The 49,030-nt window shown below is 65.9% G+C and carries 41 protein-coding genes (1 of these 41 only partly in view); 12 read left to right on the top strand and 29 right to left on the bottom strand.

Going from position 1 to position 49,030, the window contains the following annotated elements; translation table 11 throughout:
• On the top strand, nucleotides 1–119 hold the final stretch of the coding sequence (locus IQ16_RS27390; protein WP_026311687.1) for an alpha/beta fold hydrolase. Its footprint begins 733 nt before the window's first position; 119 of the gene's 852 nt are visible here — the last part of the coding sequence; the start codon falls outside the window, past its left edge; the stop codon is at nucleotides 117–119.
• A 42-nt stretch (nucleotides 120–161) separates the two neighbouring features.
• Here IQ16_RS27390 and IQ16_RS27395 read toward each other — a convergent pair whose 3' ends face one another.
• Entirely contained in the window at nucleotides 162–641 is a 480-nt protein-coding gene (locus tag IQ16_RS27395; protein ID WP_018640911.1) for a MarR family winged helix-turn-helix transcriptional regulator, read from the bottom strand.
• 100 nt (nucleotides 642–741) lie between these two features.
• Between IQ16_RS27395 and IQ16_RS27400 the strand changes: the two genes are divergently transcribed.
• Nucleotides 742–1,950 carry an ABC transporter substrate-binding protein gene (locus IQ16_RS27400; RefSeq protein ID WP_018640912.1) on the top strand — a complete coding sequence of 403 codons (1,209 nt, stop codon included), beginning with the start codon at nucleotides 742–744 and terminating at the stop codon, nucleotides 1,948–1,950.
• A gap of 14 nt (nucleotides 1,951–1,964) precedes the next feature.
• Nucleotides 1,965–3,143, top strand: a complete 1,179-nt coding sequence (locus IQ16_RS27405; protein ID WP_018640913.1) for a cytochrome P450 — start codon at nucleotides 1,965–1,967, stop codon at nucleotides 3,141–3,143.
• A 32-nt stretch (nucleotides 3,144–3,175) separates the two neighbouring features.
• On the opposite strand, the gene IQ16_RS27410 is transcribed toward IQ16_RS27405, so the two are convergent.
• The gene (locus IQ16_RS27410) at nucleotides 3,176–3,895 is read right to left on the bottom strand and encodes a hypothetical protein (protein WP_018640914.1); all 720 of its coding nucleotides are present in this window, start codon (nucleotides 3,893–3,895) and stop codon (nucleotides 3,176–3,178) included.
• 273 nt (nucleotides 3,896–4,168) lie between these two features.
• On the opposite strand from IQ16_RS27410, the gene IQ16_RS27415 reads away from it, so the two are divergent.
• Both IQ16_RS27415 and IQ16_RS27420 read left to right on the top strand, forming a co-directional pair.
• Nucleotides 4,169–5,092 carry an ABC transporter ATP-binding protein gene (locus IQ16_RS27415; protein ID WP_018640915.1) on the top strand — a complete coding sequence of 308 codons (924 nt, stop codon included), beginning with the start codon at nucleotides 4,169–4,171 and terminating at the stop codon, nucleotides 5,090–5,092.
• Nucleotides 5,089–5,850, top strand: a complete 762-nt coding sequence (locus IQ16_RS27420; protein WP_145831852.1) for an ABC transporter permease — start codon at nucleotides 5,089–5,091, stop codon at nucleotides 5,848–5,850. The genes IQ16_RS27415 and IQ16_RS27420 overlap by 4 nt, the downstream gene beginning before the upstream one ends.
• A gap of 107 nt (nucleotides 5,851–5,957) precedes the next feature.
• Here IQ16_RS27420 and IQ16_RS27425 read toward each other — a convergent pair whose 3' ends face one another.
• A complete protein-coding gene (locus IQ16_RS27425) occupies nucleotides 5,958–6,281 on the bottom strand; it encodes a hypothetical protein (protein ID WP_018640917.1) in 324 nt (107 codons plus the stop codon).
• Nucleotides 6,282–6,603: 322 nt separating this feature from the next.
• Here IQ16_RS27425 and IQ16_RS27435 point away from each other — a divergent pair, with 322 nt between their 5' ends.
• Complete coding sequence (locus IQ16_RS27435; RefSeq protein WP_035665890.1) at nucleotides 6,604–7,389, top strand: L,D-transpeptidase; 786 nt, start codon at nucleotides 6,604–6,606, stop codon at nucleotides 7,387–7,389.
• An 18-nt stretch (nucleotides 7,390–7,407) separates the two neighbouring features.
• On the opposite strand, the gene IQ16_RS27440 is transcribed toward IQ16_RS27435, so the two are convergent.
• A complete protein-coding gene (locus IQ16_RS27440; protein ID WP_167526350.1) occupies nucleotides 7,408–8,670 on the bottom strand; it encodes a hypothetical protein in 1,263 nt (420 codons plus the stop codon).
• A gap of 129 nt (nucleotides 8,671–8,799) precedes the next feature.
• On the opposite strand from IQ16_RS27440, the gene IQ16_RS27445 reads away from it, so the two are divergent.
• Complete coding sequence (locus IQ16_RS27445; RefSeq protein ID WP_020607780.1) at nucleotides 8,800–9,783, top strand: glycerophosphodiester phosphodiesterase; 984 nt, start codon at nucleotides 8,800–8,802, stop codon at nucleotides 9,781–9,783.
• A 147-nt stretch (nucleotides 9,784–9,930) separates the two neighbouring features.
• Here IQ16_RS27445 and IQ16_RS27450 read toward each other — a convergent pair whose 3' ends face one another.
• Nucleotides 9,931–12,210 carry a fused MFS/spermidine synthase gene (locus tag IQ16_RS27450; protein WP_018640921.1) on the bottom strand — a complete coding sequence of 760 codons (2,280 nt, stop codon included), beginning with the start codon at nucleotides 12,208–12,210 and terminating at the stop codon, nucleotides 9,931–9,933.
• Nucleotides 12,211–12,430: 220 nt separating this feature from the next.
• On the opposite strand from IQ16_RS27450, the gene IQ16_RS27455 reads away from it, so the two are divergent.
• Nucleotides 12,431–14,041 (top strand): phytoene desaturase family protein, encoded by a 1,611-nt coding sequence (locus IQ16_RS27455; protein ID WP_026311690.1) that lies wholly within the window; start codon nucleotides 12,431–12,433, stop codon nucleotides 14,039–14,041.
• Nucleotides 14,042–14,304: 263 nt separating this feature from the next.
• Here the strand turns inward: IQ16_RS27455 and IQ16_RS27460 are convergent, their stop codons facing one another.
• On the bottom strand, nucleotides 14,305–14,460 hold the full coding sequence (locus IQ16_RS27460; protein ID WP_129272625.1) for a Flp family type IVb pilin: 156 nt from the start codon (nucleotides 14,458–14,460) through the stop codon (nucleotides 14,305–14,307).
• Nucleotides 14,461–14,623: 163 nt separating this feature from the next.
• On the opposite strand from IQ16_RS27460, the gene IQ16_RS27465 reads away from it, so the two are divergent.
• The gene (locus IQ16_RS27465; RefSeq protein WP_018640924.1) at nucleotides 14,624–15,511 is read left to right on the top strand and encodes a 50S ribosomal protein L11 methyltransferase; all 888 of its coding nucleotides are present in this window, start codon (nucleotides 14,624–14,626) and stop codon (nucleotides 15,509–15,511) included.
• 121 nt (nucleotides 15,512–15,632) lie between these two features.
• Here the strand turns inward: IQ16_RS27465 and IQ16_RS27475 are convergent, their stop codons facing one another.
• On the bottom strand, nucleotides 15,633–15,812 hold the full coding sequence (locus IQ16_RS27475) for a hypothetical protein (protein ID WP_018640925.1): 180 nt from the start codon (nucleotides 15,810–15,812) through the stop codon (nucleotides 15,633–15,635).
• A gap of 185 nt (nucleotides 15,813–15,997) precedes the next feature.
• Between IQ16_RS27475 and IQ16_RS27480 the strand changes: the two genes are divergently transcribed.
• Both IQ16_RS27480 and IQ16_RS27485 read left to right on the top strand, forming a co-directional pair.
• Nucleotides 15,998–17,827, top strand: a complete 1,830-nt coding sequence (locus IQ16_RS27480) for an aminopeptidase P family protein (protein ID WP_018640926.1) — start codon at nucleotides 15,998–16,000, stop codon at nucleotides 17,825–17,827.
• A 302-nt stretch (nucleotides 17,828–18,129) separates the two neighbouring features.
• Entirely contained in the window at nucleotides 18,130–19,407 is a 1,278-nt protein-coding gene (locus IQ16_RS27485) for a multidrug effflux MFS transporter (protein ID WP_145831855.1), read from the top strand.
• 111 nt (nucleotides 19,408–19,518) lie between these two features.
• Here the strand turns inward: IQ16_RS27485 and ligA are convergent, their stop codons facing one another.
• From ligA to rsmH, 19 genes are all read right to left on the bottom strand, one after another.
• The gene (gene ligA / locus IQ16_RS27490; protein ID WP_018640928.1) at nucleotides 19,519–21,666 is read right to left on the bottom strand and encodes an NAD-dependent DNA ligase LigA; all 2,148 of its coding nucleotides are present in this window, start codon (nucleotides 21,664–21,666) and stop codon (nucleotides 19,519–19,521) included.
• Between the two features lie 184 nt (nucleotides 21,667–21,850).
• The gene (gene recN / locus IQ16_RS27495; RefSeq protein WP_018640929.1) at nucleotides 21,851–23,524 is read right to left on the bottom strand and encodes a DNA repair protein RecN; all 1,674 of its coding nucleotides are present in this window, start codon (nucleotides 23,522–23,524) and stop codon (nucleotides 21,851–21,853) included.
• Nucleotides 23,525–23,540: 16 nt separating this feature from the next.
• Nucleotides 23,541–24,443 carry an outer membrane protein assembly factor BamD gene (locus IQ16_RS27500; RefSeq protein WP_026311691.1) on the bottom strand — a complete coding sequence of 301 codons (903 nt, stop codon included), beginning with the start codon at nucleotides 24,441–24,443 and terminating at the stop codon, nucleotides 23,541–23,543.
• Nucleotides 24,444–24,687: 244 nt separating this feature from the next.
• On the bottom strand, nucleotides 24,688–25,650 hold the full coding sequence (gene lpxC / locus IQ16_RS27505) for a UDP-3-O-acyl-N-acetylglucosamine deacetylase (protein WP_018640930.1): 963 nt from the start codon (nucleotides 25,648–25,650) through the stop codon (nucleotides 24,688–24,690).
• Between the two features lie 360 nt (nucleotides 25,651–26,010).
• Nucleotides 26,011–27,807, bottom strand: a complete 1,797-nt coding sequence (gene ftsZ / locus IQ16_RS27510; RefSeq protein WP_018640931.1) for a cell division protein FtsZ — start codon at nucleotides 27,805–27,807, stop codon at nucleotides 26,011–26,013.
• A gap of 87 nt (nucleotides 27,808–27,894) precedes the next feature.
• Nucleotides 27,895–29,217, bottom strand: coding sequence for a cell division protein FtsA (ftsA, locus tag IQ16_RS27515; RefSeq protein ID WP_018640932.1), 1,323 nt, complete (start codon nucleotides 29,215–29,217; stop codon nucleotides 27,895–27,897).
• The gene (locus IQ16_RS27520; protein ID WP_018640933.1) at nucleotides 29,214–30,248 is read right to left on the bottom strand and encodes a cell division protein FtsQ/DivIB; all 1,035 of its coding nucleotides are present in this window, start codon (nucleotides 30,246–30,248) and stop codon (nucleotides 29,214–29,216) included. The genes ftsA and IQ16_RS27520 overlap by 4 nt, the downstream gene beginning before the upstream one ends.
• Before the next feature lie 346 nt (nucleotides 30,249–30,594).
• Complete coding sequence (locus IQ16_RS27525) at nucleotides 30,595–31,581, bottom strand: D-alanine--D-alanine ligase family protein (RefSeq protein WP_018640934.1); 987 nt, start codon at nucleotides 31,579–31,581, stop codon at nucleotides 30,595–30,597.
• Nucleotides 31,582–31,727: 146 nt separating this feature from the next.
• The gene (gene murB, locus IQ16_RS27530; protein WP_018640935.1) at nucleotides 31,728–32,645 is read right to left on the bottom strand and encodes a UDP-N-acetylmuramate dehydrogenase; all 918 of its coding nucleotides are present in this window, start codon (nucleotides 32,643–32,645) and stop codon (nucleotides 31,728–31,730) included.
• A 4-nt stretch (nucleotides 32,646–32,649) separates the two neighbouring features.
• On the bottom strand, nucleotides 32,650–34,053 hold the full coding sequence (gene murC, locus IQ16_RS27535) for a UDP-N-acetylmuramate--L-alanine ligase (protein ID WP_020607781.1): 1,404 nt from the start codon (nucleotides 34,051–34,053) through the stop codon (nucleotides 32,650–32,652).
• A gap of 122 nt (nucleotides 34,054–34,175) precedes the next feature.
• Entirely contained in the window at nucleotides 34,176–35,276 is a 1,101-nt protein-coding gene (murG, locus tag IQ16_RS27540; RefSeq protein WP_018640937.1) for an undecaprenyldiphospho-muramoylpentapeptide beta-N-acetylglucosaminyltransferase, read from the bottom strand.
• 187 nt (nucleotides 35,277–35,463) lie between these two features.
• Nucleotides 35,464–36,615 (bottom strand): putative lipid II flippase FtsW, encoded by a 1,152-nt coding sequence (gene ftsW, locus IQ16_RS27545; RefSeq protein WP_018640938.1) that lies wholly within the window; start codon nucleotides 36,613–36,615, stop codon nucleotides 35,464–35,466.
• 168 nt (nucleotides 36,616–36,783) lie between these two features.
• On the bottom strand, nucleotides 36,784–38,181 hold the full coding sequence (gene murD / locus IQ16_RS27550; protein ID WP_018640939.1) for a UDP-N-acetylmuramoyl-L-alanine--D-glutamate ligase: 1,398 nt from the start codon (nucleotides 38,179–38,181) through the stop codon (nucleotides 36,784–36,786).
• Nucleotides 38,182–38,191: 10 nt separating this feature from the next.
• Nucleotides 38,192–39,295 (bottom strand): phospho-N-acetylmuramoyl-pentapeptide-transferase, encoded by a 1,104-nt coding sequence (gene mraY, locus IQ16_RS27555; protein WP_018640940.1) that lies wholly within the window; start codon nucleotides 39,293–39,295, stop codon nucleotides 38,192–38,194.
• A 148-nt stretch (nucleotides 39,296–39,443) separates the two neighbouring features.
• Complete coding sequence (locus IQ16_RS27560; protein ID WP_018640941.1) at nucleotides 39,444–40,823, bottom strand: UDP-N-acetylmuramoyl-tripeptide--D-alanyl-D-alanine ligase; 1,380 nt, start codon at nucleotides 40,821–40,823, stop codon at nucleotides 39,444–39,446.
• Nucleotides 40,820–42,292: a UDP-N-acetylmuramoyl-L-alanyl-D-glutamate--2,6-diaminopimelate ligase gene (locus tag IQ16_RS27565; RefSeq protein ID WP_018640942.1), complete on the bottom strand. Its 1,473-nt coding sequence runs from the start codon at nucleotides 42,290–42,292 to the stop codon at nucleotides 40,820–40,822. The genes IQ16_RS27560 and IQ16_RS27565 overlap by 4 nt, the downstream gene beginning before the upstream one ends.
• 83 nt (nucleotides 42,293–42,375) lie before the next feature.
• Nucleotides 42,376–44,130, bottom strand: a complete 1,755-nt coding sequence (locus IQ16_RS27570) for a peptidoglycan D,D-transpeptidase FtsI family protein (protein ID WP_018640943.1) — start codon at nucleotides 44,128–44,130, stop codon at nucleotides 42,376–42,378.
• On the bottom strand, nucleotides 44,127–44,519 hold the full coding sequence (gene ftsL, locus IQ16_RS27575) for a cell division protein FtsL (protein WP_018640944.1): 393 nt from the start codon (nucleotides 44,517–44,519) through the stop codon (nucleotides 44,127–44,129). Before ftsL ends, IQ16_RS27570 begins: the two co-directional genes overlap by 4 nt.
• A 3-nt stretch (nucleotides 44,520–44,522) precedes the next feature.
• Nucleotides 44,523–45,512, bottom strand: a complete 990-nt coding sequence (gene rsmH / locus IQ16_RS27580; protein ID WP_026311692.1) for a 16S rRNA (cytosine(1402)-N(4))-methyltransferase RsmH — start codon at nucleotides 45,510–45,512, stop codon at nucleotides 44,523–44,525.
• A gap of 505 nt (nucleotides 45,513–46,017) precedes the next feature.
• Here rsmH and IQ16_RS27585 point away from each other — a divergent pair.
• Entirely contained in the window at nucleotides 46,018–46,800 is a 783-nt protein-coding gene (locus IQ16_RS27585) for an N-acetylmuramoyl-L-alanine amidase (RefSeq protein WP_035665816.1), read from the top strand.
• A gap of 119 nt (nucleotides 46,801–46,919) precedes the next feature.
• Here IQ16_RS27585 and IQ16_RS27590 read toward each other — a convergent pair whose 3' ends face one another.
• The 3 genes from IQ16_RS27590 to IQ16_RS27600 all read right to left on the bottom strand — a co-directional run.
• Nucleotides 46,920–48,152 carry an RNA polymerase sigma factor gene (locus IQ16_RS27590; protein WP_018640947.1) on the bottom strand — a complete coding sequence of 411 codons (1,233 nt, stop codon included), beginning with the start codon at nucleotides 48,150–48,152 and terminating at the stop codon, nucleotides 46,920–46,922.
• Nucleotides 48,153–48,252: 100 nt separating this feature from the next.
• Nucleotides 48,253–48,606 carry a YciI family protein gene (locus IQ16_RS27595; protein ID WP_026311694.1) on the bottom strand — a complete coding sequence of 118 codons (354 nt, stop codon included), beginning with the start codon at nucleotides 48,604–48,606 and terminating at the stop codon, nucleotides 48,253–48,255.
• An 89-nt stretch (nucleotides 48,607–48,695) separates the two neighbouring features.
• Nucleotides 48,696–49,030 (bottom strand): transposase (locus tag IQ16_RS27600; protein ID WP_488226074.1); only part of this gene is annotated, 335 nt, incomplete at its 5' end.

Below are 49,030 nucleotides of genomic sequence, written 5' to 3' on the forward strand. Positions count from 1 at the left end.
CCGAAGCTTTCAAGCGCGACAATCCCAATGCGGTCGTGCAGTTCTTCGACACCGGCCATTTCGCGCTGGAGACGCATGCGCGGGAGATCGCCGAGAGCATTCGCGCATTCCTGAAGTGACGTGAGCTGTGGCGATCGTCGATCGCCACATCGCGCGCCGGCCTAAAGCGGCAGCATCCGGTTCAAGAGGTCGAGCAGCGTGCGCTGCTCGGCCTCGCTCAGCGGAGCCAGCATCTTCCGGTTATAAGGCTCCGTCAGCCTTGCCCCCTCGGCAATGAGCTTTGCGCCCTTTGGCGTCAGCATGAGCTCGACCGCCCGGCGGTCCGCCTTGGAGCGGTTGCGCTTGATGAAGCCGGACGATTCGAGCTCGTTCAGGATCTTGATCAGGTTCGGCAGCCGCAGCCGCAGCAGGCTGGCGAGGCTGCTCGGCGGCACGCCGGGATTGTCACGGATGACGGCGAAGATCGCATAGGTTGCCGGCGTCAGGCCCAGTGCGGCGAACTCCTCGTAGAAGCCTTCGAAGAACTTCAGCTGCGCGAGGCGCAGCATGAAGCCGGGCGTTCGCTGAAGCGCACTCAGATCCAGCGTTTTCTCCTGCTGCTCAGCAGATTTGGCTCCGGCTTTCGGGGTCTTCGAGCTCATGATTTGCAATCCAAGGCGGGGGCGAATTGACACTCTCAAAAATAGCTATAAAATATAACTATTATTCAGCGGCACCAAGACCGCCTGTGGGAGGGACACAATGAACAGCAAATTCCTGCATAAATTGTGCATGTTGGCCGCAATGCTGACCACGGCACCGGCGTTCGCGCAGGACGTGGTGAAGATCGGCATCCTCAACGACCAGTCAGGGCCGTTCGCGAGCTATCAGGGCATCGGCTCGGTCGTCGCCGCCAAGATGGCGGTCGAGGATTACGGCGGGAAGGCCGCCGGCAAGCCGGTCGAGGTCGTCGCGGCCGACCATCAGAACAAGACCGATATCGGGATCGGCATCGCCCGGCGCTGGTACGAGAACGAGAGCGTCGATGCGATCTTCGACATCCCGAACTCGTCGATCGCGCTCGCGGTGGCCGGCATGAGCGCCGAGAAGAACAAGGTGTTCGTCGGATCGGGCGCCGGCACGGTGCTGCTGACCGGCGAGAAGTGCACGCCGAACACCGTGCACTGGACCTACGACACCTATGCCTATGGCCGCGGCCTCGGCAAGGCGATCGTGCAGCAGGGCGGCAAGAAGTGGTTCTTCATCACCGCCGACTACGCTTTCGGTCATGATCTGGAGAAGCAGGCCGCGGAGGCCGTGAAAGCGTCCGGCGGCGAGGTGCTCGGCAGCGTGCGGCATCCGCTGGGAACGGCCGACTACGCCTCCTTCCTGCTCCAGGCCCAGGCATCGGGCGCGAACGTCGTCGGCTTCGCCAATGCCGGCGACGACACCATCACCTCGATGAAGCAGGCCGCCGAGTTCGGCCTGACCAGGGACCACAAGCTGGTCGGATTGATCCTGGGCATGAACGGCCTTCCCGCGCTCGGCCTGAAATTTGCGCAAGGCGCGCAGATCATGAATCCGTTCTACTGGGATCTCAACGACGGCACGCGCGCGTTCGCCAAACGCTTCACCGAGCGCATTCCGTCGAAGGCCTATCCGAACGACATGCAGGCCGGCGTCTATGCCTCGGTCATCCACTACCTCAAGGCGGTCGACAAGGCCGGCAGCGCCAAGGACGGCAAGGCCGTCGTCGCCGCGATGAAGGAGATGCCGACCGACGATCCGCTGTTCGGCAAGGGCTACATCCGCAAGGACGGCCGCAAGATCCACCCGCTCTATTTGCTCCAGGTCAAGGCACCGGAGGAATCGACGTCAGCCTGGGATCTGCTGAAGGTCGTCGCCACCATCAAGGGCGAGGACGCATTCCGCGCCGAGAGCGAAGGCCAGTGTCCGCTTAGCAAGCAATAGAGGCGGAGCTGACCATGAGCGGCATTGCATCCAGCCCGGTCGACCCGTTTGCGCCCGACTTCCTGATGGACCCCTATCCTGCCTATGCGGCGCTGCGCGCGCATGGGCCCGTGTTTGAATTGGAGCGTTATGGCGTGTGGGCGATGGCCGGCTATGCCGAGGTCGAGCCGGCGCTGAAGGACTGGAAGGCGTTCATCAGCGGCGAAGGCGTCGGGCTCCACGGCATGAATCCGGCGCTGCCAAGACCGCTGACGCTCCAGATCGATCCGCCCGATCACGACAAGGGCCGCCGGGTGCTCGGCCGCACGCTGTCGCCGGGCGTCGCAAGGAAGCTGCGCGAGACGTTTCAGCAGGAGGCCGAGAAGAAGGTCACGGAGCTGATCGACAAAGGCACGTTCGATGCCGTGACCGATCTCGCCGAGGCCTATCCGATGAAGGTGTTTCCGGATGCGATCGGCATCCGGCCCGACGGCCGCGAGAAGCTCCTGGCCTGGAGTACGTTCGTGTTCAACAGCTTCGGCCCGGAGAACGAGATACTCGCGGCTTCACGAAAAGAGGGTCTCGCCGCCCAGAGCTGGATCATGGAATGCTGTGCGCGAGATGCGCTACGGCCCGACAGTCTCGGCATGATGATCTACCAGGCCGCCGACGAGGGCGAGATCACCGAGCACGAGGCGACGCATCTGGTGCGGCCGTTCCTCACCGCCGGGATCGACACCACCGTCAACGGCATCGGCAATACCCTGCTCGCGCTCGCCACGCATCCGGATGAATACCGCAAGCTCCACCACAAGCCGGAACTGGCGCGCAACGCGTTCGAGGAAGGTCTGCGCTACGATTCACCGGTGCAGACGTTCTTTCGCACCACCTCGCGCGACGTCGAGATCGCAGGCGGCGTGATCCCCGCCCACCGCAAGGTGCTGCTGTTCATGGCCTCCGCCAACCGCGATCCCGCGCGGTGGGATGGACCCGATCGCTTCGACGTCGAGCGGGTCGCAACCGGGCATGTTGGCTTCGGCGCCGGCATCCACGCCTGCGTCGGCCAGATGATCGCGCGTCTGGAAGGCGAATTGATCTTCGGCGAGCTTGCAAGGCGCGTGAGGACGATCGAGCTCACGGCTGAACCGAAACGCAGGCTCAACAATTCCCTGCGCGGGCTGGAGAGCATGCCGGTGCGTGTGACGGCCGCCTAGGCGGCCTCGCACGACCCGGGCATGCGCGTGTATCAGTTCCTCGCCGGAGCTGTTGCCGCGGCGGCGCGCGCGGACCGCGGCGCGCCGGGTTCGGCGACGGGAGCAGCCGGAGCGCGCGAGCGCATGATCGCGGCGTCGATCTCGGCGATGACGCGGCGCTGGATCGCCTCGTTCTTGTCGATCGAGATGTGGCCGACGCCGGTGCCGCGCACGTCGACATTGTCGAGCTTGCCGCGCAGACCCGCTGCGGCCCGCACCGGCTCGCCGGGACCGTCGCCGATATAGATGTTGATGTAGCGCTCGGCGCCGGTCGAGAGCTTGGTCTTGAACACGGAATCGAGCCCGATCGCGAGCTTCACGGGCACGCCGAGCTGGTTGAGCTTGGCGATCATATCAGGCAGCGCGGTCGCGCCGGAGGAATGGCCGACCAGGATGATGGTCTTGATGCGGCCGGCCTTGTAGGCGGTCGCGGCTTCGTCGGCGAGCGAGGACCAGGACACGAAGTTGGCGACGGTCACCGGGACGCCCTGCGCCTGGAGCCGGGCACCGATCGTGTCGAGCCCGAGCGAGAAGATGTTGAGCACGCCGCGCAGCAGGTAGACATGCGTGGTCTGGGCCGCAGCCTGGGTCGGCGCCGCCTTGGCGGTGGACGGGCTGATGGCAACAACTGACAGCAGAAGCAGGCAAATCGCCCACACACGGAGGGCGGGCAACTGGCTGGCGCCGGCGGTGTGACGGCCGTTCGGTCTCATCGATGTTTTCCCTGGGGACAATACGCTTCGCGATTGGCCGGAATCGTAGCCACGGCCTGCTCGCAGACGCAACAAAGAGCCGCGTGAGCGGCAATCTTAGCCACAGCCCGTTGCGGTTGCGCAACACTAGCCCGGAACCTGCCACCGAAGGGCCTGTTTTGAGACCATTTTTCCCCAGCCAATTGCGACCGGGCAAGGGCATTCCTATCTCAGGGCTCCGCTGACCGCCCTCCCGGGCCGGTTCCAGCCTCCCTTCCCACCCTGCCGGCCATCATGTCCTCCATCATCTCCGTCGCCAATCTGTCGAAGACCTATGGGTCCGGCTTCAAGGCGCTCAAGAACGTCAATCTCGATATCAAGCGCGGCGAGATCTTTGCGCTGCTCGGGCCGAACGGCGCCGGCAAGACCACGCTGATCTCGATCATCTGCGGCATCGCCAACCCGAGCGAAGGCAAGGTCCTCGTCGGCGGCGAGAACATCCAGACCTCCTACCGCAAGGCGCGCTCACTGATCGGCCTCGTGCCGCAGGAATTGCACACCGACGCCTTCGAGAGCGTGTGGGCGACGGTGAGCTTCTCCCGCGGCCTGTTCGGCAAGCCGAAGAACCCCGATCACATCGAGAAGGTGCTGAAGGACCTCTCGCTCTGGGACAAGAAGGACAACAAGATCATCACGCTCTCCGGCGGCATGAAGCGCCGCGTGATGATCGCGAAAGCGCTGTCGCACGAGCCGCAGGTCCTGTTCCTGGACGAGCCCACCGCCGGCGTCGATGTCGAGCTGCGCAAGGGCATGTGGGAAGTCGTGCGCACGCTGCAGCAGTCCGGCGTCACCATCATCCTCACCACGCACTACATCGAGGAAGCCGAGGAGATGGCCGACCGCATCGGCGTCATCAACAAGGGCGAGATCGTGCTGGTCGAGGACAAGGCGACCTTGATGCAGAAGCTCGGCAAGAAGCGGCTGACGGTGCACTTGCAGGGCAAGGTCACCTCGCTGCCGGAAAGCCTCGCGCACTACGAGCTCGACCTCTGCGACAATGGCGCGACGCTGGTCTACGACTACGACACCAAGGGCGAGCGCACCGGCATCACCAGCCTGCTCAGCGACCTCCGCACCGCCGGCATCCGCTTCAACGATCTCGACACGACGCAGTCGTCGCTCGAGGACATCTTCGTCGACCTCGTGAGGACGTCATGAATCACCGCGCCATCCGCGCCATCTACCTGTTCGAAATGGCACGCACCTGGCGCACGCTGCTGCAAAGCATCGTCTCGCCGGTGGTTTCGACCTCGCTCTATTTCGTGGTGTTCGGCGCCGCGATCGGCTCGCGCATCAGCCAGGTCGAGGGCGTCAGCTACGGCACCTTCATCGTGCCGGGCCTGATCATGCTCTCGGTGCTGACGCAGAGCATTGCGAATGCCTCGTTCGGCATCTACTTCCCGAAATTCACCGGCACGATCTACGAGATCCTGTCGGCGCCGATCTCCTATTTCGAGATCGTGCTCGGCTATGTCGGCGCCGCCGCGACCAAGTCGATCATCCTGGGCCTGATCATCCTCGCAACCGCCGGCCTGTTCGTGCCGCTGCACATCCATCATCCGATCTGGATGCTGACTTTCCTGGTGCTGACGGCCGTGACGTTCAGCCTGTTCGGCTTCATCATCGGCATCTGGGCCGACGGCTTCGAGAAGCTGCAGATGATCCCGATGCTGGTGGTGACGCCGCTGACCTTCCTCGGCGGCAGCTTCTACTCCATCGACATGCTGCCGGCGGGCTGGCGCACGGTCGCGCTGCTCAACCCGGTCGTCTATCTGATCTCCGGCTTCCGCTGGAGCTTCTACGAGATCGCCGACGTCAGCGTATCCGTCAGTATGGGAATGACGGTGGCGTTCCTGGTGGCCTGTCTTGCGGTGATCTGGTGGATTTTCCGCACCGGATATCGGCTGAAGAATTGATGGGCCCCCGTAGCCCGGATGGAGCGTCAGCGTAATCCGGGACCGGCGTCATGTCAGGCTCCAGCGGCCCCGGATTGCGCTTCGCTCCATCCGGGCTACGGAAGTCTTCACCGATAGCAATGGAAGCGGTGGTAACCGTCGTAGTACCCACGACAGTGGCGATAGTGGCGGTGAGGAATACCGAATACACCCTCCACCGCACCGACGGCGCCGCCGACACCGGCGCCGACCGCGCCACCAACCACGCCTCCCACGGGACCGGCGATCCGGTTACCTTCATAGGAGCCTTCCTGCGCGCCGCGCACGATGCCTTGGGCATGACCAGCTCGAGGCAACGACAGCAGTGCAAGCAGGATGGCGACGGCTGCGAACAGCAGGCGGACGGGAAAGCCGGCCGGCAGGACGGCGGCGTTGACACGGGCTTTGTTCATCTTCAGTCCCAGGGAAGTACAGAGTAAACGGCGGCGAAAGCCGCCAATCGGCAGGCCATCTTCAACGCACCGAGCGGCCAAATGGTTGCGCCTTTGTGACGAATTGTCGGCGATGTGAACGCATGTCCACTCGCGAAAATGTCAGCATCGCCGCTGGCCGCGCGGCACAAAGCGGCCTTGCTTACATCAGACATCACGTTAACGATGGGCGGGCGGGCCGCTGGAACGGAAGCCGGATTGCAGGCATATTGCACGCCGGGGGACGGAGAGCCGCGGCGCCAGCGTGAACAGGCCGGAGGCCAGAACTCAAATGCGTTTCCAGATGCGTACATTTTTTATTGCTTTCACCTCCCTGATGCTTTTGAGCGCGGGCACCGCGCAGGCCAAGGTCGAGATCACCGTCGACAAGGACAATCAGCAGATGACCGTCGCCGTCGACGGCGTCGCGCGCTACCGCTGGCCGGTGTCGACCGGCATCCCTTCGCGCGAGACGCCGGGCGGCGCCTTCCGCGCCTTCCGCATGGAAGAGGATCACTACTCCAAGGAATTCGACGACGCGCCGATGCCGCACGCGATCTTCTTCACCAAGGTCGGGCACGCCATCCACGGCACGGATTCGGTCGGCCGGCTCGGTTCGCCGGCGTCACATGGCTGCGTGCGGCTGTCGCGCCAGAACGCATCGACGCTGTATGCACTGGTGCAGCAGCAGGGCGTGCTCAACACCACGGTGACGCTGACCGGCTCGGCGCAGGTGGCGCTCGCGCGCAATCCGCGCGGTCGCACCAACACTGCAGTGGCCCGCGCTCCGCAGCAGCCTGCCGAAGAGCAGTATGCGACCACCGGCGATCCCGTGAACCTGACGCCGCCGCAGCAGCCCGCGCGCCGCTATATGCCGCAGGACGACAATTACATCTATCCGGCCGACGGCAGCGACACCGGCGCGCGTTATCCGGCGCCGCGCCCGATCACGCGCCCCTATGGCACGCAGGCCTATCAGCAACTGCCGCAGCCGACCTACGACCAGGGCTATGGCCAGCAGGGCTACTATTATCAGCAGCAGCAGCCCCGCCAGTATTATCAGCCGCGCAATTATCACTACCAGAACTGAGGCTATTTGAACGCGGCGTCATCTGAACGCGGCGTCACCGCGTTCGACGATCTTTCGCGCCGCATCGACGAAGGCCCGCGCGACCGGCTCGAGTATCTCGGGCCCGGTCGCCGTGAGATCATCCGATGGCGTGTGGAAGGTGCGATGGCGGCCGGCCATGCCGAGGAAATTGGCGTAGCCCGCCGCGTGCACGTCGCGGAGCTCGCCGACCGCCTGCTTCTCCGTCACCAGACGCTTTGCCGCGACTTTTGCAAAAGCCTCGTCGGTCAGCCCGACCGCGGATTTGCTCAGCACAAGATAACGCTCCTCCTCGGGCCGCTCGGTGCGGACTCCTTCCGCAAGGGCGTAACAAGCGTTCGACGAGCCGAAATGAATCCACGCCAGCGTGTCCTTCGGCGCCGGCGCGCCGTGCTTCAGGAACAGCTCCATCCCGCCATGGCCGATCTCGTGGCCGGCGGTGGCGATGAAGACGAAATGCGCCGGCCATTTCTCGGCGGCGACGGTGCGCGCCAGCGCGAGGAAGTTGGCGATGCCGGGGCCGCGCTCGCAGACGCAGGTGTACCAGCCTGTCATCGGCGTCGAGACGACGACGGTCCGGCCACGGCCGGCCCCGATCTCTGCAATCACGTTCCGGCCGGCGACATCGCGCTCGTAATGGCCCTTGACGTCGACGGTGACGGGCGCGCCCGCGGCGAGCGCGCGCTCGAACGCCGCGCGCGACGTCGCGCCGACCACGATCACCGGCACCAGCCAGGGCGCATCCTCCTGCGTGACGTTGTAGGCGAAGCGGTCGTCGGCGGGATTGCCGATCATCAAAAGGATCGCCGCCGGCTTCTTCGCTGTCGCGTCACTGATCGCGGCGCGATGGGTGGGCCCCAGATAGGCGCCGCGATCAAACGGCAGATCGAGCCACAGGATCTTGCCGGCAACGTCGCCATCGCGTGCGAGCGGCGCGGACAGGTGGAAGCTCGCGCGGTCCTCCGGCGGCCACCAGACTGGCGTCGCCTCGACAGCGGTGCCGGCGGCCTCGACCCTGGCCTGCTCGACGACATATTGCCGGCCGAGTACGACGGGCTGGAAGCTGACATCGAAACCCGCCTGCTTCATCTCCCCGGCGATCCAGTCGGCGGTCGCGCGGTCGCCGGGCGAGCCGAAGCGGTGCAGGCCGAAGGAGGCATAGCGCGACACATCTTCATAGAGGCTCGCACCCGAAAGCACATCCCTGGCTGCCGCCTGCCCGACCATGAGAACCGCCATTGTTGCGATGAAGACAAGCCGCATGTGAGTGGCTCCCTGAACCCGTTTTTTGACGCGCAGTTTCCGCCTTCCACGGCCGCCGTCAACCGCAAGGCTGGACGAAACGCGCAAAGATTTCATAAGCTGCTGTTTTCACGAGCGCTGTGAATCTTGATGCCGTCACGTGCCACGACAATCCTGACCGTGCTCTTCGTTCTCACTGCAGGACAATCCATGGCCTTTGATCTCGAGGCGCATCGCGGCGGGCGGGCGCTGCTACCGGAGAACACCCTGCCCGCCTTCGCCAACGCGCTGTCGATGGGCGTCGACACGCTGGAGCTCGACGTCGGCGTGACCGCCGATGGCGAGGTCGTCATCTCGCATGAACGCGGACTCAACCCCGATATCACACGGGATGCGAGCGGCGCCTATGTGGCCGCGCCCGGCACGCCCTTCGTCAGGCTGCGGCTCGACGACGTCAGGACCTATGACGTCGGCCAGATCCGGCCAGACAGTTCTTACGCGAAGCAATTCCCCGAGCAGCGCGCCGTGCCGGGGACGCGCATCCCCACGCTGAAGCAATTGTTCGCGCTGGTGCGCAAGTCCGGCAACGCCAATGTGCGTTTCAATATCGAGACCAAGATCGATACGAACCATCCGGACGAATCCCTCGATCCGCAAGGTTTCGTCACCGCGCTGCTTCGGCTGATTGAGGCCGAAAAATTCTCCGACCGCGTCATGATCCAGTCGTTCGACTGGAGGACCCTGCAGCTCGTCCAGCAGCAGGCGCCGACCATTCCAACGGTGTACCTGACGCTCCAGCGCGGCTCGGGCCAGACGGTGGCGCTCGACAAGGTCACCATCTGGACCGCGGATTTCAACCCGACCGATCACGGCGGCTCGCTGCCGCGAACCATCAAGGCTGCGGGCGGCGCGATCTGGTCGCCCTATTTCGGCGACGTGACCGCGGCGCTGGTCACTGAAGCCCATGCGCTCGGCTTGCGCGTCGTGGTCTGGACGGTCAACAAGCGGGAAGACATGGCGCGGATGATCGAGATCGGCGTCGACGGGATCATCTCGGACAATCCGGACCTGCTGCGGCAGGTCGCCGGCGAGAAGGGAATTGCGCTGCCGGCCGGGACGCCGGTGGAGCCGTAAGCTTCGATCTCGTGTCCCGGACGCGGTGCAGCGTGCAACGCTGCTCCGCAGAGCCGGGACCCAGAGTTGTGGGCCCCGGCTCTGCAGCGCAGCGCTGAAGAAGCGCTGCACTGCGTCCGGGGCACGAGACCGCTCGTAGCGCGAAGACTACTCCCCGTCCCTCAAGCGCCGGTATAGCGCGCCCAGGATGTTGGAATAATCATCGGTCCAGACCCGCACCCTGTCGTCGGCTTCGGTCTGCTCCCACGATTTGGAGGCGGCGAGCTTGCCGACATCTTCCTCCTCGCGCGCGGAGATGACGACGTCGGTCGAGAAGATGTAGTCGGAATCGCGACCCGAATCCTCGTTGAAGACCCAGCTCTTCAGATCATTGGCATCGGCGATGCCGACCACGACGGTCTCGAGATCGAGGTGGCGGTTGGAGACGTGCATCACCACGGCGCCATGCGGCGCGAGCTTGTCTTTGTAGATCTTCATCGCCTCTTCGGTGGCGAGATGGATCGGGATCGCATCGGATGAATAGGCATCGACGATGATGAGATCGTAGGCTCCGTCGGGCTCCTTGGCGAAGGTGAGGCGCGCGTCGCCGATGACGGGCTTCAGGTCCGGCAGACAGCTCGAGATGTAGCGGAAATTTTTGGGATCACGCGCAGCATCCACCATCGACTGGTCGATCTCGAAGAATTTCCAGTCCTCCCCTCGCTCGGCGGCGCAGGCGAGCGTGCCCGATCCGACGCCGATCGCGGCGACCTTGAGCGGCGCGCCCTTCCGCTCGCGGATCGCGGTGACGGCCTGACCGATGCCGCCATCCTTGTGATAATAGGTGATCGGCTCGGGCCGGCCGGTGACCGGCGTGCCGTCATTGTTGCGGAAGCGCTCGGCGCCGTGAATGGTGGTGCCGTGCATCAGCACGTGGAAATAGCCGCCGGGCGTCTCCACGATCTTGTGCACGCCGAAGAAGCTGCGCACCGTGGTGACACGGCCCTCGTCTGCCGGATAGATCCGGATCAACGCCAGCGCCAGGGCCACAGTGGCAAAGATCTTCCAGCGCCCGGCATTGAGCGCCAGGGTCAGCAGCGCGGCGAGCACGCCGACCGAGCCGGCGACCCAGACGCGGTGATCTTCGAACCAGGTCGAGAGATTTCCGGTGGTCGTGGACGGCGCGATCAGTGCCACCGCGAGGGCGGCGAGCGCCAGCCAGTACCATTTGACAATGCCGGCAAGACGCTCGTTCGCCGACGGTCGGCACAGCGCGGCGAGCGCGATCAGGATCGGATATTCGGCGATCCAGGAGAAGGTGAAGGGCGCGACAAGGCCGGCAAAGAGGCCGCCGACCATGCCGCCGAACGACAGCGCGACATAGAAGCCGGTGAGATATTTGGCGGCCGGCCGGGTCCGCGCCAGTTCGCCATGACAGGCCATGGCGATGACGAAGAAGCACAATTGATGACCGCCGAGCGTCAGCAGCAGATTCTGCTCACCCCCGAACGCCAGCAGGAAGACCACGCCCGCGATCGCGACCGGCTGGAGCATCAGCATCCATTTGTGCGGCAGCAGCGGCCGCGACTGGAACACCACCACCCACGTCAGCAGGTACAGCGACAGCGGCAGCACCCAGAGCAGCGGCGCCGCCGCGACGTCGGTCGAGATGTGCGCGGTGACCGCGATGAGCAGGCCGGACGGCACCGCGGCGAGGAAGATCCAGCGCAGCCGCGTCACCAGGCTTGGTGCCGGCGCATTGACGTCCTCGGTTCGCGCATCGGCGACCGCCAGCTTCGGCGAGCGCAACAACAGCACGCCGCAGGCGCCGATCAAGAGAATCAGCAGACCATAGCCGGCGGTCCAGAACCGGTTCTGCGCGTGCAGCGTGAACATCGGCTCCAGCAGGAACGGATAGGACAGCAGCGCCAGGAAGCTGCCGATGTTGGAGGAGGCATAGAGGAAATAGGGATCATGGCCGGCCGGATGGCCGGTGCGGACGAACCAGGCCTGCAGCAGCGGATTGTTGGCGGCCAGCGCGAAGAACGGCAGCCCGATCGAGACCACGAACAGGCCGAGCAGCCAGAACGCGTAGCCCGAGGCCGGCGGCTCGCCGTAGGCCGACGCAATGCCGAGCGGCAGCGTGGCGAAGGCCGCGATCAACAGCACCAGATGCACCGCGACCGGAATGATGCGGTTCCTCGCCTGCATCAAGAGATGCGCATAGGCATAGCCGGCCAGCAACAGCGACTGGAAGAACACCATGGCCACCGACCACACCGCCGGCGAGCCGCCGAGCCGCGGCAGCACCATCTTCGTGAACAGCGGCTGCACCGAGAACAGCAGCAGCGCGCTGACGAAGATCGCGGCGGTGTAGACCGTCAGCAGCAGCCGGTTGCGCGACGACGAAGCCTGCTCCGTGGCGGCGGGTTGCACGATCGAATCCATGAAAGCTCCGGCTCAAACCCCGGCGGGCGCCGGACCGCGCGCAATGGAGCACAAGGCGCCTGAACGGGCAATAAAGCGTGTCGTGATGTTGCAGCGACGTTTGCTTGATATACAGATGTCGTTCCGGGGCGATGCAAAGCATCGAACCCGGAACCTCGAGATTCCGGGTTCTCGCTTCGCGAGCCCCGGAATGACGGTAGACTGGGCCCCGAAATCCATCATGACCGAAACCGACGTTGTCATCATCGGCGCTGGCCATAACGGCCTCACCTGCGCGGCCTATCTCGCGGGAGCGGGCCTGCGCGTGCGCGTGGTCGAACGGCGCAAGGTGGTCGGCGGCGCCGCCGTCACGGAGGAGTTTCACCCCGGCTTTCGCAATTCGGTCGCGGCCTACACGGTGAGCCTGCTCAATCCGCAGGTGATCGCTGACCTCAAGCTCGCCGAGCACGGCCTGCGGGTGGTCGAACGGCGCGCGCAGAATTTCCTGCCCGCGCCCGACGGCAGCTATCTCCTCACCGGCGAGGGGCGGACCAAAGCGTCGGTCGCGCGGCTCAACGCGCGCGATGCGGAGGCGCTCGACGGCTTCTCGCGCGAGTTGGAGGACATCGCCGACGTGCTCCGGCAATTCGTGCTGCGCGCGCCGCCGAACCTGCTCGACGGCTTTGGCACGAACGCGATCCGCGAGGCCGTGAACGCATTGCAGAGCGCCAACATCCTGCGCGGCCTGACGCTGGAGCAAAGCCGCAGCCTGCTCGACCTGTTCACGCGCTCGGCCGGCGAGATGCTGGACGAGCGTTTCGAGCACGATCTGGTCAAGGCGCTGTTCGGCTTCGATGCCATCGTCGGCAATTACGCCAGCCCCTATGCCGCCGGCTCGGCCTACGTGATGCTGCATCACGCCTTCGGCGAGGTGAACGGCAAGAAGGGCGTCTGGGGCCACGCCATCGGCGGCATGGGCGCGATCACGCAGGCGATGGCGCGTGCCGCCAGGGATCGCGGCGTCGCGATCGACACCGATGCGGGCGTGCGCGAGGTGATCGTCGAGCGCGACCGCGCCGTTGGCGTGGTGCTGGAGAACGGCGAGACGATCCGCGCGAAATATGTCGCGGCCAACGTCAATCCAAAGCTGCTCTATACGCGACTGATCGCGGCCGACGCGCTGCCGCAGGACTTCCTCGCCCGCATCCGGCACTGGAAGAACGGCTCCGGCACCTTCCGCATGAACGTGGCGCTGGACCGCCTGCCCTCCTTCACCGCGCTATCAGGCGAGGGGGATCACCTCACCTCCGGCATCATCCTCGCACCAAGCCTTCCCTACATGGACCGCGCCTATCTCGATGCGCGCGCGCAGGGCTGGAGCCGACAGCCTGTCGTCGAGATGCTGATCCCCTCGACGCTCGACGACACGCTGGCGCCCGCCGGCAAGCATGTCGCAAGCCTGTTCTGCCAGCACGTCGCGCCGGAGCTTCCCGACGGAAAATCGTGGGACGACCATCGTGACGAGGTCGCCGATCTCATGATCGCGACGGTGGATGCCTACGCGCCGGGTTTTGCCTCCAGCGTGCTCGGCCGCCAGATCCTCTCCCCGCTCGATCTCGAACGGCAGTTCGGCCTCCTCGGCGGCGACATCTTCCACGGCGCGCTGACGCTGAACCAGCTGTTCTCGGCGCGGCCGATGCTGGGCCATGCCGATTATCGCGGGCCGGTGAAGGGCCTCTATCACTGCGGCTCCGGCGCCCACCCCGGCGGCGGCGTCACCGGCGCCCCCGGCCACAATGCCGCGCGCGTGATCCTGCGGGACCACCGCGCGCTGTTCGGAAGCCGTGGATAGGCCTGTGGATCGGCTGTGGACAGACTGTCGAGATGTCTGTGGTCAGGCGGGGAGCCCGATCCGGACATGGTGAGGAAAGGGCGGTGGATAACCGCGGGACAGCTGGAGGATGAGCCGGTGGATGACGCCCTGATAAAGGGCTGACGGCCTGTGGACATCGCCGAGCCCCCAAACGAACTCGCCCGCCGAGGGCAATTCCCCGCGCGGGCGCTCGTCTGACTTCTATGAAGAAAGTAGCCCCCGCTGGAAATCGAAGGCGGAAATTACTTCAAGGAGGTGCTAATCGAACCGAACTTGTCGTTCATCGTGCTGCCCAAGCTGTTCACCACGGTGATGATCGCCAGGGCGATGCCGGCCGCGATCAGGCCGTATTCAATTGCGGTCGCACCGGATTCGTCGGACCAGAACTTCAAAACCATGCGCTTCAAGACGTGCCTCCGTTTCAATTTCAAGCTGTGTTGGCCAACCCCAACAGCCGCAAATCTACGGGGTGCGACCTTCGGTCCAGTTAATCCCGAGATTCAACTTATGCGGAAAATTGCGCGCAAAAGTTCCCAAAATTGAGCCGATGGAACCCTGAGAATGCAGCCTTCCCCCACCCATCGCGCCAGCTTCTCGATCGGTACCGAAGCCGCCGCAAGGCGCGTCGTCGATGTGCTCACCGAGATGTTTTTCGAGGGCGACGCAGCGGTTGCCGCGTTCGAACGGCCCGACGGCCAGTGGGACGTCACGCTGCATTTCGCCGAGCCGCCGGACCAAGCCTGGCTGCGCGAACTCATTGCTACTTCAGCAGGAAATGAGATTGCCGACACACTTGTCTTCGACACCGTCGAGGCCAAGGACTGGGTCAAGGCGAGCCTGGAGGATCTGGTCCCGGTGCCGGCCGGGCGCTTCGTCGTGCACGGCAGTCATGACCGCAATCGCGTGGCGCCGAACAAGCTCAAGATCGAGATCGAGGCGGCGCTCGCCTTCGGCACCGGCCATCACGGCACCACGCGCGGCTGTTTACTCCTGCTTGACCATGTCCTGAAGAGTTCCCTTCCGCGCAACGTGCTCGACCTCGGCACCGGAACCGGCGTGCTGGCCATCGCGGCGGCCAAGGCGCTGCATCGCGCGGTGCTGGCCTCCGACATCGACCCGCCCTCGGTCCGGGTGGCAGCGGAGAACGCGACGCTGAATGAAACCGGGCATCATGTGCGGGTGATCCGCGCCACCGGCTTCGCCGCGCCGGATTTTGCCCGGGCCGGGCCGTTCGACCTGGTGCTGGCCAACATTCTCGCCAACCCGCTGCGGCAGCTGGCGAGCCCGATGGCGCGGCACCTTGCGCCCGGCGCCCGTGTCATCCTCTCCGGCCTGTTGACGCATCAGGCCCCCGCCGTGATCGCCGCCTATCGCGCGCGCGGGCTCGTGCCACAGCGGCACCTGCAGATCGAGGGGTGGAGCAGTCTGTTGTTGCGGAAGGTGGGGTAAAACGAGGTGCCGTAGGGTGGGCAAAGCGAAGCGTGCCCACCATAACGATCGATAATCATGGAAGATGGTGGGCACGGCGCAAGAGCGCCTTTGTCCACCCTACGACATTCCCGTTGCCGCGCTACTCCGCCGGCTTCTCGTCCCGGCGCACGGCGCGCTTGCCCTGCAAGGCGCGCCTTGCGCGGCGCTCGGCGAAACGGTCGATCATCTGGCTGATGAGGCCGCGCGGCTTCTTCGGTGCCGTTGCGGCCGGGGTGCGGCGCGCCGGCGGCGAGATCTTCTCAAACGTGAACGCTGGCATCGTGTGTCCCCTCGCCGTTGAGATGAACCACTTGCTCGAATTTCCCTGTCATCCGGACGAAGCGCAACTGCCGCATCCTTTACTCCACTCATTCGAATGGAACATTTTCAAGCACAGTCCATGCCAGATGCGATGGAAATGCGTCTAGATTGCGGACCGATGCCCATGATCCTAGAGTGATCCACATGTTCGAAGCGCACTTCCAGACATTCGAGGAGCCCGAGGCCGGCGTCGCGTTGACGGCGCGCCTTGCCGCACTCCGCGAAGAACTCGCCCGCCGCAAGCTGACCGGCTTCGTCATTCCGCGCGCCGATCAGCAGCAGAACGAATATGTGCCTCCGTCGGAAGAGCGGCTGGCCTGGCTGACCGGCTTCACCGGTTCGGCGGGCTTTGCGGTGGTGCTGACCCGCGAGGCCGCCTTGTTCGTCGATGGCCGCTATACGCTGCAGGCGGCTAAGCAGGTCGATGGCAAGGCCTGGGCGGTGGAATCGCTGATCGATCCGCCGCCGGAAAGCTGGGTGACGGCCCATCTGAAGGCGGGCGATCGCCTCGGATTTGATCCGTGGCTGCACACTTTTTCGGCAGCCGAGCGCTTGGCCGCCGCCTGCGCCAAGGCCGGCGCTGAGCTCGTCGCCGTCGACGGCAATCCGGTCGATGCGATCTGGCAGGACCGGCCGCAGCCGCCGCTTGCCCCCGTGGCCGTACACAGCCTCCAGCATGCCGGGGTCACGGAAGCCGAGAAGCTGACGCAGATCAGGGACGAGATCGCCAAGCTTGGCGCAGATGCGCTCGTGCTGTCGGACAGCCATGCCGTGGCCTGGACCTTCAACATCCGCGGCGCCGACGTCGCGCATACACCGCTGCCACTGTCCTACGCGCTGGTGCCCAAGGATGGCCGTCCCACCATCTTCATCGACCACCGCAAACTCTCCAACCTCTCGCGCGACCATCTCGAACAATCCGCCGACGTGCGCGAACCCGACGCGATGGCGCCGACGCTGATGGCGCTGGCCAAAAGCGGCGCGGCGATCGCGCTCGACAACGCCACCGCCGCCGACGCGCTGAGCCGGCTGATCGCGGGCGCCAGCGGCAAGCCGGTCCGCGGCAGCGATCCAATTGCATTGCTCAAGGCAGTCAAGAACGCGACCGAGATCAAGGGCACCAAGACGGCCCATGTGCGCGACGCCGTGGCGTTGGCGCGCTTCCTGGCGTGGATCGATCGCGAGGCACCAAGCGGCAAGCTCACCGAGATCGACGCGGTCGAGGCGCTCGAAACATTCCGCCGCGACACTGGCGCGCTCAAGGACGTCTCGTTCCCGACCATCTCTGGAACGGGGCCGAACGGCGCCATCGTGCATTACCGCGTCACCCGCAAGAGCAACCGGCGCATCGCGCCCGGCGATCTGCTGCTGATCGATTCCGGCGCGCAATATGAGGACGGCACCACCGACGTCACGCGCACCATGGCGGTCGGCGAGCCCACTGCCGAGATGCGCGACCGCTTCACCCGCGTGCTGCGCGGCCACATCGCCATCGCGCGCGCGATCTTCCCCGACGGCACCACCGGGGCGCAGCTCGACACGCTGGCGCGGCAATATCTCTGGGCCGCCGGCGTCGATTTCGAGCACGGCACCGGCCACGGCGTCGGCAGCTATCTCTCGGTGCATGAGGGGCCGGCCCGGATCTCGAAGCTCGGCACCACGCCGCTGAGGCGCGGCATGATCCTCTCCAACGAGCCCGGCTATTACAAGACCGACGGTTTCGGCATCCGCATCGAGAACCTCGAGCTCGTCGTCGCCGCCGAGATCAAGGGTGCCGAGAAGCCGATGAACGGCTTCGAGACGCTGACGCTGGCGCCGATCGACCGCCGGCTGATCGACGCCGCGATGCTGAACAAGGACGAGCTCGACTGGCTCAACGCCTACCATGCGCGCGTGAGGGCCGAGGTGCGGCCGGCGCTGGATGAGGCGACGAAGGCCTGGCTCGATCAGGCGACGGCGGAGCTGAAGGCGTAGCGCGCATGGCGCTACGCGACCAGCGCAAGGCTGCTTCTCCAACATGACTGTCATGCCCCGCGAAGGCGGGGCATCCAGTATTCCAGAGACGTCAGACGCATCCGGATAGGCCGCGGCGTACTGGATTCCCCGCCTTCGCGGGGAATGACACCGAATGTTTGGCGCGAGCGACGCGCCCAATCGGTCGCCATCACGCCTCATCATAACCGTCCCAAAATCCGAATAGCCGCATTCCGAAACGCCGATATCGATCTTGCGTGAGCACGCTACAGTCGATTCGGATTTCGACGAGACGGACACTTATGCACGGCATGATCAGCAGGCCGCCGGACGCGGCAACGAAAGACATCGCGAGCTCGCGCGTGATGTTGCTGTTGCTCGTCTGCATGACGGGCGTTGCGCCGATCTCGCTCTACATGCTGGTTCCGGCGCTGCCGGTGCTGGCGACGAATTTCGGCAGCGACATCTCGATCGCGCAGATGACGGTATCGCTGTACATGGTCGGCATCGCCTGCTCGCAACTGATCATGGGCCCGCTGTCCGACAAATTCGGGCGGCGCCCGGTGCTGCTCGCAGGACTCGCGCTGATGGTCGCGGCGAGCATCGGCTGTGTCTTCGCCGGGAGCCTGCCGCAACTGATCGCTGCACGTTTCTTCCAGGCGCTCGGCGGGGCTACCGGGATGGTGGTGAGCCGTGCCATCATCCGCGATCTCTACGAGCGCGAGCGCGTCGGCGCCATGATCAGCCTCGTCATCGCCGTCATGATGATCGCGCAGATGCTCTCGCCACTGACCGGCGGCCTGATTGAGACCGCGTTCGGCTGGCGCGCGATCTTCTACGCGATTACCGCAGGCTCTCTTGCGGTCGCGATCGGCATCGCGCTCGCGCTGCCGGAGACGCGCCGCGACCGTGCGGCCGGCGGCGGCTTTCGCGGCGATGTCGGTAGCCTGATCAGGAACCGCGCCTTCGTCGGCTACGTGCTGTGCCAGGTGCTGGCCTCGCAGATCATCTTCACCTTCGCCGGCGGCGGTCCGTACGTCGTGGTGACGCAGATGGGCCGAACCACCGTCGAATATGGCGCGTGGTTTGCCACCAGCAGCCTCGCCTTTCTCGTTGGCAATCTGCTCTGCGTGCGCTTTGCGCCGCGTCACTCGCTGGAGAAGCTGATCTGGTTCGGGCTGGCGCTGCAGCTCGGCGGCAGCATCTTGAACCTGCTCTGGAGCCTGACGGGACTGAACGCGGCCCCACACTGGCTGTTCGGCACCCAGATGATCGTGATGGCCGGCAACGCCATCGTGATGGCAAATTCCGCAGCCGGCGCCATCAGCGTCCGCCCCGAGGCCGCCGGCACGGCGTCGGGCGCGATGGGTTTTCTGCAACAGGGCCTCGGCGCGCTGATGTCGCAGTTCGGCGCGTATCTCGGCGGCCACTCTACGACGGCGCTGCCGCTGACCGCGGCGATCCTGGCGATCTCGCTGCTCTGCGCCTGCACGATGATCTTCGTCGTCCCGCGCCGCGAGGTGGTGGTGAGCGAAGCGCTGATCGAGCAGGCGGAGGAGGAAGAGACGGGGATGGTGTGAGAGGCGGCACCCCGCCCTCCCCGTCATTGCGAGCGCAGCGAAGCAATCCAGACTGTCACCGCGGAAAGATTCTGGATTGCTTCGCTGCGCTCGCAATGACGGAAGAAAGCATCACTCCCCGATCAGCTTCAGCCACTCGTCTTCCGTCAACACCTTGACGCCGTGCTTGTTGGCCTCCGCGAGCTTCGAGCCGGCGCCGGGGCCGGCGACGACGAGGTCGGTCTTCTTCGACACCGACCCGGACACTTTCGCACCTAAACGCTCCGCGGTCGCCTTGGCTTCGTCCCGCGTCATCTTCTCCAGCGAGCCCGTGAACACCACGGTCTTGCCGGCAACGGGCGAGTTGCTCTTCGGCTTCTCGGCGTCGACGATCTCGACCTCCCTGGTCAGGCGCTCGACGATGCCGCGATTGTGGCTCTCGCCGAAATAGTCGGCGATGCTCTTGATCACGGTGTCGCCGATCTGGTCGAGCGCATCCATGTCGGCCATCGCCTCCTCGTCGCCCTTGGCGACCTTGAGGCAGGCGTCATGAAAGCCCTCCCACGAGCCGTAGCCGCGCGCCAGCGCCAAGGCCGTGGTCTCGCCGACATGGCGCATGCCGAGCGCATAGACGAACCGCTCCAGCGCGATTTTGCGCCGGCTCTCGATGGCGCCGAACAGATTGCGCACCGAGGTCGCGCCGTAGCCCTCGATCTCCTCGAGCTTGAGCTTCGAATTGCGCTTCTCCAGCGTGAAGATGTCGGCGGGCTCCCTGACCCAACCTTCGTCGAAGAAATACTGGAGCTGCTTCTCGCCAAGACCGTCGATGTCGAAGGCGCGCCGCGACACGAACAGCTTGAGGTGCTCGATCTTCTGATAGGGGCAGGCGAACTCGCCGGTGCAGCGCGCGCGCGAGCCCTCTTCGCCCGCCGCGGTCTCCTCGCGCGTGACGTCGGTGTGCAGCGGGCACGGGCACTTCTTCGGGAACTCGAATTCCTTGGCGCTCTTCGGCCGCTTGTCGAGGACGACGTCGACCACTTGCGGGATGACGTCGCCGGCGCGCTGGATCACGACGGTGTCGCCGATCCTGATATCGCGCCCCTCGCGCAGCACTTCGCCCTTGTTGCCGATGCCCTTGATGTAATCCTCATTGTGCAGCGTGACGTTCTGCACGATCACGCCGCCGACGCCGACCGGCTCGAGCTTGCCGACCGGTGTGAACGAGCCGGTGCGGCCGACCTGGATCTCGATGTCGCGCAGCACCGTCATGGCGCGCTCGGCCGGGAATTTGTGCGCAATGCCCCAGCGCGGCGTGCGCGAGACGAAGCCGAGCCGCTCCTGCCAGTCGATACGGTCGACCTTGTAGACGACGCCGTCGATGTCGTAGTCGAGTTTTGCGCGCTGCTCCTCGATCGCGTGATGAAATGCGAGCAGCTCCTCGACCGAATGGCACAGCTTGGTCAGCGGATTGGTCTTGAAGCCGCAGCGCTCGAACCAGCCGATCATGCCGCTCTGCGTATCCTCCGGCATCGCGCTCATCTGGCCCCAGGCATAGGCGAAGAAGCCGAGCGGACGCGAGGCGGTGATGGTCGGATCCTTCTGCCGTAGCGAGCCCGCGGCCGAGTTGCGCGGATTGGCGAAGATGGTGTCGCCGGCGGCCTTCTGCCGCTCGTTGAGCGCGAGGAAGGCCTTCTTGGTCATGTAGACCTCGCCGCGCACCTCGCAGATGTCGGGGACGTTGCGGCCCTTCAACTTCTGCGGCACGTCTTCGAGGGTGCGGATGTTGGCGGTGACGTCCTCGCCCTCCGCCCCGTCGCCGCGCGTTGCCGCCGTGACGAGCTCGCCGCCCTCGTAGCGCAGCGACATCGAGAGGCCGTCGATCTTCGGCTCGGCGGAGAAATCGATCTTGTCATCGTCGAGCTTCAGGAAGCGCACGATGCGGCCGACGAAGTCGCGCACGTCCTCTTCGGCAAAGGCGTTGTCGAGCGACAGCATGGGCACGGAGTGCCGCACCTTCCTGAAGCGCCCGGACGGTGCCGCGCCGACCTTCTGCGACGGCGACTCTGCGCTGACGAATTCCGGAAAGCGTTTCTCGATCGCGTTGAGGCGCTGACGCAGAGCGTCGTACTCGGCGTCGGTGACGGTGGGCGCATCCTCCTGATAGTAGCGCTCGTTGTGTCCCTCGATCTCGAGCGACAACCGCATGTGCTCGACCTTGGCCTGCGCCTTGGTGAGATCGGCGACGTCGCGAAGCGGTTTCGATTTTGCTGCTCTTGCCATGGTGCTTGGATACGACGGAGCGGGTAGCACGGTAAAGGCGTGTGGAAATCTCGTGCCCCGGACGCAGCGCGACGCTCCCGGCGATGCGAAGCATCGTCCGGTGCGGTGCGCTGCAGAGCCGGGGCCTATGTGACGAGGCATTCTGGGTCCCGGCTCGCGCTGCGCGCGCCCGGGACACGGAGGCCTAAGCCGTCGCCGCCTTCAGCAGCCTCTCCGCGGCTGCCCTGGCCTCGGCCGTGATCTCGGCGCCGGCGAGCATGCGGGCGATCTCCTCGCGGCGGTGGTCGGCGGCGAGCGCGTTGACGCGGGTGGCGACGCGCTTGCCCTTGTCGAGGGCGTCCTTGGAGATCAGCAGGTGCTGATCGGCACGGGCGGCGACCTGCGGGGCGTGGGTCACGGCCATCACTTGGACCTTGCCGGCAAGCCGCGCCAGGCGACCGCCGATGGCATCCGCAACCGCGCCGCCGACACCGGTGTCGATCTCGTCGAACACCAGCGTCGGTGCCGAGCCGCGGTCGGACAGCACGACCTTGAGCGCCAGCAGGAAGCGCGACAGCTCGCCGCCGGAGGCGACCTTCATCATCGGACCCGGCTTGGTGCCCGGATTGGTCTGCACCCAGAACTCGACGCGGTCGAAGCCCTGCGGGCCCGGCGCGGCCTCGTCGGTCGCGACCTGGGTCATGAACTTGGCGCGTTCGAGCTTGAGCGGGGCAAGCTCCGCATTGACGGCCTTGTTGAGCTTTTCCGCCGATTTCTGCCGCGCCAGCGACAGCTTCTTGGCGGCGGCGGCATAGCGGCCATCTGCCTCGATCGCAGCCTGCTCGAGCTTCTTCAACCGCGAAGCGCCCGCGTCGATCAGCACGACGTCGGCAGCGTATTTGGCGGCAAGCGCCGCGAGCTGGTCGACCGGAGTCGAATATTTGCGGGAGGCGGCGCGCAGCGCGAACAGCCGCTCCTCGATGCGTTCGAGCTCGGCCGGGTCGAAATCGGTTGCGGCAAGCGCGGCCAGCAGATGCTGGTCGGCTTCCTCCAGCGCGTTGATCGCGGCGTCGATCGCCTTCACCGCGGGCTCGACCAGCGCCGGCGAGTTGACGCCGCGGCGCTCCAGCCGGCGCACCGCCGCCGACAGCGCCGCAACCGGCGAATGATTGCCGCCGACCGCCTCCTGCGCCTCGCGCAGATCGGAGGCGATCTTCTCGCCCTGCATCATCGTGGTGCGGCGCTGCGCCAGAGAGGTCTCCTCGCCCTCCTTGGGCGCGAGCTGCTTCAGCTCGTCGGAGGCGTGGCGCAGATAGTCGGCCTCGCGCGCAGCGCGCTCCATGCCGGCGCGATGCTCTTCCAAAGCCGTGTTGGCGGTGCGGCGGGCGTCCCAGAGCTCCTCGACGGCCGCGACGTCCTTTTCGAGGCCTGCGAAGGCATCGAGCAGGCGGCGGTGCGTGGCGGCGTCGACCAGCGCGCGCTCGTCATGCTGGCCGTGGATCTCGACCAGCGCGGCGCCGACCGCCTTCAGCGTCTGCACGCTGATCGACTGGTCGTTGATGAAGGCGCGGGTACGGCCGTCCGCGAGCTGCACGCGACGGAGAATCATCTCTCCGGTGTCGTCGAGACCGTTCTCGGCCAGGATCTTCGCCGCGGGGTGATTCTTCGGGATATCGAAGACGGCGGTGACCTGCCCCTGCTCCGCGCCATGGCGCACGAGGCCGGCATCGCCGCGGCCGCCGAGCGCCAGCGCAAAGGCATCGAGCAGGATGGATTTGCCCGCCCCGGTCTCGCCGGTCAAAACCGCAAGGCCGGTGGCGAATTCGATATCGAGCCGTTCGATCAGGACGATGTCACGGATCGACAGACGCGCCAGCATGGAACCCCAAAATTTCCTAGCCGAGGCCCATCTTCTTGAAGGTCTTGCTGATCCAGGACCCCTGATTCTCGCTCGGCTCGAGACCACCCGATTTTACAAGATTATAGGCGTCCTTGTACCAGCGGCTGTCAGGAAAATTGTGGCCAAGCACGGCGGCGGCGGTCTGCGCCTCGCCGACGATGCCGATCGCCATGTAGGCTTCGGTCAGCCGGTAGAGCGCCTCCTCGACATGGCGCGTGGTCTGGTACTGGGTGACGACGGCCTTGTAGCGGTTGATCGCGGCGGTGTAGTCGCGCTTCTGCGCGTAGTAGCGGCCGACATTCATTTCCTTGCCGGCGAGCTGGTCGCGGGCGCCCTCGATCTTGGCCTTGGCGGAGGTCGCATATTCGGACGTCGGATATTTGCGTATCACCTCTTCCAGCGAGGCGATCGCCTTCTCGGTGCGGGTCTGGTCGCGGCTGATGTCGGGGATCTGGTCGTAGTGCGAGGCGGCGATCAGGTACTGCGCATAGGCCGCATCCGGGCTGCCGGGATGCAGCGTGACGTAGCGGGTGGCAGCGCCAATGCAGCCGTCATAGTCGCCGCCCTGGTAGGAGGCGTAGGCCGACATCAGCAGCGATTTGCGGGCCCAGTCGGAATAGGGATGCTGGCGGTCGACCTCCTCGAACTTCTTGTTCGCCGCCTTCATGTCCTTCTTCTCGTTCATGAGGTACAGGCCCTCATTGTAGATCTTGTCTGCAGGCTCCTCGACGAAGGTGTCGTCCTTGGCGGTGAACTTGTCCCAGAGATCGCCGGTGCCGCAGCCGGCCAGCGGCAGCGCCAGCAGGACGAAGGTGGCAGCCTGAAGCAGCCCACGGGCGGCAATCGAGGCCTTAGCCGAAATCGAAAGAGATCCGCGCGTCATACGCTGTGCCGACATGAGTTTTGCCCTGACGCCCTGTGATGCGGTGCCCGCCAGCCCATGAACCCCGCCATGAGCGCGAAATGGTGCCGTGGTGCCTGCCATGCGACCACGCCGATGTATCCAAAAACGATCCTAACCAACCGGATAGGCAGGCATTTCGCCCGGATTAAGGCGAACTCGCCGCAATGCTAGCCGATCATGGTTACCAGGAGTTTCCACGGGGCAAGCCGCCGTCAAAGGCCGGCGACAGCAAGTCCCTTCAGGACACGTCCGGCCCGTAGGCGGCTGCGATCCGGCCGCCGACAATGCCGCGACCGACTTCGCCCACCGGACGGGTGGTGCGACGCACCGCCTCGCCCTCGACCACGCGCCAAGCGGTACGGTCGGCCAGCAGCGCGGTCAGGACGGCGTGGTTGAGCTTGTGGCCGCCGCGGACCGAACGGTAGGCACCGAGCAGCGGCAAGCCGGCCAGCGCGAGGTCGCCGATCACGTCCAGCACCTTGTGACGGGCACATTCGTCGGCGTAGCGCAGGCCCTCGGTGTTGAGCAGCCGCTCCTCGTCGAACACGATGGTGTTGTCGAAGGAAGCGCCGAGGGCATAGCCCGCGCTCCAGAGCCGGGCCACGTCGCACATCAGGCCGAAGGTCCGGGCACGGCCGACTTCGCGGCGGAAGCGCTCCGGATTGAGGTCGAAGGCGTAGCTTTGCTGACCGATGACGGGATTGGTGAAGTCGATCTCGACCTCGGCGCGGAACCCGTTGGCATAGGGCCGGATTTCGCCGAAGGAGTCGCCGATCTTGACCGAGACCGGCTTCAAAACCTGGATGAAGCGGCGCTGCGCCGACTGGGTGACGATGCCGGCCTGGTCGATGGCGGCAACGAACGCTGCGGCGCTGCCGTCCATGATCGGTACTTCCGGCCCGTCGAGCTCGATCGTGGCGTTGTCCACGCCCATGCCCCGCAGTGCAGCAAGCACATGCTCTGCGGTGGAGACGAGCGGACCGTTACGATCGCCGAGGACGGTGGCAAGGTCGGTCGCGATCACCTGGTCGGCGGTCGCCTGAACTTCGCGGTCACTTCCCTCGAGGCCCGTACGGACAAAAATAAAACCTGCGTCGATAGGCGCAGGCCCAAGCGTGAGAGTGACGGGAAGACCGGAGTGAACGCCGACGCCGGCCACGGTGGCTTGCGCACGAAGCGTTGTTTGCCGGCTAAATTTCATCAGGAACCCGCCCCACTACGACCCATTGCGACTTATACTCGACCCGACCGATCGGCCTAGACCGTCGTGCGAATCCGTATCCCCAAGTCACGGCAAACCATAGTTGCTGCCTCAAACAGCGCCAACTCACGGTTTTTTACCGATTGTTACCCCAAACCTGCCGTATTCGCGCCAAGGCTTAACCAAATTGCGCCGGGGTTTTGGGCCGCTGCCGGCGATTTTACTGAACCACCGAATACATAATTAATGATTTAAAATCAGATGCTTGACCGTGCAATCCGGGTATTCCCGGGAGAAAAGGAAAGGTCCCGGCAAGCTTGTCGCCGGGACCCTTTTTCGTCTGCCTTATTGTAACAATCCTCAGGTCGCCTGCCGCCGCAGGAAGGCCGGGATATCAAGATGGTCGTCACCCTGTGGCGCCGGCGCAACAGGTGCGGGGCGGCCATGCATGTCGAGCCCCTGCGGCGCGGGACGGCGGGCATACTCCGATACCGGCTCGCTGGCCGCGATCTGCTGCGCCACGGTCTTCTGTGGCCGGCGATCGGGCAGCGGCGGCATGGCCGGGCCGGCGGTGCGGGCGGCGACCGGCGGTTCGCTCTCCTCGTCGCGGCGGCCGAGGCCGACATTGGCGAGGCGCTGCAGCAGCGACAGGCGGGTCTTCTGCGGGGTCTCTTCCTCCACCTCGCCGCGGGCCTGGCGAAGCTCGGCCTGGGCCGGCATCGGCAGCTCCTCGATTCGCGGCATCCGCGGCGCGCGGACCGGCGGGCGCTCGGCCTGCGGCGGGATGAAGTTTTCCGGCATCATCGGCTCCTGCATCGCGACCGGGGCCATGTCAGGCTCCGGGAACAGGGTCGGCTTCTGCGCGATCGGACGCACGGTGACGTCGCCATAGGTCTGCGGCGCGGGAGCCTGAGGGACTTCCGCAACGGCAGCCGCGATGGCGGCGAGCGCCGCGCGCTCGACGTTCGGGCGCGGCGCGACCGGAGCAGCCGGGGCCGGAGCGGTCGCCGGGACCTGGGCTTCCAGCTTCTGGGCGCGCTCGGCCAGGCGCTGATTGTCAGCGCGCAGACGCGCGGTCAGGTCGGCGAGACGGCTCTCGGCAACGGCGGCGGGAGCAGCGGGAGCCTGCTGCACCTGCGGCGCCGCGTTCGCGACCGGCGCGGAGGTCGCCTGGCTGTTGCGGGCGATTGCGGCCTGCTCGATGCCGGTGGCGACGACCGAGACCCGGATCAGGCCGTCGAGGGCTTCGTCGAAGGTGGCGCCGACGATGATGTTGGCGTCCTGGTCGACTTCCTCGCGGATGCGGGTCGCGGCCTCGTCGACCTCGAACAGCGTGAGGTCCTTGCCGCCGGTGATGGAGATCAGGAGGCCCTTGGCGCCCTTCATCGACGAGTCGTCGATCAGCGGGTTGGCGATCGCAGCTTCCGCGGCGGTCAGCGCGCGCTTGTCGCCGGAGGCTTCGCCGGTGCCCATCATCGCCTTGCCCATCTCACGCATGACGGCGCGGACGTCGGCGAAGTCGAGGTTGATCAGGCCTTCCTTGACCATCAGGTCGGTGATGCAGGCAACGCCCGAATAGAGCACCTGGTCGGCCATCGCGAAGGCGTCGGCGAAGGTTGTCTTCTCGTTGGCGACCCGGAACAGGTTCTGGTTCGGGATGATCAGGAGCGTATCGACGACCTTGTGCAGTTCGTTGATGCCGGCTTCAGCGGTGCGCATGCGGCGGCCGCCTTCGAAGTGGAACGGCTTGGTCACGACGCCGACGGTGAGGATGCCCATGTCGCGCGCGGTCTTGGCGATGACGGGTGCAGCGCCGGTGCCGGTGCCGCCGCCCATGCCGGCGGTGACGAACACCATGTTGGCGCCCGAGAGATGGTCGCGCAGCTCGTCGATCACCTCTTCCGCCGCCGCGGCGCCGACGTTCGGCTGCGAACCCGCGCCGAGGCCTTGCGTAACCGCCGTGCCCATCTGCACGATGCGCTGCGCCTTCGACATCGTCAGCGCCTGCGCGTCGGTGTTGGCGACCACGAAGTCGACGCCCTGCAGGCCCGCCGTGATCATGTTGTTGACGGCGTTGCCGCCGGCGCCGCCGACGCCGAACACGGTGATCCGGGGCTTCAGTTCGTGAATATCAGGAACATTGATGCTGATGGTCATGGTTGCCTCTCGATCACGCGCGCGTGGGTTCGCCCCGGCCGGCGGCCGCGGGAGTTGGTGAAAATGGGAGATTGCGGAAAGGAGTCATCAGAAGCCCTCGCGTAGCCATCGTCCAACCTTTCCAAAATAACCGCCGGTCCCTGTTCTGACCTGCTGCCGCGTATGCCGCGGTTCGACATGTTCCTGGTGAACATATTGCGGGTAGACGAGGAGTCCGGCCGGCACCGCGAACGCGGCGTTCTTCGCCTCGTTGGGCAGCCGGCCGAAGCCGAGGGGACGTCCGACCCGCACGGGCCGGCCGAGAATTTGTGTTCCGAGTTCGACGAGACCGGTCAGTTGCGAGGCACCGCCCGAGAGCACGACGCGGCCGTTGGGCTCTGACGCGAAGGGCGAATCCTTCAGCCGGTCCCGGACCATTTCGAAGATTTCCTCGGCACGGTGCTTGACGATGTTGGCGATGGTGGCGCGGGAGACGATCTGCGGCAGATCCTGCTCGTCACCGGCTGTCGGTACAGACATCAGCTCACGCGAGTCCGATCCACCGGTGATGACCGTCCCGTATAAAGTCTTGATTCGCTCGGCATCGGCAATGGTCGCGGAGAGTCCACGCGCGAGATCCATCGTGATGTGTTGCCCGCCGACCGCAAAACCCGCCGCATGCACGAAACGGCCGCCGGAATAGACCGCGATCGTCGTGGTGCCCGCGCCCATCTCGACGACGGCCGCGCCGAGATCGGCCTCGTCGTCGGTCAAAACCGACAAGCCGGCGACATAGGGGCTCGCCGCCATGGCTTCGACATTGATGTGGCAGCGTTCCACCGCGAGCATCAGGTTCCGCGCCACGGTGGCATCGCAAGTGACGACGTTCATGTCGACGCCGAACTGGTGCGCGACCATGCCGCGGGGATCGCGGATGCCCTTGACGCCGTCGAGTGTGTAACCGACCGGCAGCGCGTGCAGCACGGTGCGGCCCTCGCCGGTCGCGTGGCGCATGCCGGTGGAGGTGACGCGGCTGACGTCGGCGGGCGTCACGGCGCCGCCGCGGATGTCGGCGGCGGCTTCGACCAGCTGTCCGGAGAGCCGGCCGCCGGACACCGACAGCAGCACGGACTCGACCCGCACCTTGGCCATCTTCTCCGCCAGCGCGACCGCCTGGCGGACCGCCTGCTCGCATTCCGTAAGATCGACCACCGCGCCGGCCTTCATGCCGCGCGACTGGATCTGGCTGTAGCCGATCAATTCCACCGCGTGGGTGCGGCCGCGCAAGGCATCGCTCGGCGCCGACGGCTTCAGCCGCGCGATCATGCAGGCGATCTTGCTGGTGCCGATGTCGAGACAGGCGACCAGGCCGCCGCGCTTGTGCGGCATCTGGCGCGTCTTCGGCGTCTGGGTGCGATCAAGACCGGTCATGCAGCGTCCCCGGCCTTCTTTTTCTTCTTGTCCTTGAACTGCTCTTCGCGCGCCTTGGCCGCGTCGTCGGACAGCTGCACCACCAGGCGATCCGGCAGGCGCATGTCGACGGCGACGATGTCGCGGGAGAACAGCTTGTCTTCCTTGTCGAGCCTGGACAGCATCGCGAGCGCGTTGCCGACGTCCTGCTCGGGCAGGCGGATGTCGAGGCCGTCCTTCAGCCTCAGGTTCCAGCGCCGCTCGCCGACATAGACCGCCGCCTTGGTCACCGCATTGACCTGCGGATAGCGCGCCAGCAGCGCCAGGAAATCGCGGGCCTGGGTGTCGGCGCCCTTGCCGACCACGAGCGGCAGCGACAGGAAGCGGCGCGAGACGTAAGGCTCGAGCACGGCGCCGTCGTCGGCGATGACGGAGAGGCGGCCCGCCTCCTGCCACAGCGCGAACGCCTTGCGCTCGGTGAGCTCGATCATCAGCTGGCCCGGATAGAGCTTCAGCACGGTCGCATCCGCAATCCAGGGATTGGCCTTGAGCTTGTCGCGCACGGCATCCGCATCGAGGAACAGCAGCGAGGAGCGGCCGCTGACGCCGCCAATCGCGAGGATCTCATCCTGGGTGAGCTGCTTGCGGCCGTTAATCACCACGGAGGTGATCCGGAAGCCGGCGGAATTGGCCATGGCGTTGCGGGCGTCGCTGACCGCGGTGATGAAGTCCTGGAGATGGCCGCCCTTGACGATGCCGAAGCCGCAGCTTCCGAGCAGCAGCAGCACGGTCATGGTGATCCCGACCCGGCGCGGCGCATAGCGCTCGACCAGCGCGACCACGCGCGGCGGCGGCTCGCGCTCGACGACGACCTTGGCCCTGGCTTTGGTCTTGATCCTGGCGGCCTCGCGCTTCTGCTCGCGCCTGGCGTCGAGCTTCTCTTGCACCCACTCGCGCAGAAGCACGACCGCTCCGACAGCGGCCGCCTTCAGGTCAGCTTGGGGCCTCAGCGATCTGAAAAGCGACCGGGTGAGGCTTCCTGCTCCATCCATTGCACGAGCTCGTCAACAGTTTGCCCGCGACATCGCGCGGATCCTGGCGAACATGACGTCTCGGTGCCGGGCCGGGTGCTGGTCTTCAGCAGAAGAAGCCTCTCCCCTTCAAAGCGTTCGCTGGAGGTGACATCACCCGCCACAGCTCACGCGCCGGCAGCCAAAGCGCCATGTGCGCCGCCAGCGTTAACCTTCGGATGTCCTGGTAAACAAAAGGTAAACTTCGTTAACGCCGGACGCTTTTTGCCCAGCCATGTGAGGTATTTATGCCGCGATGTCCGGCATTTTACCGGATTTGGGCCCCAAACCGGGCCGTTTCGCCCGTCCGGCCGTTAACCAGTCCTAATTATTTCCGCACGCCGGGCACGGCGAGCTCGATCAGCCCATGCAGGAACTCGACGAAGTCGATGCCCTCGGCTTTCAGCGCCTTGGGGTAGAGCGACGACTTGGTCAGCCCGGGCAGCGTGTTGGTTTCGAGATAGAACAGGCCCCGCTCTGAGACGATGAAGTCCGAGCGGGAATAGCCGGTGCAGGACATCGCCCGGTGCGCCAGCATCGCCTGCTCCTTGAGCGCTAAGGTGATCTCGGGCGAAAAACGGCCGGGGCAGATCTCCTGGGTCGACTTCAGGAGATACTTTGCGGCGTAGTCGAAACTGCCCTCGCCCGGAATGATCTCGATCGGCGGCAGCGCGATGATCGTGCCATCGGTGCGCTCCAGCACGCCGCAGGTCGCCTCGACGCCGGCGATGTAGGGCTCGATCACGTACTCTTCCTGCTTCGCCGCGTTGCGGACGGCGACGAGGTCCTGCTTGGCATTGACGAAGATCAGGCCGTAGCTCGACCCGTCGCGCGCAGGCTTTGCGATCAGCCGTCCATATTCGGCGAAGGCCTCGTCGATGTCATCGAGCGCGACGTTGGCCGGCGGCGTGACGCCGCCAAGCGCAGCAAAGCGCTTGGCCGCGATCTTATCGAAGGCGAGATGCGAGGAGGCCGAGCCAGAGCCGGTGAACGGCACACCGCGCGCCTCGCACATCACCTGCAATTCGCCATTCTCGGCGCTTCCACCATGCAGCCCGAGCACGAGCACGCGATCTTCCGCCTTGGCCTTGTCCAGCGCCTGCGCGAGCGAGATGCCGGATGTGCCCGGCTTGAACTCGTCCTCGAACGGGCGGGCATGCTCGAGCAACTGCCTGGACTGCACCACATGCACCTTGTCCTCGACGTCCCACCACCAGAGGTCAGCGTCGGGCAGTGCCTGATGCAGCGCCTGCGCCGAGGCGACCGAAACCAGACGCTCGCGGTTGGAGCCGCCGAAGAGGATGGTGATGCGCATGTTCTCAATTACCTATCTGCTTCGTCATTCCGGGATGCGCCGCAAGGCGCAGGCCCGGAATCCATACTCCCGATCGTGGTTATGGATTCTCTGATGCGCAATTGCGCATCTTAGCTCTCGCTTCGCGAGCCCCGGAATGACGGCGATCATGAAACCCCGATCCGCTTGATTTCCCAGTGCAGCTCAATTCCGGAATTCGCCTTCACGCGCTCACGCACGGTCTCGCCCAGCGTCTCGATGTCGTGCGCGGTGGCATCGCCGGTGTTGATCAGGAAATTGCAGTGCATCTCGGACACCTGCGCGCCGCCTACGCGCAAGCCGCGGCAGCCGGCCGCATCGACCAGCTTCCAGGCGGAATGGCCCGGCGGATTCTTGAAGGTCGAGCCGCCGGTCTTTTCGCGGATCGGCTGCGCGCTCTCGCGATGGCTTTGCACCTCCGCCATGCGCGCGCGGATTGCATCAGTGTCCTTGATCTCGCCGCGAAAGCGCGCGGAGGTGAAGATGACGGAGGGATCGACGCCGCTGCTGCGATAGACGAACTTCATCTCGGCTTTGGATAAGACATGCTTGGTGCCGTCGCGACCGACGCCCCTCGCCTCGATCAGCACGTCCTTGGTCTCGCCGCCATTGGCGCCCGCATTCATGCGCAGGGCGCCGCCGATCGTGCCGGGAATGCCGAAGAAGAATTCGAGCCCGCCGATATTGGCGGACGCCGCCACCTCCGCCACGCGCTTGTCGAGCGCGGCAGTGCCCGCGGTGACGATGTCGCCACTCGCGGTCGCCTCGCCGAAGGCGCGCGGCGCAAGACGGATCACCACGCCGGCAATGCCGCCGTCGCGTACGATCAGGTTGGAGCCGACACCGATGACATAGACGGGAATGTCGGCGGCAAGATGCGCGAGGAAATAAGCGAGATCGTCCTCGTCCGCGGGCGTGAACAGCACCTGCGCAGGACCGCCGACGCGAAACCAGGTCAGCTCGGCCAGCGACTGGTTCGCCAGCAGCCGGCCGCGCAGGTCCGGCATCGCGGCTTTGAGTGAAGGGGTGATGTCGGGGAAGCTCACAGCCTTACCCCAGCGCCTTCAATTCGCCGGGCAGCGCATACGCCCATTGCGTGATGTTGCCGGCGCCAAGGCACACGACGAGATCGCCGGGCTTCGCCGATCCCTTGACGATGCCCGCGAGCTCCGAGGCCGCCGGCAGCGGGATCACCTCGCGGTGGCCGTGCGCGCGCAGGCCGGCAACGAAATGATCGCGGTCGATGCCTTCGATCGGCGCTTCGCCGGCGGCATAGACGTCGGCGACGACAACCGCGTCGGCATCGTTGAAGCAGGTGCAGAATTCCTCGAACAGCGATTGCAGACGGGTGTAGCGGTGCGGCTGCACCACGGCGATGATCTTGCCGTTGGTGGATTCCCGCGCTGCCTTCAGCACCGCCGCAATCTCGACGGGGTGATGGCCGTAATCGTCGATCACGGTGACGCCGTTCCATTCGCCGGTCTTGGTGAACCGGCGCTTGACGCCGCCGAAGCCCGCGATGGCCTTGCGGATCGCGTCGTCGGAGACACCGAGCTCGCGCGCGACCGCGATCGCGGCCGTTGCGTTGGAGGCGTTGTGGCGGCCCGGCATCGGCAGCATGAGATCGGCGATCTCGTGCACGTTGCCGGTCTTGCGATCGCGGAAGGCGACCTTGAACTTCGATCCGCCGCCCATCGGAGTGAGGTCAAGCAGCCGCGCATCGGCCTGCGGGTTCTCACCATAGGTGATGATGCGGCGGTCCTCGATTTTGCCGACGAGGCTCTGCACCACGGGATGGTCGATGCACATCACGGCAAAGCCGTAGAACGGCAGGTTCTCGACGAAATGACGGAACGCATCCTGCACGGCGTCGAAGGTCTTGAAGTGATCGAGATGCTCTGGGTCGACATTGGTGACGATCGCCACGTCCGTCGGCAGCTTCAGGAACGTGCCGTCGCTCTCGTCGGCTTCCACCACCATCCAGTCGCCGGCCCCCAGACGCGCGTTGGAGCCATAGGCATTGATGATGCCGCCGTTGATCACGGTGGGATCGAGCCCGCCGGCATCGAGCAGCGTTGCGACCATCGTGGTCGTCGTGGTCTTGCCGTGGGTGCCGGCGATGGCGACGCAGCTCTTCAGCCGCATCAGCTCGGCCAGCATCTCGGCGCGGCGCACCACGGGAATGCGGCGCTCGCGCGCCGCCATCAGTTCCGGATTGTCGCGCTTGATCGCGGTGGAGACGACGACGACCTCGGCACCATCGACATTCTCGGCCTTGTGGCCGACCGATACCTTCGCGCCCTTCTTGCGCAGACGATCGAGATTGTAATTGTCGGAGGCGTCCGAGCCCTGCACGGCATAGCCGAGATTGACCAGCACCTCGGCGATGCCGCTCATGCCGATCCCGCCGATCCCGACGAAGTGGATGGGTCCGATCTCGCGCGGCAGTCTCATGCTCTGTTCCCTGACCTTGCCGCCGGAAAGGCGGCATCTGGCGAAGGTCACGGCCAAATCAGCCGCGCGCCCTTCCTACTGGATGCCCCGCTTTGGAAGGCCATGACAAGGGCTTTTTCGCGTCAGATTCCCGCGACTTTGACCACCAGATCGGCCAGCCGCTCGGCGGCATCGAGCCGCCCTGCCCCCTTCGCGGCCGCGGCCATCGCGGCAAGGCGCGCCGGCTCGGCGGCGAAGCCGGAGATTTCGGCGGCGAGGCGGTCCGAGGTGAACTCAGTCTGCGGGATGCGGATGGCGCCATCGACCTTGGCCAGCACGCCGGCATTGGCGAACTGGTCCTGGTCGATCGAGCCCGGCAGCGGCACCAGGATCGAGGGCCGGCCGATGGCGGCAAGCTCAGCGACGGTGCCGGCGCCGGAGCGCGACACGATCAGATGGTTGGAGGCGAGCCGCGCCGGCAAGTCGGTGAAGAACGGCGCGAGCTCGAACTTGATCTTGAGCTTGTCGTACACCGCGCGGACGCGCGCCATGTCCTCTTCGCGCACCTGCTGGGTGAGGATGAGACGGCTCCACAGCGCAGGCTCGAGCCGCTCGATCGCGCCGGGGACGATGTCGGCCATGATGCGCGCGCCCTGGCTGCCGCCGACGACGAGCAGGCGCAGCGGACCGTTGGTTTCGGGCGCAGTGTATTGCACTGCAGCCGCCGCGAGGATCGCTGGCCGCATCGGCGTGCCGACCGTCGTGGTCTTAGCCGACAGCGCCGGATCGCGGTCGAGCACGCCGGGCAAGGATGTCGCGATGGCACGGACACGGCGCGACAGGAACCGGTTGGCACGGCCGAGCACCGCATTGGCGTCGTGGATGATGCCGGGCACGCCGGCGAATTTCGCCGCGACCAGCGGCGGCAGCGTCGGATAGCCGCCGAAGCCGACGACGGCCGCCGGCTTCAATCGCTTGATCAGGCTGTAGGCCGACAGCGTTCCGACGGCGAGCGTGAGGCCGGCATAGGCGAGCTGGAGCGGATTGCGGCCGCGCGCGGTCTCGCTTCTGACGACGTCGATCATGTCCTTGCTGAACAGCCCGCTATAGCGCAGCGCGCGCTCGTCGGTGACGAGGCGGACGCGAAAGCCGCGCCGGATCAGCTCGACGCCGAGCGCCTCGGCCGGAAACAGATGGCCGCCGGTGCCGCCCGCGGCGAGAAGAATCAGGGGGGAGGTGTCCATGGCAAATAGTCTTACAAGGACTTTTTCGTCATTGCGAGCCGGCAACACGGTGCACGTGCCCCGGGCGCAGCGCAGTACGCCGCACCTTGCGGCGTGGTGCGCTGCTGAACCGGGGCCCATGCGCGCGGCATTCTGGGTCCCGGCTCTGCGCTCCGCTTCGCGGAGCTGGTCCGGGACACGAGACCTGTTACGCGTAACTCCGCATCGCCTCGGCGTGGCCGCTGGCCTCGACCTCGGTGCGCGGACGCAGCCGTGTCAGCGCCAGCATCATGCCGACACCATAAGACAGCGAGACGATCGAGGAGCCGCCATAGGAGATGAACGGTAGCGTCATGCCCTTGGCGGGAATGAGCTGCAGGTTCACCGACATGTTGATCGCCGCCTGCACGCCGAACAGGATCGCAAGGCCCGAGGCCGCAAAGCGCGAGAACATGTCCTCATTGGCATAGGCGCGCGACAGCGTGCGGATAACGACGAAGGCGAACAGCGTCAGCATCGCAAGACACAGGACGATGCCGAACTCTTCGGCGGCGACCGCGAACACGAAGTCGGTGTGGCTGTCCGGCAGGCTGCGCTTGGCGATGCCCTCGCCCGGCCCGAGGCCGAGCCAGCCGCCGTTGTAGAAGGCCTCCATCGCGGTATCGACCTGGAAGGTGTCGCCCGAGGCCGGATTCATGAAGCGCTTGATGCGCCCCGCCACATGCGGAACGAACAGATAGGCGCTGAACAGGCCGGCGGCAGCGGCGCCAGCAAGGCCGAACACCCAGATCATGCGCATGCCCGCGATGAAGAACAGCGAGCCCCACACCATCAGGATCAGCATGGTCTGGCCGAAGTCCGGCTCCATCACCAGCAGCGACACCAGCATCAGAAGCAGCACCAGCGCCATCGAGGTCGCCGGCATCTCCGGCCGCTTGGTCGATTCCGCGAACAGCCAGGCCGCGATGACGACGAAGGACGGCTTTGCGATTTCGGAGGCCTGGATGTTGACGCCGAGCAGCGTGATCCAGCGCCGCGAGCCCTTCACCTCGGGGCCGATCGCGAGCGTCACCACGATCAGGATGATGCTGACGGTGAAGATGATCAGCGCCGAGCGGCGGATCGCGCGCGGCGACAGGAAGGACACCCCGAGCAGCACCATGAAGGACGGCGCCAGGAACATCACGTGACGGCTGAAGAAGTGGAAGGGATCGAGCCCGATGCGGGTCGCAACCGGCGGGCTCGCCGCCAGCGACAGGATGACGCCGGTCAGCATCAAGGCCAGGATGGCGCCCATCAGCGGCTTGTCGACGGTCCACCACCACTCGGAAAAGGGGGTGCGTTCTTCACGGGAGAGCATGGGCGGCCGCTTTCGGACAGAGGTCCGTCCATTGGTCGCCGAGGTTGGTTACCGGGGGGTTAAGGAACTGCGGATGTTTGGAATTGTAGATGGGTAGAGCGAAGCGAAACCCATCAAATCCGTGGGAGTGACGATGGGTTTCGCTTCGCTCTACCCATCCTACGCACCTCACACCACCGGCTTCACACCCGGCAGCGCCTGCACGAGTTCGCGGAACTTGGCGCCGCGGATCTCGAAATTGCGGTACTGGTCGAACGAGGCGCAGGCGGGCGACAGCAGCACGACGGCGTCAGCAAGCCCCGATGCCTCCGCATCGCGCGCGGCGTGCTCGACGGCGACGTCGAGCGTCTGGCTGATCTCGTGCGCGACCGTGCCGAGCGTTCCCGAAAACTCCTCCGCGGCCTCACCGATCAGATAGGCATTGCGGATGCGCGGGAAGAAGCCGGTGAGGCCAGTGATGCCACCCGCCTTCGGCTTGCCACCGGCGATCCAGAAGATGTCGGCAAAGGACGACAGCGCATGCGCGGTGGCGTCCGCGTTGGTGCCCTTGGAATCGTTGACGAACAGCACGTTGCCGCGGCGACCGACCTGCTCCATGCGGTGCGCCAGCCCCGGAAAACTGCGCAGGCCATTTTGAAGCACGTCCTGGCTGATGCCCATCGCGAGCGCGGCGGCGGCGGCGCAGGCTGCGTTCTGCGCGTTGTGCAGGCCGCGCAGCGACCCGATACCGCCGAGCGCGGCGACCTCGCTGCGGGCACCGCCCGAGGCGCGCACGATGTTGCCGTGCTCGAAATAAATGCCGCTCGCCAGCGGATTCTTGACGGAGATGCGCACCACATTCTTGCCGGCGCGGTCGAGCCGGTCGGCGATGTCGCGGCAATAGCCGTCATCAACACCGACGATCGAGGTGCCGCCCGCCTGCACGCCGGCAACGAGACGCTCCTTGACCGCGGCATAATGCGCGAGCGTGCCGTGACGATCGATATGGTCCTCGCTGACATTCAGCAAAATGCCGACCGAGGGATCGAGCGAGGGCGTGAGGTCGATCTGGTAGGACGACATCTCGATGACGTGGACGCGGCCCATGCGCGGCGGCTCCAGCGACAGGATCGCGGTGCCGATATTGCCGCCCATCTGGGTATCGTAGCCCGCGACTTTCGTTAAGTGAGCGATCAGCGCCGTCGTCGTCGACTTGCCGTTGGTGCCGGTGATGGCGACGAACGGCGCGTTCGGCGCATGGCGCCGCCGTTCGCGGCAGAACAGCTCGATGTCGCCAATGACCTCGACGCCGGCTTCTCGCGCCTTCAGTACGCTCCAGTGCGGCACCGGATGCGTCAGCGGCACGCCGGGGGCGAGCACGAGGGCTGCAAAGTTCGCCCAGGAGACGTTGCGCAAGTCGGCAGTGATGAAACCGGCCTGCGCGGCCTTGGCGACGTTCTCCGCATTGTCGTCGGCGGCGATCACCTCGGCACCGCCCGCTTTCAAAGCATGGCAGGAGGCGAGCCCTGAGCCGCCGAGGCCAAACACGGCGACCGTCTTGCCGGCGAAGGATGTGACGGGGATCATCGTGATACCGTCAGCGCAGCTTCAGCGTCGACAGGCCGGCGAGCGCCAGCATCACCGAGATGATCCAGAACCGGATCACGATCTGCGGCTCGGTCCAGCCGAGCTGCTCGAAATGGTGATGGATCGGCGCCATGCGGAAGATGCGTTTTCCCGTGAGCTTGAACGACACCACCTGCACGATGACGGAGACCGCCTCAAGCACGAACAGGCCGCCGATCACCGCGAGCACGATCTCGTGCTTCACCGCGACCGCGATCGCGCCCAGCATGCCGCCGAGCGCGAGCGAGCCGGTGTCGCCCATGAAGATCGAGGCCGGCGGCGCGTTGAACCAGAGAAAACCGAGACCGGCCCCCAGCAGCGCGCCGCAAAGCACCGCGAGCTCGCCGGTACCCGCGACATATTTGATCTGCAGATAATCGGCGAACACGGCGTTGCCGGCGAGATAGGCGATCATCGCAAAGCTCGCGGTCGCGATCATCACGGGCACGATGGCGAGGCCGTCGAGGCCGTCGGTGAGGTTCACCGCATTGCCGGCGCCGACGATGACGAAGGCGCCGAAGACGACGAAGAACCAGCCGAAATGCAGCACCGTGTCCTTCAAGAAAGGAACCGTCAGCGCGGTCGACGCGGGATCGCGGTTCAGCCGCACCAGCGCGTAGCAGGCGACCAGCGCGATCGCCGCCTCGATCAGCAGGCGGAGCTTGCCGCCGAAACCGGTCGTGGTCTGCTTGGTCACCTTGAGGTAGTCGTCGTAGAAGCCGACGAAGCCGAAGCCGAGCGTCACGGCGAGCACGATCCAGACATAGGGATTGAGCGGATTGGCCCACAGCACGGTGCCGACCGTGAGGCCGGACAGGATCATCAGGCCGCCCATGGTGGGCGTGCCCTTCTTGCTCAGATGCGATTGCGGGCCGTCAGCGCGGATCGGCTGGCCCTTGCCCTGGCGGATGCGCAAGTGGTCGATGATCCAGGGCCCGAACAGGAACACGAACAGCGCGCCGGTGACGATCGCGCCGCCGGTGCGGAAGGTGATGTAGCGGAATACGTTCAGGAGGGTGCGAAACGCACCCAGGCTCGGAAATGTATTGGAGAGCTCGATCAGCCAGTAAAACATTCAGACGGTCCTATGGCGCCTTTCGCACGCGGCCTTGTTCCTGGCCCCGACGTGCCTCACGCGCATTCGCTTCATCATGGGTCGGGCGACCTCAATGGACGGCTTGGTGCCGCAAACGGTGGATTGGGAACTGCGCCTTCCAAGCAGTTTACGCCTTTGCCTGCAAGGCGGCCACTAGGCCCGGCACAAACTTGTTGACCCAGAACATCTTCTTGCTGCCCTTGACAACCACGACATCGCCTGCCTGCAGCAGGCTTGCGACCTCGCCCGGCTTCAGCGTGGCGGGATCGTCGTGCCAGCCGAGGCCCTTGCCTGATGGCAGCACGTCATAGAGGTTGCGCATCAGGGGACCGACGCAATAGACGCCGTCGATGCCGTCGAGATACTTGGTGAGGCCGGTGTGATAGCCAGGTGCGTCATCGCCCAGCTCCAGCATGTCGCCGAGCACCGCGATGCGGCGACCGCCCGTCATGTGGCGTGCCTGCAGGCTTTGCAGCGCAGCAGCCACGCTGGCCGGATTGCCGTTGAAGCTGTCGTCGATCACGGTGATGCCGCCGACCGCCTGCTCGACGCCGCGGCCGGTCATGATGCCGACGCGATCGAGCTTGATCGCGAGCGTCGCCGGATCGAGGTTGGCGGCACGGATCGAGGCGAGCGCGGCGAGCGCATTCTGGACGCGATGCGGCGCGCCCGGCGTCAGGCTGAAGGCGATCTCCTTCTTGCCGATCATGGCCACGACCTGCCAGCTCTCGCCGTGCGGCGCATGCGCGACCTCGTGCACCTCGGCATGCTCGCCGAAGCGCACCACCTTGCCCTTCCACTCCGACGCCTTGATCCCTGCGGGCAGCACCAGCACGCCGTCCTCGGGCAGGCCGACGGCGATCGACACCTTCTCGCGCCTGATGGCCTCGAGCGAGCCGAGCTTTTCCAGATGCACGGGCTGGACATTGACGACCAGCGCGACCGTCGGCCGCGTGAGTTCGCTGAGCCGCGCGATTTCGCCTCGCTGGTTCATGCCCATTTCGACGACCCACAGGCTGGCATCTGCCTTCGCATTGCACAGCGTCAGCGGCACGCCCCAGAAATTGTTGAAGCTCGACGGGCTGGCATAGGCGTTCGGATAGGCCGCCAGGAATTCCTTGGTGCTGGTCTTGCCGGCGCTGCCGGTGAGGCCGATCACCGGCCCGTGGAAGCGCGCGCGGGCGGCGCGCGCGAGACCCCAGAGGCCGTCGGTCAGCGTGTCCTTCACGACGATCTGGGGAATGCGGATGCCCGCGATCTCATGCGGTACGATCATCGCGACCGCGCCTGCGGCTTCCGCCTTGTCCGCAAACTCCCAGCCGTCGCGCGCGCTGGCGAAGGCCGAGACGAAGCCGCCGCTCGGCGTGCCGCTGAGCGCGACGAACAAGCTCCCCGGTTTCACTAGGCGGCTGTCCTGGGTGACGAAGTCGATCGGCGTGTCCGGAAATGATCCGGCGGCGCCCAGCGCACGCGCGACCTCGGCAACCGTCCAAATTGGCGCGCTCATGCAACCCTCGACGCTAGTGCGGCGGCGACCGCCTCGTGATCACTGAAGGGCAGCACTTCGCTGCCGACGATCTGCCCGGTCTCGTGGCCCTTACCGGCGATGAGCAGTGCATCGCCGTCTTCCAGTTCCTCGATCGCGACGCGAATGGCCTCGGCGCGGTCGCCGATCTCGCGCGCGCCTTTCGCCGCGGCGAGGATCGCAGCGCGGATCGCTTCCGGCTTCTCGCTGCGCGGATTGTCGTCGGTGATGATGACACCGTCGGCATTTTCGGCCGCAATCCCGCCCATGATCGGGCGCTTGCCGGCATCGCGGTCGCCGCCGGCGCCGAACACGACGATAAGCCTGCGCTTCGCATAGGGACGCAGCGCCTGCAGCGCCTTTGCCAGCGCGTCGGGCTTGTGCGCGTAGTCGACGAAGATCGGCGCGCCGTTGCGCTCGCCGACGCGCTCCAGCCGCCCCTTGGCGCCTTCGAGATGCTCGAGGCTGGCAAACACGTCGGCGGCGTCGCTGCCGGTTCCGATGGCAAGACCAGCCGAGACCAGCGCATTCTCGATCTGGAACTCACCGACCAGCGGCAGCCGGATCGCGTAGCTCTTGCCGCGATGTTGCACCGTCAGCTTTTGCGAAAAGCCCTCGACCACGGCCTCGGTGAGACGGATGCCCTCGCCTACCCCATTGCCGTTGCGCCCGACCGCCATCACGCGCAGGCGGCGCGACGTCGCGGCATCGATCGTCTCCGCCGAGCAGTCGTGATCGGCCGAGATCACGGCAGCACCGCCGGGCGGCACCAATTCACGGAACAGGCGGAGCTTTGCGGCAAGGTAATGCGCGACGGTTGGATGGTAGTCCATGTGGTCGCGGGAGAGATTGGTGAAGCCGCCGGCGGAGACGCGCACGCCGTCAAGGCGATATTGGTCGAGCCCGTGCGAGGACGCCTCGAAGGCGAGATGCGTGACGCCGTCGCGCGCGATCTCATCGAGCTGCCGGTGCAGCGCGATCGGATCCGGCGTGGTCAGCGAGCCATAGACGGTGCGCTTGGGCGAGACGAGGCCGATGGTTCCGATGCTGGCGGAGGCATGCCCGAGCCGCTCCCAGATCTGCCGCGTGAACGCGGCGACCGAGGTCTTGCCGCTGGTGCCGGTGACCGCGGCGATGGTCGCGGGCTGCGACGGGAAGAATCTTGCCGCCGCCAGCGCCAGCGCGCGGCGCGGATTGGCGACGGAGATGAACGGCACCTTGCAGGCGGCCGGCGCGTGATCGCCGACCACGGCGACCGCGCCTGCCGCAATTGCGGCATCGATGAAGCGGGCGCCGTCGGTCTTGCTGCCTGCCAGCGCGAAGAAGAGGTCGCCGGGCTTGACCGCGCGGCTATCGAGCGCAACGCCCGTCACCTCGAGCGCCGCGACGGCGGGCTCGATTGCGGCATCATTGCCCAAAATATCCTGACCCAGGAGGTCGCGCAGCTTCATGGTCTTCCAGTCGACATGCCGCGCCGGGAAGCCGAATCGTCAGGAAAAGCCGAATCAGCACCGGCGATGGCCACCCCGGTTGATTACTGGGTTGTCCTGGATGCTGCAAGAATAAGGCGCTCGGACGGCGGCAGGTCGAACCGCGGCTCGACGCCCAGCAGCGGCGCGATCCGCTCGATCACCTTGCCGCCGGTCGGCACCGCGTTCCAGCCCGAGGTGATGAAACCCTTCGTCTCAGGGATCGCCTGCGGCTCGTCCAGCATCACCAGGATCTGATATTTCGGATCGTCGCAGGGCATGATCGCGGTGAAGGAGTTGAGCACGCGCTTTTTGGCATAGCGGCCGTTGATGACCTTTTCGGACGTGCCGGTCTTGCCGCCGACGTAATAACCCTTGATGTCGGCGGTCTTGGCGGTGCCGATTTCGGCGTTGAGCCGCATCAGGAACCGCATCTTGTCGCTGGTCTCGGTCTTGATCACGCGCTTGGCTAGCGCCGCGGCTTCCTCGGGGGTCCGCTTCATGAAGGTCGGCGGGATCAGATAGCCGCCGTTCACCAGCGAGTTGATACCCATCACCGCCTGCAGCGGCGCCACCGACATGCCTTGGCCAAACGCGATGGTCACCGTATTCAGCTCACCCCAGCGCCGCGGCACCAGCGGCGCCGCGCTCTCCGGAAGCTCGGTGCGCAGGCGCGTCAACTGGCCCATCTTGGCGAGGAACGCCTTGTGCGCTTCGACGCCCTGGCCGAGCGCGATCCGCGCGGCGCCGATGTTGGACGAGTATGTGAACACTTCCTTGGTGTTGATGAAGCGCCCGAGCGGATGGCTGTCGTGGATGGTGAACTTGCCGTAGTGCAGGTTTCCGCGCGCATCCCACGACGTGTTCAGGTTGATCTTTCCGGAGTCGAGCGCCATCGCCAGCGTGAACGCCTTGAAGGTCGAGCCCATCTCGTAGACGCCGGTGGTCAGGCGGTTGATGCGGTCGGGGTCGTGCGCTTCCTTCGGATTGTTGGGATCGAAGTCCGGCAGCGAGACCATCGCGACGATCTCGCCGGTCTTGACGTTGGAGACGATGCCGGAGGCGGCCTTGGCGTGGAACTTGTCCTTGGCCTTGAGCAGTTCGTCGCGCAGCGCGTGCTCGACGCGCAGGTCGATCGAGAGCTCGATCGGCTTCTGCAGCCGGTCGGTGGCAAAGCCCGCGCGGTGGAGATCGGCCAGGCCCTGATTGTCGAGCCACTTCTCCATGCCGGCGATGCCCTGGTTGTCGATGTTGACGAGACCGATGAGGTGGGCGACCTCATTGCCGGTCGGATAGACGCGCTTGTTCTCGCGCAGGAAGCCGATGCCGGGAATGCCGAGCTTGTGGATGTCCTGCTGCTGCTTGGCCGTGACCTCGCGCTTGAGCCAGACGAAACCCTTGCGCGTCCGGAGGCGCTCGCGCACCTCGGCCTCGTCGAGGTCGGGCACGGTGGCGGTCAGAAGCTCGATCGCCTCGTCCTTGTCGATGATGCGGCGCGGCTCGCCGAACAGGCTCGAGGCCTTGACGTCGGTCGCGAGGATCGCGCCGTTGCGGTCGACGATGTCGGGCCGCGCGGTGGCGACCACCTCCTGCGACGCCGCGCGGCGCGCACTGTGCGCGTCGGCGCCGATCGCGAACATCACGAGCCGGCCGCCGATCAGGGCGTAGACCGAGGCGAATGCGAGCATCGCGAGACCGACGCGGGCGCGCGCCTTGGCCGCGCGGTCGACATTGCGCCCGTAGAGCAGGCTGCGGATCAGTCGCTGCCGCCAGGGTTCGGTCGGCTTTTCCGTGGGTTTTGCAGGCGTTGCCGGGCTCATTGCTTGTCCTCGGGCTGAGGCACGGAGCCCGTCACGGTGTCAGGATCGCTCGCAGCTTCGATGGTGTTGAGCATGGCACCGATCGGGTCGGGCTCGCCGGGCCTGAACATCCGCGGCGGACGCTCGGGCAGATTCTTCAGCGAGTCATATTGCGTGCCGTTGACCGGCTTGAGCGGCAGATGGCGCTCGGACAGGCCCTGCAGGCGCAAGGGCGCATCGAGCTTGGCCCATTCGGAGCGCAGCGAGGCGATCGCGTCGCGCTGCTCGCGGATCTCCGCATGCAGCCGCAGCACCTTCTCGGTGCGCGCGGTGGAGTCCATCTTGATCCGATAGACATAGGCCGCCGCGAAGATCAGCGCGCCGATGACGAGGAGGTGGATGATGCGCATGGGCTAGCCTCCCCTCATCACGTCGGAGAGTTTCGGCCAGGGCGATTGCTCGTCGTCATCATGCGCAGGTGCAGTCGTGCGCTCCGCGGCACGCAGCTTGGCGGAACGCGCGCGCGGATTGTTCGCCACTTCTTCGTCGCCCGCGACCACCGGGCGTCGCGTCAGCAGCTGGAAGCTCGGCGCAGCCTGCGACACCTCCGGCAGATGCCGCGAGCCGCCGCCGGTCTTGGAACGCTCGGCAAGGAAATTCTTGACGATGCGGTCTTCCAGCGAATGGAACGAGACGACGACGAGGCGGCCGCCAGGCTTGAGCACGCGCTCGGCGGCCGCGAGCGCGGTCTGGAGTTCGTCGAGCTCTTCGTTGACGAAGATGCGCAGGGCCTGGAACGTCCGCGTCGCGGGATGGATGTCGCCGGGCTTGGACCGCACGATCCTGCCGATGAGATCGGCGAGCGCGCGCGTCGTCGTGAACGGCGTCTCCTGCCGGTCCGCGACGATGGCGCGGGCGATGCGGCGCGACTGCCGCTCCTCGCCGAGCTGATAAATGATGTCGGCGAGATCGCCTTCCGAAGCACGCGCGACCACGTCGGCCGCGGTCGGGCCCGTCTGTCCCATCCGCATGTCGAGCGGGCCGTCGAGGCGGAACGAAAAGCCGCGGCCGGCCTGGTCGAGCTGCATCGAGGACACGCCGACATCCATCACGACGCCGTCGACGCCATCGACGCCTTGCGCGGCACAGACCTCGGCGAGATTGGAGAAGCGGTCTTCGACCAGCGTCAGCCGGCCCGCGGCGCGCGCGACCAGCTCGGCACCGCCTGCGATCGCGGTGCGATCACGGTCGATCGCGATCAGCCGGGTTCCCGGTACGTCGAGGATGGCGCGGCTGTAGCCGCCGGCGCCGAAGGTGGCGTCGACATAGATGCCGTCCGCGCGCGGAGCGAGATGATCGATGGCCTCGCGGCCAAGCACGGGAATGTGAGGAGCGGTGCTCATGCGCCACGCCTGCCGAACGACCATGACAGATCGGGGGCGAACCAGCCCATAACGCCTCGAATGATTCCGCGTCGCGGCGGTTCCACGACCAAGCCCCAGTCCAACATGGTTACCGAGCCCGGTCGTCCCGGGCGCCAAACCCAGAGTTCCCAGTGGAATTTGTCGGGCAGCCATGGGATTTCGAGCCAAAATACGCTTTGGCCGCCTCCGGACGCGGGTCGGCTCTTCATCTCTCAGTAACGGCCCTTAGCGTTAAGAAAGCGTTGATCGGCTCGTTACAAGTCGAAAAGGTGAGGCGATGGTGATGCCTCATCCACACACCTGTTCAAAATGCATCCGTTAACCGCGTCGCGCGATTGCGCACGGCGGAGGGTAAAGGAATAGTAAAGAGAAGGGCTTGGCCCACTCTCCTGTCCGACTTGAGCTGCCTATGTCGTCCGGTTCGCCGTCTGGATCTGATTCGAAGCGTCAGCGCGTCCTCCCGGTTCCCAAGGCCGCGGCGAACATGCGCACGTTCGAGCCGGATTCCTCGATCGTCTCCGACATCATCCCCTCGCCGAACCATGGCGAGCGCAACAAGGGTCGGCAGGCGGACATGATCCTGCTGCACTACACCGGCATGCCCGACGTCGAAGGCGCGCTGGCGCGGCTGTGCACGGCGGGCACCGAAGTGTCGGCGCATTACGTCGTGCTGGAGGACGGCCGCATCGTGCAATGCGTGCCCGAGGCCAAGCGCGCCTGGCACGCCGGCGTCTCGTCCTGGGCCGGCGAGGACGACGTCAATTCCTGCTCGATCGGCATCGAGATCGTCAATCGCGGTCACGACTGGGGCTATCCGGAGTTTCCGCTGCGCCAGATCGCGGCCGTGATCGCGCTGTGCCGCGGCATCATGCTTCGCCGCAAGGTACCCGCGCACCGGGTGCTCGGCCATTCCGACGTCGCCCCCGCGCGCAAGAAGGACCCCGGCGAAAAGTTTCCGTGGCATTCGCTGGCCAATTCCGGCGTCGGTCATTGGGTCACGCCGGCACCGGTCGTGCGCGGCGAGACCCTGATGCTCGGCACCATCAGCGACGCGGTGTTGAGCATGCAGCAGGCGCTCGCAAAGTACGGCTATGGCGTTCCCCTCAACGGCAAATACGACGCCGCGACGATGGAGGTCGTCACCGCCTTCCAGCGCCATTTCCGTCCCGCGCGGCTCGACGGTGTTGCGGATCATTCGACGCTGTCGACCTTGCAGGCGCTGCTGGCGAGCCTGCCGCAGGATGGGACGGCGGTCGCGTCGAAGTGACGGCGGCTGCCGCACACTCCGTCATTGCGAGGAGCACTTGCGACGAAGCAATCCAGACTGTCTCTGCAGAGCCAGTCTGGATTGCTTCGCTACGCTCGCAATGACGGAGTGTGTGGCGACTACCCCATCTCCCTCACCCTTCGCGCATAGAGCCGCCGCAACGGCTCGAGCTGCGTCGCCGCCGTCGCCGCGCGATAGGCCTTACGCGCCTCTTCCTTCCGCCCCAACCGCCGCAACAGATCCGCGCGCACCGCGGGCAGCAGCTCATAGCCATCGAGCCCGCCGCGCGCGGTGATCGCATCGACGAGATCGAGCGCACGTGCCGGGCCGTCGACCATCGACACCGCCGCGGCGTGGTTCAGCTCGATCACCGGCGACGGGTTGATGCGCAGCAGCACCTCGTACAGCCCTGCAATCTGCGGCCAGTCGGTCGCCTCGAAGCTCGGCGCGCGCGCATGCAGCGCCGCGATCGCGGCCTGCACCGCATAGGCTTGCGGCCGGCCGGGTATGCGCAGCGCCTCGTCAACCAGACGCGAGCCCTCCTCGATCTGCGTGCGATCCCAGAGCGTGCGATCCTGCTCTTCCAGCAGCACGATGTCGCCGGCGGCCGTCTCGCGCCCGGCGCGCCGCGCATCATGCAGCAGCATCAGAGCGAGCAGGCCCTTGATGCCGCTGCGACCGGGCATCAGCCGGTCGAGCAAGCGGCCGAGCCGAATGGCCTCAGTCGCGAGATCCGGCCGCATCAGATCTGCGCCCGAGGTTGCGACATAGCCTTCGGTGAAGACGAGATAGATCACGGCGAGCACGCCATTGAGCCTGGGCGCCAGCGCCTCGCGCTCCGGCACCTCATAGGGAATGCCGGCAAGCCTGATCTTCTGCTTGGCGCGGACCAGCCGCTGCGCCATCGCCTCCTCACCAACGAGGAAAGCGCGCGCGACCTGCGCGGTGGAGAGCCCGCACACGGTGCGCAGCGTCAGCGCGACCTGGACCTCGGGCGCGAAGGCGGGATGGCAACAGGTGAAGATCAGTCGCAGCATGTCGTCGTCAAGCGTTGCCGGCGGCTCGTCGGTGCCTTGTGCGTTGAGTTCGAGCTCATGCACCAGCGCCTGCTGCTTGCCGCGGAAGACGGCCTGGCGGCGGATGCGGTCGATCGCCTTGTTGCGGGCGACATTGACCAGCCAGGCGCGGGGATTGTCAGGGACCTCGCACACCGCCCAGCGCTCCAGCGCCACCGCGAACGCGTCCTGCAGCGCGTCCTCGGCGAGATCGAAATCGCCGACGAGGCGGATCAGCGTGGCCAGCGCCCGCCCCGCCTCGTCGCGGAAGATGGTTTCGATCTCGCTCGGGGTCATTGAATGATGCTTTGCACGTCATTCCGGGGCGTGCGAAGCACGAACCCGGAATCTCGAGGTTCCGGGTTCGGCCCTTTGGGCCGCCCCGGAACGACATTGCTCACTTGTCGTACACCCAGATCGGCCGCACCTCGATCGAACCGACACGCGCGCTCGGAATCCGCGCCGCGATCTCGATCGCCGCGTCGAGGTCCTTCGCCTCGATCAGGTAATAGCCGCCGAGCTGCTCGCGCGTCTCCGCGAACGGGCCGTCGGTCGTCAGCGTCTTGCCGTCGCGCACGCGCACCGTGGTCGCGGTCGTGGTCGGGCGGAGCCGATCGCCGGCCTTGAAATTGCCGTTCCGGATGATGGATTGCGTAAAGGCCTCATACTCCGCCGACATCTTCTGGGTGGTTCCCGTGTCAACCTTCGCGTACTCGACCTCGTTCTGGTAGATCATCAGCAGATACTGCATCGCTTCACTCCTGTTGTTCGGCTGTGTCGCCGACATCCAGTCGAACGGGGCGCGCTCCAAACGACATCTTCAGGATAAATTGTCGTCCGTTAAGAAGCCGGATTGATCGAGGCTGGCCGGGCGAGCGTGCGCCATAGCTGGGCCAGGAACAGGCACAAGAGATATCTCAGCCAGGCGAGGATGCGGCGGAAGTTGTGTCCGACGGCTGAGAGGACGACGTTGGCGGCATCGCCGGCGCGGCCTTTGAGGTAGCAGCGCCCGAGGTGGCCTTCCGCCTTCAGGTGTCCGATGATGGGCTCGATGGCGGAGCGGCGGCGCAGCTCGCGCTTGATGACACCGAAAACGCCGCGCTTCTGGCCGGAGATGAAGACGCGACGGGGATTTTGTGCGTCGTGGCCGCGGTATCCCTTGTCGACATAGGCCC

The sequence above is a fragment of the Bradyrhizobium huanghuaihaiense genome, from assembly GCF_007830635.1.
GTDB classification, from domain to species: Bacteria; Pseudomonadota; Alphaproteobacteria; order Rhizobiales; family Xanthobacteraceae; genus Bradyrhizobium; species Bradyrhizobium huanghuaihaiense.

Coding starts and splice junctions, on each gene's coding strand:
- murG (WP_018640937.1), bottom strand. CDS start 35,276: ATGGACACCTCCCCCCTGATTCTTCTCGCCGCGGGCGGCACCGGCGGC.
- IQ16_RS27525 (WP_018640934.1), bottom strand. CDS start 31,581: ATGCGCATCACCATCCTCTTCGGCGGCTCCAACCGCGAGCGTCTGGTT.
- IQ16_RS27560 (WP_018640941.1), bottom strand. CDS start 40,823: ATGAGCGCGCCAATTTGGACGGTTGCCGAGGTCGCGCGTGCGCTGGGC.
- IQ16_RS27435 (WP_035665890.1), top strand. CDS start 6,604: ATGCGTACATTTTTTATTGCTTTCACCTCCCTGATGCTTTTGAGCGCG.
- IQ16_RS27415 (WP_018640915.1), top strand. CDS start 4,169: ATGTCCTCCATCATCTCCGTCGCCAATCTGTCGAAGACCTATGGGTCC.
- IQ16_RS27400 (WP_018640912.1), top strand. CDS start 742: ATGAACAGCAAATTCCTGCATAAATTGTGCATGTTGGCCGCAATGCTG.
- IQ16_RS27595 (WP_026311694.1), bottom strand. CDS start 48,606: ATGCAGTATCTGCTGATGATCTACCAGAACGAGGTCGAGTACGCGAAG.
- IQ16_RS27465 (WP_018640924.1), top strand. CDS start 14,624: ATGCAGCCTTCCCCCACCCATCGCGCCAGCTTCTCGATCGGTACCGAA.
- IQ16_RS27520 (WP_018640933.1), bottom strand. CDS start 30,248: ATGGATGGAGCAGGAAGCCTCACCCGGTCGCTTTTCAGATCGCTGAGG.
- IQ16_RS27440 (WP_167526350.1), bottom strand. CDS start 8,670: ATGCGGCTTGTCTTCATCGCAACAATGGCGGTTCTCATGGTCGGGCAG.
- IQ16_RS27590 (WP_018640947.1), bottom strand. CDS start 48,152: ATGACCCCGAGCGAGATCGAAACCATCTTCCGCGACGAGGCGGGGCGG.
- recN (WP_018640929.1), bottom strand. CDS start 23,524: ATGCTGGCGCGTCTGTCGATCCGTGACATCGTCCTGATCGAACGGCTC.
- IQ16_RS27570 (WP_018640943.1), bottom strand. CDS start 44,130: ATGAGCCCGGCAACGCCTGCAAAACCCACGGAAAAGCCGACCGAACCC.
- rsmH (WP_026311692.1), bottom strand. CDS start 45,512: ATGAGCACCGCTCCTCACATTCCCGTGCTTGGCCGCGAGGCCATCGAT.
- IQ16_RS27450 (WP_018640921.1), bottom strand. CDS start 12,210: ATGGATTCGATCGTGCAACCCGCCGCCACGGAGCAGGCTTCGTCGTCG.
- IQ16_RS27455 (WP_026311690.1), top strand. CDS start 12,431: ATGACCGAAACCGACGTTGTCATCATCGGCGCTGGCCATAACGGCCTC.
- ftsL (WP_018640944.1), bottom strand. CDS start 44,519: ATGCGCATCATCCACCTCCTCGTCATCGGCGCGCTGATCTTCGCGGCG.
- IQ16_RS27500 (WP_026311691.1), bottom strand. CDS start 24,443: ATGTCGGCACAGCGTATGACGCGCGGATCTCTTTCGATTTCGGCTAAG.
- IQ16_RS27425 (WP_018640917.1), bottom strand. CDS start 6,281: ATGAACAAAGCCCGTGTCAACGCCGCCGTCCTGCCGGCCGGCTTTCCC.
- IQ16_RS27565 (WP_018640942.1), bottom strand. CDS start 42,292: ATGAAGCTGCGCGACCTCCTGGGTCAGGATATTTTGGGCAATGATGCC.
- IQ16_RS27395 (WP_018640911.1), bottom strand. CDS start 641: ATGAGCTCGAAGACCCCGAAAGCCGGAGCCAAATCTGCTGAGCAGCAG.
- ftsA (WP_018640932.1), bottom strand. CDS start 29,217: ATGACCGGTCTTGATCGCACCCAGACGCCGAAGACGCGCCAGATGCCG.
- IQ16_RS27420 (WP_145831852.1), top strand. CDS start 5,089: ATGAATCACCGCGCCATCCGCGCCATCTACCTGTTCGAAATGGCACGC.
- lpxC (WP_018640930.1), bottom strand. CDS start 25,650: ATGAAATTTAGCCGGCAAACAACGCTTCGTGCGCAAGCCACCGTGGCC.
- mraY (WP_018640940.1), bottom strand. CDS start 39,295: ATGTTTTACTGGCTGATCGAGCTCTCCAATACATTTCCGAGCCTGGGT.
- IQ16_RS27445 (WP_020607780.1), top strand. CDS start 8,800: ATGCCGTCACGTGCCACGACAATCCTGACCGTGCTCTTCGTTCTCACT.
- IQ16_RS27480 (WP_018640926.1), top strand. CDS start 15,998: ATGTTCGAAGCGCACTTCCAGACATTCGAGGAGCCCGAGGCCGGCGTC.
- IQ16_RS27585 (WP_035665816.1), top strand. CDS start 46,018: ATGCGCACGTTCGAGCCGGATTCCTCGATCGTCTCCGACATCATCCCC.
- murC (WP_020607781.1), bottom strand. CDS start 34,053: ATGAGACTGCCGCGCGAGATCGGACCCATCCACTTCGTCGGGATCGGC.
- murD (WP_018640939.1), bottom strand. CDS start 38,181: ATGATCCCCGTCACATCCTTCGCCGGCAAGACGGTCGCCGTGTTTGGC.
- ftsW (WP_018640938.1), bottom strand. CDS start 36,615: ATGCTCTCCCGTGAAGAACGCACCCCCTTTTCCGAGTGGTGGTGGACC.
- IQ16_RS27410 (WP_018640914.1), bottom strand. CDS start 3,895: ATGAGACCGAACGGCCGTCACACCGCCGGCGCCAGCCAGTTGCCCGCC.
- ftsZ (WP_018640931.1), bottom strand. CDS start 27,807: ATGACCATCAGCATCAATGTTCCTGATATTCACGAACTGAAGCCCCGG.
- ligA (WP_018640928.1), bottom strand. CDS start 21,666: ATGGCAAGAGCAGCAAAATCGAAACCGCTTCGCGACGTCGCCGATCTC.
- IQ16_RS27460 (WP_129272625.1), bottom strand. CDS start 14,460: ATGGTTTTGAAGTTCTGGTCCGACGAATCCGGTGCGACCGCAATTGAA.
- IQ16_RS27475 (WP_018640925.1), bottom strand. CDS start 15,812: ATGCCAGCGTTCACGTTTGAGAAGATCTCGCCGCCGGCGCGCCGCACC.
- IQ16_RS27485 (WP_145831855.1), top strand. CDS start 18,130: ATGCACGGCATGATCAGCAGGCCGCCGGACGCGGCAACGAAAGACATC.
- IQ16_RS27405 (WP_018640913.1), top strand. CDS start 1,965: ATGAGCGGCATTGCATCCAGCCCGGTCGACCCGTTTGCGCCCGACTTC.